At 69.0% G+C, this 57,230-nt stretch carries 47 protein-coding genes and 1 tRNA gene (1 of these 48 cut by a window edge); 18 read left to right on the top strand and 30 right to left on the bottom strand.

The window, feature by feature from the left end; genetic code table 11:
* Positions 1-384: 384 nt before the first annotated feature.
* The 3 genes from N1F91_RS01490 to N1F91_RS01500 form a co-directional block, all read right to left on the bottom strand.
* Entirely contained in the window at positions 385-846 is a 462-nt protein-coding gene (locus N1F91_RS01490; RefSeq protein ID WP_289989594.1) for a DUF411 domain-containing protein, read from the bottom strand.
* Positions 847-972: 126 nt separating this feature from the next.
* Entirely contained in the window at positions 973-1,407 is a 435-nt protein-coding gene (gene cueR / locus N1F91_RS01495; protein ID WP_289989595.1) for a Cu(I)-responsive transcriptional regulator, read from the bottom strand.
* 20 nt (positions 1,408-1,427) lie between these two features.
* The gene (locus N1F91_RS01500) at positions 1,428-3,929 is read right to left on the bottom strand and encodes a heavy metal translocating P-type ATPase (RefSeq protein WP_289989597.1); all 2,502 of its coding nucleotides are present in this window, start codon (positions 3,927-3,929) and stop codon (positions 1,428-1,430) included.
* A 135-nt stretch (positions 3,930-4,064) separates the two neighbouring features.
* On the opposite strand from N1F91_RS01500, the gene N1F91_RS01505 reads away from it, so the two are divergent.
* Positions 4,065-4,964, top strand: coding sequence for a LysR family transcriptional regulator (locus N1F91_RS01505; RefSeq protein ID WP_289989599.1), 900 nt, complete (start codon positions 4,065-4,067; stop codon positions 4,962-4,964).
* Positions 4,965-5,017: 53 nt separating this feature from the next.
* Here the strand turns inward: N1F91_RS01505 and N1F91_RS01510 are convergent, their stop codons facing one another.
* A complete protein-coding gene (locus N1F91_RS01510) occupies positions 5,018-5,620 on the bottom strand; it encodes a helix-turn-helix transcriptional regulator (RefSeq protein WP_289989601.1) in 603 nt (200 codons plus the stop codon).
* A gap of 105 nt (positions 5,621-5,725) precedes the next feature.
* On the opposite strand from N1F91_RS01510, the gene N1F91_RS01515 reads away from it, so the two are divergent.
* The 6 genes from N1F91_RS01515 to N1F91_RS01540 all read left to right on the top strand — a co-directional run bounded on the left by N1F91_RS01515 (position 5,726) and on the right by N1F91_RS01540 (position 13,430).
* Positions 5,726-7,243 (top strand): hypothetical protein, encoded by a 1,518-nt coding sequence (locus tag N1F91_RS01515; protein WP_289989603.1) that lies wholly within the window; start codon positions 5,726-5,728, stop codon positions 7,241-7,243.
* Between the two features lie 373 nt (positions 7,244-7,616).
* A complete protein-coding gene (locus N1F91_RS01520; RefSeq protein WP_289989605.1) occupies positions 7,617-8,612 on the top strand; it encodes a tripartite tricarboxylate transporter substrate binding protein in 996 nt (331 codons plus the stop codon).
* Positions 8,613-8,671: 59 nt separating this feature from the next.
* Positions 8,672-9,163 (top strand): tripartite tricarboxylate transporter TctB family protein, encoded by a 492-nt coding sequence (locus tag N1F91_RS01525; protein ID WP_289989607.1) that lies wholly within the window; start codon positions 8,672-8,674, stop codon positions 9,161-9,163.
* A 1-nt stretch (position 9,164) separates the two neighbouring features.
* Positions 9,165-10,673, top strand: coding sequence for a tripartite tricarboxylate transporter permease (locus tag N1F91_RS01530; RefSeq protein ID WP_289989609.1), 1,509 nt, complete (start codon positions 9,165-9,167; stop codon positions 10,671-10,673).
* 19 nt (positions 10,674-10,692) lie between these two features.
* Positions 10,693-11,541, top strand: a complete 849-nt coding sequence (locus N1F91_RS01535; RefSeq protein WP_289989611.1) for a shikimate dehydrogenase — start codon at positions 10,693-10,695, stop codon at positions 11,539-11,541.
* Complete coding sequence (locus N1F91_RS01540) at positions 11,538-13,430, top strand: sugar phosphate isomerase/epimerase and 4-hydroxyphenylpyruvate domain-containing protein (protein WP_289989613.1); 1,893 nt, start codon at positions 11,538-11,540, stop codon at positions 13,428-13,430. Before N1F91_RS01535 ends, N1F91_RS01540 begins: the two co-directional genes overlap by 4 nt.
* Positions 13,431-13,452: 22 nt before the next feature.
* On the opposite strand, the gene N1F91_RS01545 is transcribed toward N1F91_RS01540, so the two are convergent.
* The 8 genes from N1F91_RS01545 to N1F91_RS01580 all read right to left on the bottom strand — a co-directional run bounded on the left by N1F91_RS01545 (position 13,453) and on the right by N1F91_RS01580 (position 20,644).
* Positions 13,453-14,199 carry a glucose 1-dehydrogenase gene (locus N1F91_RS01545; RefSeq protein ID WP_289989615.1) on the bottom strand — a complete coding sequence of 249 codons (747 nt, stop codon included), beginning with the start codon at positions 14,197-14,199 and terminating at the stop codon, positions 13,453-13,455.
* A gap of 19 nt (positions 14,200-14,218) precedes the next feature.
* Positions 14,219-14,941: an NAD(P)H-dependent oxidoreductase gene (locus tag N1F91_RS01550; protein ID WP_289989617.1), complete on the bottom strand. Its 723-nt coding sequence runs from the start codon at positions 14,939-14,941 to the stop codon at positions 14,219-14,221.
* A gap of 22 nt (positions 14,942-14,963) precedes the next feature.
* A complete protein-coding gene (locus N1F91_RS01555; protein WP_289989619.1) occupies positions 14,964-15,893 on the bottom strand; it encodes a 3-keto-5-aminohexanoate cleavage protein in 930 nt (309 codons plus the stop codon).
* 28 nt (positions 15,894-15,921) lie between these two features.
* Positions 15,922-16,866, bottom strand: coding sequence for a DUF6282 family protein (locus N1F91_RS01560; RefSeq protein WP_289989620.1), 945 nt, complete (start codon positions 16,864-16,866; stop codon positions 15,922-15,924).
* A gap of 29 nt (positions 16,867-16,895) precedes the next feature.
* Positions 16,896-17,678 carry an aldolase/citrate lyase family protein gene (locus N1F91_RS01565; RefSeq protein ID WP_289989622.1) on the bottom strand — a complete coding sequence of 261 codons (783 nt, stop codon included), beginning with the start codon at positions 17,676-17,678 and terminating at the stop codon, positions 16,896-16,898.
* Between the two features lie 37 nt (positions 17,679-17,715).
* Positions 17,716-18,990, bottom strand: coding sequence for a TRAP transporter large permease (locus tag N1F91_RS01570; protein ID WP_289989623.1), 1,275 nt, complete (start codon positions 18,988-18,990; stop codon positions 17,716-17,718).
* A 4-nt stretch (positions 18,991-18,994) separates the two neighbouring features.
* Positions 18,995-19,567, bottom strand: a complete 573-nt coding sequence (locus tag N1F91_RS01575; RefSeq protein WP_289989625.1) for a TRAP transporter small permease — start codon at positions 19,565-19,567, stop codon at positions 18,995-18,997.
* A gap of 78 nt (positions 19,568-19,645) precedes the next feature.
* The gene (locus N1F91_RS01580) at positions 19,646-20,644 is read right to left on the bottom strand and encodes a TRAP transporter substrate-binding protein (RefSeq protein ID WP_289989628.1); all 999 of its coding nucleotides are present in this window, start codon (positions 20,642-20,644) and stop codon (positions 19,646-19,648) included.
* A 194-nt stretch (positions 20,645-20,838) separates the two neighbouring features.
* Here N1F91_RS01580 and N1F91_RS01585 point away from each other — a divergent pair, with 194 nt between their 5' ends.
* The 3 genes from N1F91_RS01585 to N1F91_RS01595 all read left to right on the top strand — a co-directional run bounded on the left by N1F91_RS01585 (position 20,839) and on the right by N1F91_RS01595 (position 23,845).
* Complete coding sequence (locus N1F91_RS01585; protein ID WP_289989630.1) at positions 20,839-21,747, top strand: hypothetical protein; 909 nt, start codon at positions 20,839-20,841, stop codon at positions 21,745-21,747.
* An 84-nt stretch (positions 21,748-21,831) separates the two neighbouring features.
* Positions 21,832-22,659, top strand: a complete 828-nt coding sequence (locus N1F91_RS01590) for an IclR family transcriptional regulator (protein ID WP_289989631.1) — start codon at positions 21,832-21,834, stop codon at positions 22,657-22,659.
* 184 nt (positions 22,660-22,843) lie between these two features.
* On the top strand, positions 22,844-23,845 hold the full coding sequence (locus N1F91_RS01595; RefSeq protein ID WP_289989634.1) for an Ig-like domain repeat protein: 1,002 nt from the start codon (positions 22,844-22,846) through the stop codon (positions 23,843-23,845).
* 108 nt (positions 23,846-23,953) lie between these two features.
* On the opposite strand, the gene N1F91_RS01600 is transcribed toward N1F91_RS01595, so the two are convergent.
* The 6 genes from N1F91_RS01600 to N1F91_RS01625 form a co-directional block, all read right to left on the bottom strand.
* Positions 23,954-24,934 carry a sialic acid TRAP transporter substrate-binding protein SiaP gene (locus tag N1F91_RS01600; protein ID WP_289989636.1) on the bottom strand — a complete coding sequence of 327 codons (981 nt, stop codon included), beginning with the start codon at positions 24,932-24,934 and terminating at the stop codon, positions 23,954-23,956.
* Positions 24,931-25,857, bottom strand: a complete 927-nt coding sequence (locus N1F91_RS01605) for an SMP-30/gluconolactonase/LRE family protein (RefSeq protein ID WP_289989638.1) — start codon at positions 25,855-25,857, stop codon at positions 24,931-24,933. Before N1F91_RS01605 ends, N1F91_RS01600 begins: the two co-directional genes overlap by 4 nt.
* A 3-nt stretch (positions 25,858-25,860) precedes the next feature.
* Positions 25,861-27,162 (bottom strand): TRAP transporter large permease, encoded by a 1,302-nt coding sequence (locus N1F91_RS01610; RefSeq protein ID WP_289989639.1) that lies wholly within the window; start codon positions 27,160-27,162, stop codon positions 25,861-25,863.
* Entirely contained in the window at positions 27,149-27,670 is a 522-nt protein-coding gene (locus N1F91_RS01615; RefSeq protein WP_289989642.1) for a TRAP transporter small permease subunit, read from the bottom strand. The genes N1F91_RS01610 and N1F91_RS01615 overlap by 14 nt, the downstream gene beginning before the upstream one ends.
* Before the next feature lie 62 nt (positions 27,671-27,732).
* A complete protein-coding gene (gene dctP, locus N1F91_RS01620) occupies positions 27,733-28,719 on the bottom strand; it encodes a TRAP transporter substrate-binding protein DctP (RefSeq protein ID WP_289989645.1) in 987 nt (328 codons plus the stop codon).
* 92 nt (positions 28,720-28,811) lie between these two features.
* A complete protein-coding gene (locus tag N1F91_RS01625; protein ID WP_289989761.1) occupies positions 28,812-29,693 on the bottom strand; it encodes a shikimate dehydrogenase in 882 nt (293 codons plus the stop codon).
* A 186-nt stretch (positions 29,694-29,879) separates the two neighbouring features.
* Here N1F91_RS01625 and N1F91_RS01630 point away from each other — a divergent pair, with 186 nt between their 5' ends.
* The 3 genes from N1F91_RS01630 to N1F91_RS01640 are packed head-to-tail and all read left to right on the top strand — an operon-like array spanning position 29,880 to position 31,978.
* Positions 29,880-30,539 (top strand): TetR/AcrR family transcriptional regulator, encoded by a 660-nt coding sequence (locus tag N1F91_RS01630; RefSeq protein WP_289989646.1) that lies wholly within the window; start codon positions 29,880-29,882, stop codon positions 30,537-30,539.
* 31 nt (positions 30,540-30,570) lie between these two features.
* Entirely contained in the window at positions 30,571-31,503 is a 933-nt protein-coding gene (locus tag N1F91_RS01635) for an alpha/beta hydrolase (protein ID WP_289989647.1), read from the top strand.
* 4 nt (positions 31,504-31,507) lie between these two features.
* Complete coding sequence (locus tag N1F91_RS01640; protein WP_289989648.1) at positions 31,508-31,978, top strand: DUF3237 domain-containing protein; 471 nt, start codon at positions 31,508-31,510, stop codon at positions 31,976-31,978.
* A gap of 103 nt (positions 31,979-32,081) precedes the next feature.
* Here the strand turns inward: N1F91_RS01640 and N1F91_RS01645 are convergent, their stop codons facing one another.
* Positions 32,082-37,049, bottom strand: coding sequence for a DUF4011 domain-containing protein (locus N1F91_RS01645; protein ID WP_289989649.1), 4,968 nt, complete (start codon positions 37,047-37,049; stop codon positions 32,082-32,084).
* A gap of 308 nt (positions 37,050-37,357) precedes the next feature.
* Here N1F91_RS01645 and N1F91_RS01650 point away from each other — a divergent pair, with 308 nt between their 5' ends.
* Together N1F91_RS01650 and N1F91_RS01655 are read left to right on the top strand one after the other, a co-directional pair.
* Complete coding sequence (locus tag N1F91_RS01650; RefSeq protein ID WP_289989650.1) at positions 37,358-42,463, top strand: RecQ family ATP-dependent DNA helicase; 5,106 nt, start codon at positions 37,358-37,360, stop codon at positions 42,461-42,463.
* A gap of 437 nt (positions 42,464-42,900) precedes the next feature.
* Entirely contained in the window at positions 42,901-44,070 is a 1,170-nt protein-coding gene (locus N1F91_RS01655; protein ID WP_289989652.1) for an MFS transporter, read from the top strand.
* A 120-nt stretch (positions 44,071-44,190) separates the two neighbouring features.
* Here N1F91_RS01655 and N1F91_RS01660 read toward each other — a convergent pair whose 3' ends face one another.
* A complete protein-coding gene (locus N1F91_RS01660) occupies positions 44,191-45,060 on the bottom strand; it encodes a DMT family transporter (RefSeq protein ID WP_289989654.1) in 870 nt (289 codons plus the stop codon).
* 262 nt (positions 45,061-45,322) lie between these two features.
* Between N1F91_RS01660 and N1F91_RS01665 the strand changes: the two genes are divergently transcribed.
* The 3 genes from N1F91_RS01665 to N1F91_RS01675 are packed head-to-tail and all read left to right on the top strand — an operon-like array spanning position 45,323 to position 47,420.
* Positions 45,323-45,766: a hypothetical protein gene (locus tag N1F91_RS01665; protein ID WP_289989655.1), complete on the top strand. Its 444-nt coding sequence runs from the start codon at positions 45,323-45,325 to the stop codon at positions 45,764-45,766.
* A gap of 47 nt (positions 45,767-45,813) precedes the next feature.
* A complete protein-coding gene (locus tag N1F91_RS01670; RefSeq protein ID WP_289989657.1) occupies positions 45,814-46,170 on the top strand; it encodes a YciI family protein in 357 nt (118 codons plus the stop codon).
* Positions 46,167-47,420 (top strand): DUF6596 domain-containing protein, encoded by a 1,254-nt coding sequence (locus N1F91_RS01675; protein ID WP_289989660.1) that lies wholly within the window; start codon positions 46,167-46,169, stop codon positions 47,418-47,420. Before N1F91_RS01670 ends, N1F91_RS01675 begins: the two co-directional genes overlap by 4 nt.
* 129 nt (positions 47,421-47,549) lie before the next feature.
* Here N1F91_RS01675 and N1F91_RS01680 read toward each other — a convergent pair whose 3' ends face one another.
* The 10 genes from N1F91_RS01680 to queG form a co-directional block, all read right to left on the bottom strand.
* On the bottom strand, positions 47,550-48,488 hold the full coding sequence (locus N1F91_RS01680; protein ID WP_289989661.1) for an LCCL domain-containing protein: 939 nt from the start codon (positions 48,486-48,488) through the stop codon (positions 47,550-47,552).
* Between the two features lie 665 nt (positions 48,489-49,153).
* Positions 49,154-49,238: transfer RNA gene (locus N1F91_RS01685), tRNA-Leu, on the bottom strand.
* Positions 49,239-49,415: 177 nt separating this feature from the next.
* Positions 49,416-50,033 carry a 2,3-bisphosphoglycerate-dependent phosphoglycerate mutase gene (locus N1F91_RS01690; protein WP_289989663.1) on the bottom strand — a complete coding sequence of 206 codons (618 nt, stop codon included), beginning with the start codon at positions 50,031-50,033 and terminating at the stop codon, positions 49,416-49,418.
* A 98-nt stretch (positions 50,034-50,131) separates the two neighbouring features.
* Positions 50,132-50,941 carry a 4-hydroxy-tetrahydrodipicolinate reductase gene (gene dapB / locus N1F91_RS01695; RefSeq protein WP_289989665.1) on the bottom strand — a complete coding sequence of 270 codons (810 nt, stop codon included), beginning with the start codon at positions 50,939-50,941 and terminating at the stop codon, positions 50,132-50,134.
* A complete protein-coding gene (locus tag N1F91_RS01700) occupies positions 50,938-52,788 on the bottom strand; it encodes an ABC transporter ATP-binding protein (protein ID WP_289989667.1) in 1,851 nt (616 codons plus the stop codon). The genes dapB and N1F91_RS01700 overlap by 4 nt, the downstream gene beginning before the upstream one ends.
* Before the next feature lie 169 nt (positions 52,789-52,957).
* A complete protein-coding gene (locus N1F91_RS01705; RefSeq protein WP_289989669.1) occupies positions 52,958-53,986 on the bottom strand; it encodes a glucokinase in 1,029 nt (342 codons plus the stop codon).
* Between the two features lie 7 nt (positions 53,987-53,993).
* The gene (locus tag N1F91_RS01710) at positions 53,994-54,413 is read right to left on the bottom strand and encodes a methylglyoxal synthase (RefSeq protein ID WP_289989672.1); all 420 of its coding nucleotides are present in this window, start codon (positions 54,411-54,413) and stop codon (positions 53,994-53,996) included.
* A 114-nt stretch (positions 54,414-54,527) separates the two neighbouring features.
* Positions 54,528-55,556, bottom strand: a complete 1,029-nt coding sequence (mepA, locus tag N1F91_RS01715; protein WP_289989673.1) for a penicillin-insensitive murein endopeptidase — start codon at positions 55,554-55,556, stop codon at positions 54,528-54,530.
* Between the two features lie 127 nt (positions 55,557-55,683).
* Positions 55,684-56,595: an SDR family oxidoreductase gene (locus tag N1F91_RS01720; RefSeq protein ID WP_289989675.1), complete on the bottom strand. Its 912-nt coding sequence runs from the start codon at positions 56,593-56,595 to the stop codon at positions 55,684-55,686.
* On the bottom strand, positions 56,592-57,230 hold the 3' portion of the coding sequence (gene queG, locus N1F91_RS01725) for a tRNA epoxyqueuosine(34) reductase QueG (RefSeq protein ID WP_289989677.1). The gene runs 528 nt beyond the window's last position; only the last 639 of its 1,167 coding nucleotides appear in the window; its start codon lies beyond the right edge, outside the window — the gene reads right to left on this strand; the stop codon is at positions 56,592-56,594. Before queG ends, N1F91_RS01720 begins: the two co-directional genes overlap by 4 nt.

Genomic DNA, 57,230 nt, shown 5'->3' on the forward strand with positions numbered 1-57,230 from the left:
GAGGCGCGAGCCCGCAAGTCGGTGGGTAGGCAAGCATGTCCTTCGGCGGGCGAGCCTCGAAGGACGCACGACGTTGCCGCCGCGGGCTTCGAGGCATTGCTGCAGGGGCGTGGTGCGTCCTTCGAGGCTCGCTCCGCTCGCACCTCAGGATGAGGATCGTCGGTGGCCTGTGCTTCGGCAAGAGGACGCGGGGCGGGCTGCGCCTCGGGAAGAGGACGGGGGCGGGCTGCGCCACAGGATGAGGACCCTTGGCGGGCCTCGCTACTCGCTCGGGATGAGCACCATAGGCGGGTCTGGCGATCCAGTCAGGATGAGCACGGTCGGCGAGCCGGGCCGCCCCAGGACGACCTTCGGCTGCCCGCGTCACCCGGCGCGGGCCATCCGCTACGGATAGCGGGCGAAGATCTCGGTCGTGCCGTCGCGCCGGACCAGCAGGACGTCGTAGGGGTCGGCATCCGGGCCGGGTTCGCCCATGCCGGGCGAGCCGTAGGGCATGTCGGGGACCGAGAGCCCGATCGCTTCCGGGCGCTGCTCGAGCAGGCGGCGGACTTCGCGAGCCGGCACGTGGCCCTCGATCACGTAGCCCTCGACGAAGGCGGTGTGGCAGGAGGTCTGGCCCGGCCGCAGGCCCGCCTCGGCCTTGCGGCTCATCAGCGTCGCCATCGGCAGGTCGCGGGCCGAAACGTCGAAGCCGTTCCCGGCCATGTATTCGACCCAGGCATGGCAGCAGCCGCAGCTCGCCGTCTTCAGCACCTCGATGGCGGTGGCTGCCTGCGCGGCGCCGGCGGCGAGCAAGCCCAGCGCGAAAGCCGTGCCGCGCAGGGAGAATGATCGGTTTCCGGTCATGGTCTGGCTCCTATCGGAAGAAGATGTATTTCACGAGCGCGGCGATCACGAGCACCACGATCAGCAGCATCACGAGCCCGCCGATCCCCATGCCCCACATGCCGCCGCCCGACATCATGTCGTTCATCATGGTCGTTCCTCCTTGCCGTGGCAGCCGCCGCCCGTGACGAAGGCCGCCTCGCCCGACAGGCCGTCGATGATCGGGCAGTCGGGGCGGTCGTCGCCGTGGCAGTTGGCGACGAGGTGGCGCAGCATGTCGCGCAGGCCGGCGAGTTCGGCGAGCTTGCGGTCGATCTCGGCGAGCTTGGCCTGCGCGATCGCCTTCACGTCGGCGCTCTCGCGGTCCTTGTCGTCGTAGAGCGAGAGCAGCTGGCGGCATTCCTCGACCGAGAAGCCGAGGCTGCGCGACCGCTGCAGGAAGCGCAGCTTGTGGAGGTCGGCCACCGAATAGTCGCGGTAGCCATTGTCGGTGCGGTCGGGCTTGAGGAGACCGATCTCCTCATAGTAGCGGATCGTCTTGGCCGGCAGGCCGGAGCGCTCCGCAGCGGTTCCGATGTTCATGGCGTCGTCCTCCTTTCCGGTCAGAGTTTCAGCGAACGCAGCCTGAGCGCGTTGCCGATCACCGAGACCGATGACAGGCTCATCGCGGCGGCCGCGAACATGGGCGAGAGCAGCGTGCCGAAGACGGGATAGAGCACACCCGCAGCGATCGGCACGCCGAGCGCGTTGTAGACGAAGGCGAAGAACAGGTTCTGCTTGATGTTGCGGATCGTCGCCCGGGCGAGGCGGCGCGCCCGCACGATGCCGACGAGGTCGCCCTTCACCAGCGTGATGCCGGCACTCTCCATCGCGACATCGGCGCCCGTGCCCATGGCGATGCCGACGTCGGCGGACGCCAGTGCCGGCGCGTCGTTGACGCCGTCGCCGGCCATGGCGACCTTTGCGCCGCGGCTCTGCAGCTCGGCGATCAGCGCCTGCTTGCCTTCGGGCAGCAGGCCGGCGCGCACGTCGTCGATGCCCAGGCGAGCTGCGACCGCACGGGCGGTGCGCTCGCTGTCGCCGGTCGCCATGATGATCGAAAGCCCGCTGGCGTGCAGCGTGCGGATCGCGTCGGCGGTGGTGGCCTTGATGGCGTCGGCGACGGCGACGAGGCCGGCGGCCCGGCCGTCGAGGGCCACGAACATCGCCGTCTTGCCGTCGCCGGCCAGCGCGTCCGCCCGGGTCGCGAGCGACGAGACATCCATGCCCGCAGCGGCCATCATGGCCGCATTGCCAAGCAGCACCCGCCGCCCGCCGACCGTGCCGGACACGCCCTTGCCGGTCGTCGCTTCGAAGTCCCCGGCCTGCGAGAGCGTGGCGCCGCGGGCCTCCGCACCGCCGACGATCGCCTCGGCGAGCGGATGCTCAGAGCCGCGCTCGAGGCTGGCAGCGAGCGCCAGCACCTCGTCCTCGCCGAACCCGGGAGCGGCGACCACATCCGTCAGCGTCGGCTTACCTTCAGTCAGCGTGCCGGTCTTGTCGACGATCAGCGTATCGATGCCGGCAAAGCGCTCCAGCGCCTCGGCGTCGCGGATCAGGACGCCGGCCTGCGCGCCGCGCCCGGTCGCGGTCATGATCGACATCGGCGTCGCGAGCCCGAGCGCGCAGGGGCAGGCGATGATCAGCACCGACACCGCCGAGACGAGGCCAAAGACCATCGCCGGTTCAGGGCCGATCAGCGACCAGACGATGAAGGCGAGGATCGCCGAGGCCACGACCGCCGGCACGAACCACGCGGCGACGCGATCGGCCATGCCCTGGATCGGCGCGCGCGAGCGCTGCGCGGTGGCCACCATGGCGACGATCCGCGACAGCACGGTGTCGGCGCCGAAGGTCTCGGCGCGCATGACCAGCGAGCCGTTGCGGTTGAGCGTGCCGCCGGTGAGCGGGGCACCTTCGGTCTTCTCGATCGGCAGCGGTTCGCCGGTGATCATGGATTCGTCGACGGAGGAACGACCCTCGGTCACGGTTCCGTCGACCGGCACGGCGTCGCCCGGACGGATGCGCAGCCGGTCGCCGGTCTTCACCTCGGCCAGCGGCACGTCTTCCTCCGAGCCGTCGGGCGCGATGCGCCGCGCGGTCTTCGGCGCCAGGTCGAGCAGGGCGCGGATGGCCGAGCCGGTGCGCTCGCGCGCCTTCAGCTCCAGCACCTGCCCGAGGAAGACCAGCGCCACGATCACCGCAGACGCCTCGAAATAGACCGGGACGGTGCCGTGATGGCCGCGGAACTGCGGCGGAAACAGGCCCGGCGCCAGTGTGGCGGCGACGCTGTACAGGAAGGCCGTGCCGACGCCGATGGCGATCAGCGTCCACATGTTGGGGCTGCGATGGACGAGCGACTGCCAGCCGCGATGGAAGAAGGGGATCGCCGCCCACAGCACGACCGGTGCGGCCAAGAGCATCTCGATCCAGGTGGCGGCCGGCTCGCCGATCCATCCGCGCACCGGCAGCCCGACCATCGGCCCCATGGCGATGACGAGGAGCGGCAGCGCCAGCGCGGCGCTGATGAAGAAGCGGCGCGTGAAGTCGACGAGCTCCGGATTGGGGCCTTCCTCGCCCGTAGGCACGCCCATGGGTTCGAGCGCCATGCCGCATTTGGGGCAGGAATCCGGCTTGTCGCTGATCACCTCGGGGTGCATCGGGCAGGTGTATTTCGTGCCTTCGGGCATGGGCTCGGGGGCGGGCACGCCGGCAAGGTAGGTCTGCGGGTCGGCCTCGAACTTTTCCTTGCAGCGGGCCGAGCAGAACCAGAACTTCTGCCCTTCGTGGCGGGCGAAATGCGGTGCGTTCGCGCGGCTGACGCTCATGCCGCAGACCGGGTCGGTCGCCGTCCTGTACGCCTCCGGATCGGCAAGGAACTTGGTCCGGCAGCCCTCGCAGCAGAAGTGGATGATGTGGCCGTCGAACTCGGTGGTCGGCTTGTTCTTCGCCGGATCGACCGTCATGCCGCAGACGGGGTCGCGCAGCAGCGCGGCTGCCGCGGCGGCGCCTTTGCCCGCGCAGCAGGCGCCGTCGCCCGTGTGGTCGTGGTGATGGTGAGCCATGGGGTCTCCGATCCTGTTGGTCACCATGTAGTGCTTCCAGTCGCTGGAAGGTCAAGGGCTGCGCCACGGATCGACAAGGTCCATTGACCGCGTCGCGCCGGCATGTCCCTCTGCGCGCCGGAGGGCCGACCGGGAATGCTGACGCTCAGGCAGATCGAAGTCATTCGCGCGGTGATGGTGGCCGGCAGCATCGCCGGTGCGGCACGGCTGCTGAACGTCGCGCAGCCCGGCATCAGCCGCACGATGAAGCACCTGGAGGACCAGCTCGGAATCAAGCTCTTCCTGCGCAAGGGCGGCCGCTACGTCCCGTCGCCGGAAGCCGTCAACATCTTCGAGCAGATCCATGAGGTCCACAAGAAGATCGAGGACCTCCAGTTCACCATCGGCCAGCTGGAGCGCGGACGGGGCGTCGAGCTGTCCTTCGGCTCGGTGCCGAGCATCGCCAACGTCATGGTTCCGCGCGCGGTCGCCGAGATCAAGCGGCGCTACCCCGACATCCGCCTCGACATCGACATCCTCAAGATCGAGGACGCCGTCGACTACGTCATGCTCGGACGCGGCGAGTTCGTGGTGATGAGCTATCGCTTCGACCACCCCTCGATCCTGTTCGAGCCGCTGGCGAAGGGGCACCTGGTCTGCATCGTCGCGCCCGACCATCCCTTCGCGTCGCGGCCCTTCGTGACAGCCCGCGAGATCGCCGCCTGCCCGCTGATCGGCATCGATCCGGCCGACCCCTATGGCGGCATCATGGCCGGCATCTTCGCGCGCGACGCTCTCGCCTACGAGATCGCCATCCGTGCCCGCTTCGGCTCCACGGTGGTGGCGCTGGTCAAGCAGAAGCTCGGCACGGCGGTGATCGACGTGTTCACGGTGGCCGACGCCGACCGCCGCGACATCGCGGTCGTTCCGATCGCCGAGGAAACGGAGTTCCAGACCTACATCGCCCGTCGCAGCGACGTCGCGCTCTCGAGCTTCGCCGAAAGCCTCGTCGCCGCGCTGCGCCGGATCATGATGGAGGCCGTGGCGCGGGCCTGACATGCGGTTGCCGGCGGCCGCGCCATGGCGACGCCCGGACCGGAGTCGGCCGTCTACCCCGCCGCGACGTCATCCGGGCGGAAGACGTCCTCGATCCCCTGGGGGAGGTCCGGATCGCAGGGCTCGTAGACCAGCCTGGCGTAGGCGCGGGCGCCGTCGATGCGGATCCGAGATATCCAGCGATGCTTGGCCGCCTGGTCGAGTTCGAGGTCCGTGTGCCGGGTGGTGATGCCGGACACGATGGTGACGTCGCCGCGCAATATGTCCCTTCGCAGGCTCGAATCGTCCAGGACGATCCTGCTTTCGGCGATCAACCGATCGGCGATCCTGTAGCCGACCAGCCGCGAAAAATTCGGCCAGAGGCGCTTCAATCCGGCGGATGTGGCCTCCAGGCGGATTCCGTCCAGATCGAAGATGGCTTCGGCGGACGACAGTCTCTCGATGAAACGGCGCTCGGTCGCAAGTTCGTCGCGGATGCCGTCGGCGATCAGATCAGTAATCTTGCGAAGGACGGCCATGGACGGACAGTCGACGCCGTTCTCCCAGCGAGAAACGGCAGCCTGCGATACATTCAAGGTTGCGGCGAGTGCACTTTGCTTGATGCCGTTGGCGCGGCGCCATCTGCGAATTCGAACTGCAAAGGAAGCGTCGTTCATGGTCCGGAGATTCCGCTTATTTTCCCGTATGTTATTTGTGTCGCCTGCTGCGCCTGCCCGAAGTATCTGCCCCGACGATCCTATCGAATACGGGGACCCCCGCCAATGGTCGACGGACGTACAATCATCGGATGCAGCGACGCCGTGGCGGAAAGCCCGGCGGCCGGGCGCGGCGCCGGCCGGCGCCCGCTCCACGTCCTGGTCCGCCGGGTTCTGCTGGCCGGCGCGTCGGCTGCGGCACTCGTCTCCGCCGGCCCATCGGTTCCGGCCCGCGCGCAGCAGGGGCAGGGCTCGCTCGACGTCCGATGCGGCGTCGGCACCGCCGGTGGCACGGTCTCCATTTCGCTTGGCGAAGGCAATGCCATGGCGGCGGCGATCGCCAGGACCGCCGACGGCAAGCTCGTCGTGGTCGGAAACCACGATGCCGGCGGCTCGCAGCACGTCGTCGTTTTCCGCTACGGGCCCGACGGCACGCTCGACGGCGCCTTCGGGGCCGATGGCGGCGCGGACGGCACGCCCGACGGCGTGGTCGACGTCTCGCTGGGCGCTGGCGACGACGTCGCTACGGCCGTCGCTGTGCAACCGGACGGCAAGATCCTGGTCGCCGGTCATCACGTCGAACGCGCCAGCAGCGACATCTTTCTCCTACGGCTCGATGCCGCGGGCGCGCCGGACGCCGGTTTCGGCACGGCGGGTGACGGATTGCCGGACGGCGTCTTCATTGTCTCGCTGGGTGATGGCGACGACGTATTGCGCGGCGTGGTCGCAGCGGCCGACGGCACGATCGTGGTCGCCGGCGACAGCATGCGGGGCGAGAACGCCGATATCGTCGTCGCCCGCTTCGCCCCCGACGGCACACCCGACGCAAGCTTCGGTGCTAACGGCGGCGCCAAAGGCAAAAGCATGCCGGACGGCTTCGTCTCCATCGATCTGGCTGCCGGCGACGATCGCGCCGACGCGCTGGCGCTCGCCCCCGATGGCTCCATCCTCGTCGCGGGTTCGCACGTCGCCGATGACGGCGCCGACATCGTCGTCGTCCGACTGACGGCGTCCGGCGTACTGGATGCGGGCTTCGGGAAGGCGCAGGACGGCATGCCCGACGGTGTCGTCGCCGTGTCGCCCGGCGACGGCGACTACACGGCCAGCGCCATCGCCATCGCTTCGGACGGAAAGATCGTCGTCGCCGGCACCTCTGTCGCCAGGGACGGCAGCACCAACTTCGTCGTCGCGCGGCTGAATGCCGACGGCACCCCGGACGCGGGCTTAGGCGCCGGTGAAGGCCCGGGCGGCACGCCGGACGGGTTCGTCGCCACCTCGCTCGGCGACGGCGACGACGTGGCCACCGCGCTGGCGCTCCAGGCCGAGGGCGCCATCCTCGTCGGCGGCTATCACCAGGACGGCGACAGCACCAGCATGGCGGTGGCCCGCTACACGGCGAGCGGGACGCTCGACGCCGCCTTCGGCGGGGCCAGGAGCGTCCTCAACGTCTCGCTCGGCGACGGCGACGACAAGGCGAACGGCATGGTGCTCGACGGCGACGGGCTGCTCGTGCTTGCCGGTTCGACCACTGCCCACGCCGGCGGCCGCTCGGACATCGCGCTTGTGCGGCTGCCGCTCGACTGAGCACCGTCCGGGCCGCCGGCGGCACCTGAGGCGGCAATGTCCACCCGGGGGTGATGAAGGCGTCATCGCTGCAGCGGCGGAACAGGCCGGGTTGCGACGGTCTGCGGCCTTGCCGATCCCGCCGCCGCCCCGACCGTCGCCGAAGGCGGGCCGTTTCCGTTCGCCGGCTCATGACGCAGACCGCGGCGAAAACCTAACATCCGGTTATCTCCCACCGCATGTTTGGTATTTGCGTTATGGCCGGGAACCTGCAATTTCTGCCCTTCCGGTTTGGAGGGACCGGGGCTCGCCCCCGCTGTCGGCGGTGCGGCCGCCCTTCCATGCCGGTTCTGGTCGAAATGGCGGCACCAGGTGCCGCAAAGGGAGGATTTTCATGTTTCGCAAGTTGATCGGGGCGGCGTCCGCCCTCGTGATGATGACGGCGGTTTCGGCCGCGCAGCAGTTTCCCGAGCGCGAACTGCTCGGTGTCGTGATGTGGGGCGCCGGCGGCGCGACCGACGTGGTGGCCCGCGCGGTCAACCCGGCTGCCGAGGCAGCGCTCGGCAAGTCGATCGTGGTGCTCAACAAGTCCGGCGGCGCCGGCGCCATCTCGACAGCCTACGTCAATGCCGCGCCGTCCGACGGCTACACCTTCCTCTACGGCGCCGAGAACCCGCAGCTGCACCCGATCATGGGCGTGTCGAAGCTCGACTACGGCTCGTTCTACCCGGTCAACATCCTCGGCCGCGGCGTCGCGGTCGTGGTCGTCCCGGCGGACTCCAAGTACAAGACGATGGAAGAGCTGCTGGCCGACATCAAGGCCAATCCCGGCCAGGTGAAGATGGGCTCCACCGGCCCCGGCGGCCTGCCGAGCACGGTCAGCGCGCTGATCAAGAACGCGGCCGACTTCGAGGTCACCGCGATCCCGTTCGACGGCGAAGGCCCCGGCCTCACCGCCATGCTCGGCGGCGAGGTCGACTTCATGCCGACCGGCATCTCGGCCGCGGCCGAGAACATCAAGGCCGGCAAGATGCGCGCGCTCGCCGTGGTCAACGCGGAGGCGGTCGCCTCCCTGCCCGACGTGCCCGCGATCACGACGGCGGTTCCGGACATGGCGAAGTTCCTGCCCTGGGGGCCGTTCTATGGCGTCTTCGTCAAGGCCGACACGCCTGACGACGTGAAGGCCAAGCTCGTCGACGCGTTCAAGACCGCCGCGACGAGCGAGGAGTTCACCACGCTGATGGCCAACCGCGGCAACATCGTCATGAACATCTCCGGCGACGAAGCCGCCGACTTCCTGAAGAAGTGGCAGCAGGTCACCGCCTGGGCGCTGCAGGACACCGGCGCTGCCAAGGTGAACCCCGAGGAACTCGGCATCGCGCGGCCCTGAACCCACCCGTCGGCCCGGGTGCTGAGCCCGGGCCGATCCACCTGCCGGAGGACAGATCCATGTCGACCCAACCCGGCCGAAAGCCCGGCGAGCTGGTCTTTGCCCTGTTGTGCTGCGTTTTCGGTGTCGTCGCGTTCCAGCAGGCCTATGGCATTTCCGGCTTCGGCGGCCTGACGACGCCCGGCGTGTTCCCGATGCTGGCGACCGGCACGATGGTCGTCGCGGGGCTGTTCATCGTCGCCGGCGCGGCGCGGCGCGGCCGCGAACGCTCCGGCGAGAGCACGCCGATCCGCTTCATGCGCGAGGTGCTGCCACTGCGCCACTGCATCATGATCGCGCTGATGCTGGCCTATCTCGTGCTCCTGCCGCAGCTCGGCTTCGTGGTCAGCTCGGCCCTCTTCCTTTTAGCCACGTTCCAGTATCTGTGGCGGCGCAATCCGCTCCTGACGCTGCTGCTGGCCGGCCTGTCGCTCGGTGCCATCTACGTCGTCTTCCGCATCGTATTCCAGGTCGTGCTCCCGCAGGGCATCATCCTCGGCTGGACGATCTGACATGGTCGAGGCTCTCGGTAATTTCGCGATCGTCTGGCTCGATCCCTGGCTCCTCTTCCTGACGGCGGCCGGCACGATGGCCGGCATCTACATCGGCGCCATCCCCGGCCTCTCGGTCACGATGGCCACGTCGATCCTGATCTCCTTCACCTTCAAATGGCCGGTCAACGACGCGCTGGCGCTGATTGCCGGCGTCTTCATGGGCGGTGTCTATGGCGGGTCGCGCACGGCGATCCTGCTCAACATCCCCGGCGCGCCGAGCGCGATTGCCACCGCCATCGAGGGCTATCCGATGGCGCGGCGCGGCGAGGCGGGCGAGGCGATCGGCCTGACCACCGTGATGTCGGTGTTCGGCGGCTTCATCGGTATCCTCGCGCTCGCCCTGTTCGCGCCGGTCATCTCTGATTTCGCGATCCTGTTCCAGTCGCGCGACTACCTGCTGCTCGGATTGATCGGCATCCTGCTCGTCGGCACCCTGTCGGGCGAGAGTTTCGCCAAGGGCGCCTTCGCGGGCGCGCTCGGCGTCCTCATCGGCATGGTCGGGCTCGACCCGATGACGGCGGAGGGGCGCTTCACCTTCGACACCATCACGCTGATGGGCGGCATTCCCTATGTCGCGGCGATGATCGGCTTCTTCGGCGTCGCCGAGGCGCTGGTGCAACTCCACAATCTCGGCCTGCCGGTGGTGAAGCAGAAGATCGACCGCATCATCCCGCGCCTGTCGGACGTCAGGAAGCACTTCTGGCTCGCCATGCGCGCGTCGGGCATCGGCACGGTGATCGGCGCGCTGCCCGGCACCGGCGGCGACATCGCGGCACTGCTCGCCTACGACCACGCCAAGCGCTCGACGAAGAACCCGGAGGTGCCGTTCGGCGAGGGCGCCAAGGAAGGGCTGGTCGCGCCGGAGGCCGCCAACAACGCCGCGGTCGGGGGCGCGTTCATCCCGATGCTGACGCTCGGCATCCCGGGCGACGCGGTCACCGCGGTCATCATCGGCGCCCTGTTCATCCACGGGCTGAAGCCCGGACCGCTGCTGCTGGTCGAGACGCCGCATCTGTTCTGGTTCGTCGTCGGCAGCCTGACGCTCGCCAACGTCTTTCTGCTGATCTTCGGCCTGACCGGCATCAAGGTCTTCACCAAGATCGTCGAGTGCCCGCGCGCGATCCTGCTGCCGCTGATCATCGTGCTCTCGGCTGTGGGCACCTATGCGATCCAGAACAACCCGGTGGACATCTACTGGATGCTGCTGTTCGGCGTCGTCGGCTATTTCATGAAGGTCTACGGCTTCCAGGTCGGACCGGTCATCCTCGGCGTGATCCTCGGTCCGATGATGGACGCCAACTACCGGCGGGCCATGCTAGGGGCGCGCGGCGACGTCGGCACCTTCCTGTGGGACTTCGTCTCGCATCCGATCTCGCTCGTCCTGTCGCTGGCCTTCGTGGCGATGCTCCTGTCGCAGACGCCGCTCTGGCGGCTCGTTACCTCGCGTCGGCGCGGGCCGGCGGCGTGACCTCGGCCGGAGGCGATCGATGACACCGGAGCGCAGCATGCGGATCACCGGCACGACGCGGTGCTACCCGATCCTCGGCCATCCCATCGCGCAGGTCCGCACGGTGCCGGCGATCAACGCCTATTTCGCCGCGCAGGAGATCGACGCGGTGATGGTGCCGATGGAGATCCCGCCCGGCGGGATCGAGGCGCTGCTGGCGCTGATGCGAAGCTGGAGCAATTGCGGCGGTGCTTCCGTGACGGTGCCGCACAAGCAGGCGGCCTTCCGGGCCTGCGACCGGCTCACGGACCGGGCGCGGCTGGTCGGTGCCGTCAACATCATCCGACGCGAGCCCGACGGCAGCCTCGTCGGCGACATGACCGATGGCCTCGCCTTCGTCGAGGCCATGGGGCGCAACGGCATCGCGGTCTCGGGGCGTACCCTTCTCGTCGCCGGGGCGGCGGGCGGTGCGGGCAGTGCCATCGCCCAGGCGCTGTGCGGGGCGGGTGCCGCGCGACTCTGCCTGGTCGACCCCTCGCGCGAGCGGCTGGGCTTGCTGGCCGGGCGGCTTGCGGCGGATTTCCCAGGCTGCAGGATCGACGAAGGCTGGCCGGATGACGCGCGTGTCGACGTCGCCGTCAACGCCTCGCCGGTCGGCATGCGCCGCGACGATCCGCTGCCGATCGACCTCGACCGTCTTTCGCCCGGGGCAGCCGTCTGCGACGTGATCACCAAGCCGGTGATGACGCCGCTGCTGGTCGAGGCCGCGCGCCGCGGCCATCCGATCCAGGACGGGAACGAAATGGCCGACGTCCAGCTTCCGTTCCAGATGCGGCATCTCGGCCTTTGGGCGGACGAAGCCCTTGCGCCGGAAGGAGACCCGACATGAAGACCTCCATCGCCACGGTCTCGATCAGCGGCGACCTGCGCGAGAAGCTCGCCGCCATCGCCGCGGCCGGCTTCGACGGCGTCGAGATCTTCGAGAACGATTTCCTCGCCTTCGACGGCTCGCCGGCCGATGTCGGCCGCATGGTGCGCGACCATGGGCTGGAGATCACGCTGTTCCAGCCGTTCCGCGATTTCGAAGGCATGCCCGAGCCGCAGCGCGGACGCAGCTTCGACCGGGCCGAGCGCAAGTTCGACCTGATGGCCGAGCTCGGCACCGACCTGATGCTCGTCTGCTCCAATGTCTCGCCGCTTGCGCTCGGCGGCATCGACCGGGCGGCGGCCGATTTCCGCGAACTCGGCGAGCGGGCGGCGAAGCGGGGCCTGCGCGTCGGCTACGAGGCGCTGGCCTGGGGACGCCACGTCTCCGACCATCGCGACGCCTGGGAGATCGTGCGCCGCGCCGACCACAAGAACATCGGCCTGATCCTCGATTCCTTCCACACGCTCGCCCGCCGGATCGATCCGAACTCGATCCGATCGATCCCGGGCGACCGCATCTTCATCGTCCAGCTGGCCGACGCGCCGCAGATCGAGATGGACCTGCTCTACTGGAGCCGCCATTTCCGCAACATGCCGGGCGAGGGCGACCTGCCCGTCACCGATTTCATGCGCGCGGTGGCCGCCACCGGCTATGGCGGCACGCTGTCGCTCGAGGTCTTCAACGACCAGTTCCGCGGCGGCTCGCCGCGCTCGATCGCCATCGACGGCCGCCGCTCGCTGGTCGCGCTGATGGACCAGGTGCGGCGGCTGGAACCGGACGTGGCGATCGAGACGCCCGACATGCCCGACCGGATCGCCGCCGCGGGGATCGAGTTCGTCGAGTTCGCCGCCGATGTCGACGAGGCGGAGCGCCTGGACAGGCTGTTCTCCGCGCTCGGCTTCCGCGTCGCCGGCAGGCACAGGACCAAGGCGGTGACGCTCTATCGGCAAGGCGGCATCAACCTCGTGGTCAACACCGAGCGGGAGGGTTTCGCGCATTCCTCCGTCCTGGTGCGCGGCACCTCGGCCTATGCCGTCGGCATCCGGGTCGACGACGCCCGCGCGACCGTGGCGCGGGCCCGGGCGCTCGGCGCCGAGATCTTCGAGCAGGCGCCGGCACCGGGCGGCCTGGCCATCCCGGCCATCCACGGCCTTGGCGGCGGCATCCTCTACTTCATCGACGGAACGTCCGATCTCGCCCGCGTCTGGGAGATCGAGTTCGAGCCGGTCGCGGGCGAACCGCCCGCCGTCGAGGTGGGACTGACGCGCGTCGACCATGTCGCGCAGACGATGGACTACGAGGAGATGCTGAGCTGGGGGCTGTTCTACACCTCGATCTTCCGGATGAAGAAGACGCCGATGGTCGATATCGTCGACCCGGCCGGGCTGGTGCGCAGCCAGGCCATCGGCAATGCCGAGGGCAGCCTCCGGCTGACGCTGAACGGCGCGGAGAACCGCCGCACGCTGGCCGGCCACTTCATCGCCGAGACCTTCGGCTCGGCAATCCAGCACATCGCCTTCGCCACAGGCGACATCTTCGCCGCGGCAGCTGCGCTCAAGGCGAACGGGCTCGAGCCGCTGGCGATCTCGCAGAACTACTACGACGACCTCGAAGCGCGGTTCGGCCTCGATCCCGACTTCGCCGACCGGCTACGCGACGAGAACATCCTCTACGACCGCGACGATTCAGGCGAGTATTTCCAGATCTACAGCCCGGTGGTCGGCGAGGGGTTCTTCTTCGAGGTGGTGGAGCGGCGCGGCGGCTATGACGGCTATGGCGGCCCCAACGCGCCCTTCCGCATCGCCGCCCAGAAGCGGCGCATGCGCCCGAAGGGAATGCCGAGGGGATAACCCCGCCCGGGGGCGGCCATCGTCAGTTGAGCCCGCCGTCGGCGATGATGGTGCGGCCCGTGACCCAGCCGGCGTCGGCCGAGGCAAGGAAGGTCACGACGCCTGCGATGTCGTCTGGCTGGCCGATGCGGCGCAGCGGCGTGGCGGCGAGGATCTGCTCGCCGCGCTCGCGCAGGATGTCTGCGGTCATGTCGGTCTCGATGACGCCGGGCGCCACCGCGTTGACGGTGATGCCGCGCGGGCCGAGTTCGCGGGCAAAGCCATGCACCAGCGTCACGACCGCGGCCTTGGAGGCCGAGTAGACCGAACTCGTCGGGATCGGGTTGAAGGCCAGCCGCGAGGCGAAATGGACGATGCGCCCGCCGGGCGAAGGCAGCAGCGGCGCGGCGGCCTGGGTGAGCATGATGGTGCCGAGCACGTTGGTGTCGAAGATCGCACGACAATGCGCCTCGTCGATCTCGGCCAGCGGCAGGTAGGGCCCGACGCCCGCGGCATTGACCAGCACGTCGAGCCGGCCAAAGGCGTCGTGTGCGCGGGTCACCATCGCCTGCGCCTGCGACGGCACGGCGACGTCGCCGGCCACCGCCACGGCGGTTCCGCCTGCCGCCACGATCTCCGCCGCCAGCGCCTCGGCGGCATCCCTGCCGGACCGGTAGCCGACCGCGACATGCGCGCCGAGGCTGCCGAAGCGGCGCGCGACGGCGGCGCCGATGCCGCGCGACCCGCCGGTGACGAGCACCGCCTTGCCCTCGAAGGACCGTTCGCTCATGGCAGGGCTCTCCCGTGTTTCATCGTGCGCCCGCCCAGGCATTGCCCGGGACGACGGCCAGCGGATCGGCGGTCTTGAGGCTGCGGTCGACAGGCTTTGCCGCAGCGGCCAGCACGCGCCGTTCCAGATCGTCGAGATAGGCGGCGCGCCCGGCCGCGTCGACGCGCGGCGCGCCGTAGGCGACGAAGGGTGCTTCCACCTCGTAGCCCATGTATTCGAGCCCGAGATGCTGGATCTGCCACAGCACCTGTCGCTCCAGTTCGCCATAGACGGCGCCGGCGCCGAAGCGGGCGGTCGTCCCGCCGGTGGTCATCGACACCATCGCGCGCCGGCCGCGGAACACGCCGGTTTCGAAGCGCAGCCCGTCGGCGTAGCCGACGCCGTAGGCGAAGACCCGCTCGCCCCAGCCCTTCAGGATCGCCGGCACGCCGCCCCACCAGAGCGGGAACTGCAGGATGAGAAGATCGGCCGCGTCGACGCGGGCCTGCTCGCGCGCGAGTTCCGCGCTGAAGCCGCCATGGCGCGCGGCATGCGCCTGTTCGGTCTGGTAGTGGAAGCGGTCGGAGTCGGCGACCGTGGTGAAGTCGTGGCGTCCGGCGACCGGATCGAAGCCCTCACCGTAGAGGTCCGACACGGTGACGTCGTGGCCTGCCGCCGTCAGCGCGTCCCGCGCGCGGGCGCAGAGCGCGGCGTTGAAGGATTTCGGCTCCGGATGGGCGTAGACGATCAGGACGTTGGTCATGCGGTTTTCCCGGGCCTCTTTCCTAGAAAGCGACCTTGTCGGCGCCCTTGAGCTGGAGGATTTCGCGCGCATCGGCCGGCGTGGCGACCTCCAGGCCGAGCCCTTCGATGAGGCCGCGCACGATGCGTACCTGCTCGGCGTTCGAGGTGGCCATCCCGCCGTGACCGGCCCAGAGCGAATCCTCCAGCCCGACGCGCACGTTGCCGCCCAGGGTGATCGCCTGCGCGGCGATCCGCATCTGGTTGGCGCCGGCGCCGAGCACCGACCAGGCGTACGCGTCGCCGAACAGCCGGTCGGCGGTGCGCTTCATGTGCGCCACGTCCTCGGCATGCGCGCCGATGCCGCCGAGGATGCCGAAGACGCTCTGGACGAAGAACGGCGGCTTCACCAGGCCGCGGTCGACGAAATGGGCGAGCGTGTAGAGGTGGCCGATGTCGTAGCACTCTATCTCGAAGCGGGTGCCGTTCTCCGCGCAGGTCGTGAGGATGTTCTCGATGTCGGCGAAGGTGTTCTTGAAGATGCGGTCGCGCGAGCCTTCCAGGTAGGGCCGCTCCCAGTCGTGCCTGAATTCCTTGAAGCGGCCGAGCATCGGGTAGAGGCCGAAGTTCATCGAGCCCATGTTGAGCGAGGCGACCTCCGGCTTGAAGGTGGCCACCGGCTGCAGCCGCTCCTCGATCGTCATCGTCGAGGCACCGCCGGTGGTGATGTTCACCACGCAGTCGGAGCGCTGCTTGATGACCCTCAGGAACGGCTCGAAGGCGGCCGGCGACTGGTCGGGCAGGCCGTTCTCGGGGTTGCGCGCATGCAGGTGCACGACCGCTGCGCCCGCCTCCGCGGCGCCGATCGCCGCGTCCGCGATCTCTTCCGCCGTGACGGGCAGGTGCGGCGACATCGATGGGGTGTGGATCGACCCCGTCACCGCGCAGGTGATGATGACCTTGCGTCTCGCCATGGCTGGCCTCCCTTGTCGAACGCGCGTCTCAGACCGCGAGGTTGAGCAGCTTCGACGCGTTGGTGGAAATGATGGTCCGGATGTCGGCCTTCGGCACCTGGTGGTCGAGCAGGTCCGAGACGATCTGGCGATAGCCGTCGACCGGCTTCGGCGCCTGGGTGAGGCCGAGGTCGGAGCCGAGCACGGTGCGGTCGACACCGGCGACCTCCATCATGTGGATCAGGTCCGTCGTCTCGTGCTGCTTGGCGCGGCTCGGCACGAACATGCAGATCGAGTGCTCCATGTAGGCGCCGAGCGAGACCAGGCCGCGGATGTCCTCGTCGGAACAGCCGATGATGTAGCTCGGGTGGTTGACAAGCATCTTGGTGACGCCGCGCCGCTTCGCCTCCTCGAAGAGGATGAAGAGTTCCGAGACGTGCAGATGGCCGCCGGCCAGGATGATGTCGCCCTCGGCGATCAGGTCGCAGATCTGCTTCGCTTCGTCGATCAGCCGGCCATTGGCGTCGAGCACGGTGAGCGGGATCGGCGGCAGCATCGGCTTGGCCGTCTTCGGGAAGCTCTTGGCCGCATAGGCCTCGATGTGGTTCTTCGCCGCGAAGGTGGGGAACCAGACGATCTTGCCGCCGAGCTTGATGGAATGGTCGACGGCATGCGGGTTGATGCCGCCCGACGCGTTGTTCAGCGCCACGCCCGAGTAGAGCTCGATCGGCGCGTCGGGATAGATGTCCTTCAGCACCGCGCAGTGCGGCATGCCGACATAGTAGTGGTCCTTGTAGAGCAGTGCCTTGAAGCCGGCGTCGAGGGCCATCTGGAAGGCCTCGTGGTGGCCGAGGATGCGCGGCATGGCGGCGGGGCCGGAGTGGCAGTGCAGGTCGACGGCGTCGACGAGCAGTTCGGCGACCTCCGCCGCGCGCGCCGGCTGCATCGGCTCGAGCGGGACGATGGTGGGATAGGCGGTGGTGCTGTCGGCCATGGTCTCGGTTCCTTTCCTCGTGTCGTTCGTCAGGCGCCGAGCGCCCGCATGTCGCCATAGAGGCGCGACGCGGCCTGGCGCATGAATCCCTGGTCGGAGGCGACGATGAAGGTGGTCGCGCCCCGTTCGCGGAAGCCGGCGGCCTCCTGCGGATTGGCCACCATCACGGCGACCGGCTTGCCGGCCTTGCTTGCGGCGGCGAGGATCACGTCGCAGGCCGCGCGGACTTCCGGCGCGTCCATCGAGGCCGCGCCGAGCGCCACCGTCAGGTCGCCGCGCCCGATGAAGACGCCGTCCAGTCCTTCGGTCGCCACGATCGCGTCGATGTCGTCGAGCGCTTCCGGATCCTCGATCATGGCGATGAAGGTGACGGACCGGTCCTGCCGGTCGACATGGTCCCACAGACCGACGGCGCCGAAGCCGCCCGCCCGGGTGGTGTTGGAAAAGCCGCGACTGCCGCCGCGATAGCGGCAGGCGGCGGCGATCTCGCGCGCCTTGGCGGCCGAGGAGACGTGCGGCACCATCACGCCGGTCGCGCCGTCGTCGAGGACGGCGAGGATCTTGGACGGCGTCGGCTCGGCCACCCGCACGATGCCGGCGGTTCCGGAGGCGCGCGCGGCGAGCAGGGCGCCGTCGATCGTCACCCGGTCCCAGGGGGCGTGCTCCTCGTCGAGGATGACGAATTCGAAGCCGATCTGGCCGAGGATCTCGACCGGATGGGTCGCGGGCGTCTTGATGAAGGTGCCGACCAGCAGGTCGCCGGCGAGGAAGCGCTGGCGGAAGCTCGGGTTCGGGGCGGGGGTGGCTGTCATGGTATGTCTTTCGCGGTTCGGACGGTCATCGGGGGCTTCACGGCAGCATGGCGTGCGGCAGGGCGAGCGAGATCATCGGGATGGCGGCGACGAGGAAGAGCACGAACAGGCAGATGCCGATGAGCGGCATGGCCTCCTTCGCCACCGCGGTCAGCGGCTGGCCCGAAGTGGCGCAGACGATGAACAGCAGGATGCCGACAGGCGGCGTCGCCATGCCGATCACCACGTTGAGCACGACCATCACGCCGAACTGCACCGGGTCCATGCCGATGATCTTCAGGAACTGCATCAGGATCGGCATCGTCAGGATGAGGATCGAGATCGGCTCGAGGAACATGCCGAGGATCAGGAGCACGATGTTCAGCATGATCAGGATGACGAGCGGGTTGTCGCTGATCGACAGCACCGCCGACGCAATCGTCGCCGGCACCTGCTCGAGCGTAAAGACGAAGGCGACGATGCTCGCCATCGCGGTGATGAACAGGATCGCCGAACTGGCGAGCGTGGTGGCGATCATCGCCTCCCAGACGCGCGAGACGGTGAGGTCGCGGTAGATGAAGCCGATGACGAGGGCATAGATGACGGCGACCGCAGCCGCCTCCGTCGGGGTGAAGATGCCGGCCTTGATGCCGACGACGATGATCAGCGGCAGGACGAGGGCCGGCAGCGTCCGCAGCGTCGCCGCGCGGCGCTCCGCCCAGTCCATCTTCTCCGTCACCGGAAACCCGTCGCGCCGCGCCCGCCATGTGGCATAGATCAGCAGGCCGAGCACGATGAGGATGCCCGGCGCGACGCCGGCAAGGAAGAGCTGGCCGATCGAGGCGCCCGACAGCACCCCGTAGACGATCATGGTGATCGAGGGCGGGATGATCGGGCCGACCACGGCGCTGACGCCGATGAGTGCCGCGGCGTAGGCGGGCGGGATGCCCTGGCGCCGCATGGCCGGGATGAGGATCGAACCGAGCGCCGAAGCCTCGGCCGTCGCGCTGCCCGAGATGCCGGCGAAGAAGCCGGCCGACAGCACCGTGACCGACGACATGCCGCCTTTGCGGTGGCCGACCATGGCGCGGGCGAAGCCGACGATGCGATCGGTGATGCCGCCGACGTTCATCAGCATGCCGGCGAGCAGGAAGAGCGGGATGGTGAGCAGGATGAACTGGTCGACGCCGGCCATCATGCGCTGCGGCAGGGCGAGGATCACGCCGCCATTGCCGGAGAAATAGAGATAGCCCATGCCGCCCACGCCGAGCGCCAGGGCGATGGGGACGCCGGTGACGAGGAGCAGGAAGAAGGCGCCGAAGAAGCTGCCCATGGCGCTATTCTCCCTGCGGATGGAGCGTCGAGGGCGCAGCGCGACCGGCCCGGACGTCGAGCGCGTCGCCGACGATCGAGGCCAGCACGTGCAGGGAAAGCAGCGCCGAGCCGACGCAGACGGAGACGTAGACCCAGAAGACCGAGACGCCCAGTCCCTCGCCGGTGACCGACATCCAGATGAAGTCGACGGCCGGGATCACCTGGTTCTGGAACCGCGAGGCATAGTCGTAGCCGTTGACGGCCATCAGCCAGAGGAAGGCGATCACCGGGATGCTGACCAGGATCTTCAGAGCGAGGCGCAGCTTCGGCGTGAGCAGTTCGGGCAGGACGTCGACGGCGACGAGCTCGCCGCGCTGGTAGGCAAGTCCGACGAAGAGGAAGGTCTGCCAGACCAGCAGCACGCGGCAGAGTTCCTCGGCCCAGATCAGCGAGGCGTTGAAGAGGTAGCGGGCGACGACCTGCGCCGTCATGATGACGACGATCGTCAGCATGGACGTCCCCGCGAGGACGCGCATGGAGCGCATGTACCAGCCGACGGGGCCGGTTCGCGCGGCGGCGTGATGCTCGATCGTCATGCCTGTTCCTGGGCGCGCGGGATGGAGCGGCCGGCGCGGAGGCGCCGGCCATCGGGGCGGGTGCGGTTTGGGGTCCGCCTAGGCCGAGGCGCGCGCCGCCGCCACGAACTCGCCGATCAGCGGCGACTTGGCGCTCCACTGCTCGACGATCGGCGTGACCTTGTCCTGCATCTCGGCGAGACTCGCCAGCTCGTGGATCTCGACACCCTTGGCGCGCAGCTCGTCACGGCCGGTGAGGTCCTGGTTCCTGGTGTAGGCGAGGGTGGGCGCGATCGAATCGCGGCCCGCCTGGCGCATCGCCTGCTGGATCTCGGTCGGCAGGCCGTCGAAGAAGGCCTTGTTCACCGCAATCACGTTGTGCCACGGGTAGTGCCCGGTGAGGGTGAAGTTCTTGCCGACCTCCCAGAGATTCTCGCCGAGCATCGAGGAGACGTTGATCTCCACCGCATCGATGACCTTGGTCTCCAGCGCGCCGTAGACCTCGCCGTAGGGCAGGCCGACCGGCGCCGTGCCGACCGTCTCCCAGATCGCCTTGTGCAGCGGCACGGGCACGATGCGGGTCTTCAGGCCCGCGAAGTCGGCCACCGATGTCACCGGCTTGCCGGCGGAGAGGAAGTGCCTCTGGCCGATGTCGGTTGTCTGCAGGCCGATCAGTCCGCCGGGGGCGAGGTCGTCGAGGATCTGCTGGCCGATGTCGCTCGTGGCGAGTTTCTCGAAGTGGTCGTAATCCTTGATCAGGAAGGGAAGCTGGTAGGCGTCGAGCGCCGCGCGCCCCGTCACCAGCGGAAAGAGCACGCCCGACGAACCGCACAGTTCGTTGGTGCCAGCGACCGCCGATTCGAGGTTCTGCTTGTCGTCGCCGAGCTGCCGGTTCGGGAAGATGGTGATGTTGGTCGCGCCGGGCACGAGCGCCTCGAGCGCCTTCTTGAACTCCACGGCCGCGATGTGGCCGGGGTGGATCTCGTTTGCCGCATGGGCCAGCCGCATGTTGACCGGCGCGGCACGCGCAATGCTGGGCATTGCCAGCGATGCGCCGATGCCGGCGGCATAGCCGAAGACTTCCCGTCGAGTAACCATAGGCATATCCTCTCCTCCCACGATCGTTTCGTTCTACAGAACGTCGTTCCGATAATGATCCGACGAGTTCCAGTCCCTGTCAAGAACGGGCATCGGGAAAATGTCGTCTTGACATACAGGATGCGGATATCCGTAAATGCAGAACGATGTTCCGTTATACGGAACGAGTGCGGCTGGAAGGGAGGAAGACCACCATGTACGACACGAGCGATCCCAGATCCCGCCTTGCGGCGGCAGCGCCGACGGTGACGACGGCCGGTGCCTTCACGCCCGCCGAGATCGGCCGCTATTACGAGGACGCGCCGCAGCAGGTGACGGACCGGTCGAAGACGTGGATGACACGCGGCCAGGCGATAGTGGTGGCCTACACGGAGGCCGAGCCGGGCGTGGTGCTGGAGCGGACCGGCCAAATCGACGAATACGTGCTGCTGCTGCCGGACCGCGACAAGGGCGCCGAGATCGAGGCGAACGGCGAGCGCATGACGGTGGCGGGCTTTTCGCTGGTCATCCTGCCGCCGGGCGACAGCCGGATCGTCCTGCCGGAGGGCGGGCGCATCACGCGGGTGTTTTCGGCGCAGTCCGAAGACCTCAACGCCGCCTGTGCCAATGCCGGATCGTTCTCGGCGGAGCATCCGCGAATTCCGCCGTTCACGCCCTGGCCGGACCCCGTGGGCGGGTTCAAGATTCGCGCCTACGGCCTCGACGTGCCGCCGCAGAAGGGCCGCTTCGGCCGCATCTTCCGCTGCACGACGGTCATGGTGAACTATCTCGACCCGCAGCACGGGCCGCGTGACATCGAGAAGCTGTCGCCGCACCATCACGACGATTTCGAGCAGGGATCGCTCGCGCTCGACGGCTCCTTCACCCATCATCTGCGCTGGCCCTGGACGACAAATCTCAATGTCTGGCGCGAGGACGAGCATCCCCATCTTGGCGCGCCGTCGCTGATCGTCATCCCGCCGCCGGCCATCCACACCTCGCGCGGCATGGAGGCCGGGCTGAACCAGCTGGTCGACCTCTTCGCTCCGCCGCGCTTCGACTTCTCGCGGCAGCCGGGCTGGGTGCTCAACTCTGACGACTATCCGATGCCGGCCGATGGCTGACTGTCGGTCCGCTCGCCGGAAAGGACTGAAATGAGGCGAACCGGCCCCTATATTGGTCCGGATACGGGACGAGCGGGGTCGGGCATGGCGAGCGGGCAGGACGGGATCGAGGCGAGGAGCGAGACGGCCGCCCCTTCGGCACGCCGCGGCGAAGGCGGCGTCCAGGCGGTCGTCTTCGCGCTCGAGATCCTCGAATACGTCGCCCAGTGCCAGACGTCGGTGGGGGTGAGCGAACTCGCCCGCGCCTTCGGCACGCCGAAGAGCCGGATTCACCGGCACCTGCAGACGCTGGTCTCGGCCGGCTACCTGCTGCGCAACGACGAGAGCGAACGCTATTCGATCAGCGCCCGCCTGATGGTGCTGGGGCACGCGGTTTCCGAAAGCTTCGAGCTCGCCTCGGCGGCACGGCAGAGTGCCCGCGAGCTGCGCGACCGCCTCGGCCACGCCGTGGCGATCAGCCAGCCCGAGCGCGACGGCAACCGCATTCTCCTGATCATGCCCAACCGCTCCAACATCGACATCAGCGTCAAGCCGGGCTCGATCCTGGGCTTCGCCTCGAGCGCGCAGGGCAAGCTGACGCTCGCCTTCGGCGACCAGAGCCTGCTGCCGAAGCTGATCGACGACGGCATCGCGATGCTGACTGCCTACACCATTTCCGACCCCGAACGCCTGCGCGCCGAGATTGCCGCCGTCCGCCGACGCGGCTGGGCGACGGCCTGCAACGAGGCGGTGATCGGGCTGAGCGCTCTGGCCGCGCCGATCTTCGACGCCCTTGGCGCCTATGTCGGGGCCGTGGCGATCACCGATTCCGTGCAGTTCATCCCGGAATCGCCGACGCCCGATCAGGTGCGCGAGGTGCTGGCCGCGGCCGACCAGATATCCCGCAACCTGGGCTACAGACCAAAGCCCTAGAGCACCGCGCGGCGGCCCGGCCAGCCGGCAGGCTAACGCGGCGCATGCGGCGCGCAGGGCCGGGGAGAAGAAAACCGATCGCATACCCACATCTGGGGATGCATGACGTCCCGTCCAGGTTGTAGTCTTTCTGCGGGACTGCCCCTGTGCGCCGTCCTCAGGCTGCAACCGCGGGGACACGGGAATGGCGATATCTGCGATGCATCGGCTGGCGTCCGCGATGCGCGTCCTGCCCCTGCTCGTCCTGACGCTCGCCGTGATCGCGTGTGCGGCGGCGAGCGGGGCCGCCGTCAAGGCGGCGGTGACGGTGTCTCTCGCTGTGCCGGGTTCGACGCTGACGGCCGGCAGCACGCAATCCTTCAACGTCACGGTCCAGTCCGACGACGGCCTGACCGTCCCGACCGGCACCGTGAACCTCAGGATCCGCACCGCGAATGAAACCGTCCACGAACAGACGTACCACCTGGCACGTGCGACCGGCGCCGGTTCGACCGCCACGGCGCGGATTGTTCTTCCCTCGACCGCGGGATCGTTCGGCGTCGATGCAGTCTACAATGGCGACGAGGCGCACCGGACCGGCTTCGCACATGGATCGGGCACGCTCCTGTACGCCAGCTCCCTTTCGGTGACGTCGAGCCGGACCCCGAGCCGCGCGGGCGAAGACGTCGAGCTGACCTTTACGGTAACCTCGCAGAACCCGTCCGCCACCCCGACCGGACATGTGCGTGTGCGGTCGACGACCGTCGATCGCCTCCTCCCGCTGTCGAACGGGACAGCGAAGCTGCCCCTCGAGGGACTGACCCGGGGACGCCACGATTTCAACGCCGATTACTGGCCGGACACGCTGCATCTCCGGTCCGGTACCATTTTCCGTCAGGAGGTGGAGAAGGCGGCCTTGTCAGCCACGCAGGCGACCGATGCGGCGGCACACGGCCAGCCCGACACGCGGCGGGGCAGGTCTCTCTTCCTCGGCGGACCCATTGCCGAGGGCCGGTCGAGCGACGACGTCAGCCCTTTCGGCGCCCATGCCGACGGTCGCACGACCACCCGGCTGATCGCAGCCACGTCTCTCGTCGGCTCCTGGTCGTCGCCCGCCTCGACCTTCATGCCGCGGCGGGAGATCGCCGCCGCGCCGGCTCGGGCGAGTGTTCTTTTCGGGAGCCTCAGTGCCAGCATGGGGCCCTGACCCGCTTGTCTTGGCAGGTCCATTCCCGCGAACGATCACGCACGCCCGGCATGTGGATCCGCCGGATCGGCGGGATGCTACCTCATCCCGCCTGTCGGTGATGGATGGTCAGAGCGCGTTGATCTTGTCGAGCGCGCCCTCCGGCCACGAGGCCGACAGCGGCGATTCCTGGTACTTCTTCTGTGCGAAGTCCTGGAACGCCTTGACGTCCGGCGTGTAGACCTTGAGCCCTTCGCCCTCGAAGAAGGCGACGAGCTCGGCCTCCTGCTTCAGGTACTCCGCATTGCTCGAATCGAACGCCTTCGTCGCCGCCATGCGCATCCGATCCTGCTGTTCCGGCGTCAGGCTGTCGAAGACCTTGGAACTGACGATCAGGATGCCGAAGCCGACATTGTGGCCGGTCAGGACGATCTGGTCGGTGACCTCGTGGAACTTCATCGCCTTGTTGTTCGGCAGCGGATTGTCCTGCGCGTCGACGACGCCGGTCTGGAGCGAGGTGTAGAGCTCGCTGTAGGCGATCGGCACGGGATTGGCGCCGAGGGCCGCGCCGAGGAACTGCCAGCTCTCGCCGCCCGGCATGCGTAGCTTGATGCCGGCCATGTCTGCAGGCGTGTCGATCCGCTTGTCGCCGCGCAGGTTGACGTGGCGCGTGCCGTAGTAGGCGGGAGCCAGGAGCTCGACGCCGAGCTTCTCGCGCGCGATCTGGCGGAACTGGTCGCCGACCTCGCTCTCGAAGACCGCCTTCAGGTGCGCCGCGTCGCGGATCACGTAGGCGGCACCGAGGATGTCGAACTCCGGCGCCTGCTTGGCGAAGTCCGACGGCGGCAGCAGCGCCAGCTGCGCGTTGCCGCGCTGCACGGCGGTCAGCTCGGTGCCCTGCTTGAACAGGGTGCCGTTGAAATAGGGCTTGAAGTCGAACTCCTCGCCGATCTCCTTCGCGAAGATTTCCGTCATGGCGACCGAACGCGGCACGTCGGGCGAGTTCACGTCCGGGAAGATCAGCTCGATCTTCGATTGCGCCGAGGCGGCGGCGATTCCGGCGAGCAGCAGCGCGCCCGTGGCGATGGACCTGATGGCGTGGAACGTCATGTCTTTCCTCCCGATTGTCGTGTCGTTGCGATGTCGTTGGTCGGGCCGAACCGGTGTTCCGGCAGCCCCTGTCCCGCGCCATGGATGGCAAACAGCGCGCCGGCCATCGGCTCGGCCGCGCGTTGCGATGGCGTGAGGAACTTCGTCGCGCTCGTGACGTAGAGCGTTGTCAGGTCATCCCCGCCGAAGCACAGGCAGGTCGGGTTGGTGACGGGCAGCGGGATCGTCCGGTCGACGCGCCCGTCCGGGCGGTGCCGCACGATCCGGCCGCCGGCGAAGAAGGCCATCCAGACGCAGCCATCGACGTCGACGCAGGCGCCGTCCGGGCGCTCTCCCGTCGCGGTGTGATCGGCGAAGACGCGCCTACCGGTGATGGTGCCGTCGTCGAGGTCGAGGTCGAAGGCAAAGCTCAGGTGCCGGCGGGTGTCGGTGAAGTAGAGGGTGCGGCCTTCGGGCGAAAAGGCGATGCCGTTCGAGACGATGACGTCCTCGGCCATGCGCGTGGCGGTCCCGTCCGGATCGATCCGGTAGAGGCTGCCGTTCGGCCGGTGCAGCTGGTTGTCCATCGTGCCGACCCAGAAGCGCCCGCGCGCATCGACGCGGCCGTCGTTCAGCCGGTTGTCGAGGCCGGGTTCGACCGAGGCGATGTCGGCACGCGCACCGGTCTCGAGGTCGAGCGCGTAGAGCGCGAGGTCCTCGGCCAGCAGCCGCCGCCCGTCGGCCGTCAGCGCCTGCGTGCCGGCGAAGGTCCCGGGCAGCGGGGTGAAACCGTCCGCGCCGGTGGCGGGATCGAACCAGCGCAGCTTCGGCTGCTCGATGTCGAGCCACCAGAGCCTGCGCGTGCGGTCGCACCAGAGCGGCGTTTCGCCGAGCTGGTCCTGCCCGGCGACCGCGACGTCGATGCTGATCGCCTGACCCGTCATCGCCTAGCCCTGATACCCGAGGAGCCGCGGCAGGAAGAGTACGAGGTCGGGCACGAAGGTGATGACGGCGAGCGCGGCGAGCAGGGCGTAGAGGAACGGCATCAGGTCGCGGATGATCGAAGACAGCGGCGCCTTGGTGATATTCTGGACCACGAAGAGCAGCAGCCCGTAGGGCGGCGTGACGAGGCCGATCATCGAGTTGACCACGACCACGACGCCGAAATGCACCGGGTCGATGCCGAGCGCCTGCACCGTCGGAATGAAGATCGGCACGATGATCAGAAGGATCGCTCCGCCCTCCAGCACGCAGCCGAGCACGAGCAGCAAAAGGTTGATGACGATCAGGAAGCCGACCTGCGACAGCTCGAACTGCTGCAGCCAGCCGGCCAGCATGTCGGGCACGTTCTCGCGGGTGATGACGTAGTTGAAGGCGAGCGAGCCGGCGATCAGGATGCCGATATTGGCGGTCGACCGGCCGCTGGACAAGAGAGCGCCGTAGAACTGGCAGAAATTGACCGAGCGGTAAAAGATCACCGAGACGAGCAGCGCGTAGGCAGCGGCCGCCGCGGCCGCTTCGGTGGGAGTCATGATGCCGCCATAGATGCCGCCGAGCAGGATGACGGGCAGCATCAGCGCGGGGAACGCGCGGAAGGTGATGCGCGGGATGGCGCGCATCGGCACGGCCTCGTCGACCGGGAAGGCGCGCCGGCGCGCCAGCCAGGCATTCATGACGATGAGGACGAGACCCATCAGCAGGCCGGGCAGCATTCCGGCCGCGAAGAGGTAACCGATCGAGGTGTCGGAAACGAGCGCGTAGAGCACCATCGGGATCGAGGGCGGGATGATCGGCCCGATCGTCGCGGAGGCCGCCGTGATCGCCGCCGCATAGCTCGGCGTGTACTTGCCGTCCTTGGTCATCATGTTGATGATGATGCGGCCCATGCCGACCGCGTCGGCAAGTGCGGAGCCCGACATGCCCGAGAAGATCAGGCTGGAGACGACGTTGACGTGGCCGAGCCCGCCGCGGAAGCGGCCGACCAGCGCCTGCGAGAAGCGCAGCAGCCTGTCGGCGAGGCTGCCGACGTTCATGATGTCGGCGGCGAGGATGAACAGCGGGATGGCCAGCAGCGTGTAGCTGTTGAACAGGCCCTGCAGCATGGTCTCGGCCGCGATCGACGTGTCGAATCCGGCCAGCGCCAGATAGAGGATCGTGCCGCAGATCATCGCTTCGCCGATCGGCAGGGCAAAGACGGCCAGGACGAGGATCAGCGCGAGCGACGCGCCCATCGGGTCAAGCATGCTCATCGGACACCGGTGCCTCGAGGGGATCGTGGTGGCTCGGCCGTCCCTTCAGCGCCCGCCACACCGACAGGAGCGAGCGCACGACCACGGCGATGGCGAAGGGGATGTAGATGGAGAAGACGATGTCGAAGCGGATGCGCATGAAGGACGTCCGCTCGATCGCCATGAAGGTGACGAAGTCCCAGGCCTTCGGGATCGACCAGGCGAAGATGCCGGCGCAGACGAGCCCGGCCGCGACATCCATGACGCGGCGCGCGCCGGGCGGGACGAGCTGGTAGACGATGTCCAGCCGGATCGCGTCGTCGGCCTTCACCACGAAGGTGTAGCCGAAGAAGATGCCCCACAGCCAGGCGATGGTGACGTACTCGACCGTCCAGCCGAGCGGCAGGTTCAGGAAGTAGCGGAAGACGATCTGCACGATGAAGGCCGCGAACATGGTGCCGAGCAGCAGCGCGAGGATGTTCTCCGCGCGCCGTTCGAGCCACCGTCCCATGCCCTTGAGCTTGTCCATCTCGTGTCCCCGCTGAACGCCGCGCCGGCGGTCCCCCGCCGGCGCGGTTCAGGTCCGCCGCGTCAGAGTGCGTTGATCTTGTCCAGCAGCCCTTCCGGCCAGTCGGCCGAGAACTTGGAGGCCTTGTACTTCTCCAGCACGTGGTTGCGGAACGCCTCCTTGTTGGGCTCGTAGACCTCGAGGCCTTCGCCCTTGAAGAACGCGACGAGTTCGGCCTCCTGGCGGATCGTCTCCTTGTCGAGCGCGGCTTCGAAGTTCAGGGCGCATTCCTGCACCTTGGCCTGCTGCTCGGGCGTCATGCTCTCCCACTTCGACATCGAGATCGTGAACTGGTTGTTGGCGATCAGGTGCCCGGTCAGCACGATCTGGTCGGTGACCTCGTAGAACTTCATCGACTTGTTGGCGGGCAGGGGATTGTCCTGGGCGTCGATGGCGCCCGTCTGCAGGCCCGTATAGACCTCGGTGAAGGCCATCGGGGTGGGATTGGCGCCGAGCGCCTCGCCGACGAACTGCCAGCCCTCGCCGCCCGGCATGCGCAGCTTCACGCCGGCCAGGTCGGCCGGCTCCATGATCTTCTTGTCGCCGCGGAGGTTCAGGTGGCGCGTGCCGATGTAGGGGTTCGCCAGCACCTTGACCTTGGCCTGCTCCTCGATCTGCTTCCAGAGATCGGCGAGCGGCGCGGGGCTCATCACCTTGCGCATGTGGTCGTAGTCGCGGAACAGGTAGGCTGTTCCGAGGATGCTGGTCTGCGGCACCTGGTTGTAGAAGTCGAAGATGGCGAGGTTCGCCATGTCGAGATTGCCGCGCTGCATGGCGGTGAGCTCGGTGCCCTGCTTGAACAGGGTCGCGCCGAAATAGGGCTTGAAGTCGAACTGGTCGCCGAGGCAGCCGCCGAACTCCTCGCGCAGCAGCTTCGAGCGGACATCCGCCTCCTGGACGGTGTCCGAATAGATGATCTGCACCTTGTCCTGCGCGAACGCCGCCGTGGCGAAGAGCGCGATGGCGAGCGCGGCTGCGCCGCCCATGAGCCTTGTCGTCAGCGAATGCATGAAAGTACCTCCCTTTCGCGTTTTCCGGGCGGCACGTGCCGCACGGGTGTCTGTCCTCCCGGCGTCGAACGCCGGCTCCCTGGCGCGACGGCCTAGCCGCCTGCCGCGTCGCCGAAGGCGACGAAGGCCGCCCTCATCCGATCCGTGTCCGGCCTGACGCCGGAAAAGAGTTCGAAGGCCCGCACGGCCTGGAACAGCGCCATCCCGTCGCCCGGAAGCGTGCGGCAGCCTTTCAGCCGCGCCAGGCGCAGCAGTTCCGTCTCGAGCGGAAAGTAGATGATGTCGGCCACCCAGGTGCCGGCACCGATCAGATCGGGATCGATCGGTGTGCCGGGCATCTTGGCCATGCCGACGGGCGTGGCGTTGACGATGCCGTCGACGCGCGGTGCCACGGCGGTCCCGTCGGCAGCGTCGCAGCGCCCTTCGCCGAAGAAGCCGCAAAGCCGATCGGCGAGCACCTGCGCCCGCTCGGCTTCGGGATCGGCGATCGACAGCCGCTCGACGCCGCTCTCCAGCAGCGCATGCGCGACGGCTGCGCCAGCTCCGCCCGCACCCAGCAGCAGGACGTGCCCGCGCGCCGCCCCCGGGAGCCCGCGCCGGAAGCTCTCGGCGAAGCCCCACATGTCGGTGTTGTGGCCGAAGCGGCGGCCGTCGCGGAAGACGACCGTGTTGACCGAGCCGATCGAACGCGCCGCCGGCGACAGTTCGTCGAGCAGCGGCAGGACGACCTGCTTGTAGGGAAAGGTCACGTTCAGTCCGGAGAAGCCGAAGTTCTCGGCGAACCGCAGGATGTCGGCGACGTCGGGCGCATCGGCGCCCATGCGATCGGTGTCGAGGAGCCGGTAGACGTAGGGAACGCCGATGGCGCGGCCCTCGGCCTCGTGCATGGCGGGCGTGCGGGACAGCTGGATGCCCTTGCCGAGCAGTCCGACGAGCACGGTGCCGCCCGATGACGGAGCCGTGGCCGCACCGATGTCGGCAGCGCTTTCGACGCCTTGACGCACGCAGACCCTCCCTGCCCGAAGCGGTCCGGACGACCTCCATCGTCCGCTGCCCGGTGATTGTGGAACGACAATGTACGGGACGGTTAATTATGTCAAGGGCTTTGTACGAGCCGGTTAATTCGTGTATGCGTCTGCTTCGACGGGAGGAGACCGGGAATGGGCGAAGGCATCGGTTCGGTGGAGAAAGCCAGCCGCGGCGGCTGGAAGCAGGATCCCGAGGGCGTGCGCAGCAACATCGTCGCGGTGGCGATGGCCGAGTTCGCGCAGAACGGCCTTTCGGGGGCGCGCATCGACGAGATCGCGGCCAAGACGCTGACCTCCAAGCGGATGATCTATTACTATTTCGGCGACAAGGAGGGGCTCTACCGCACCGTCCTGGAGGAAGCCTATCGCAAGGTCAGAAGCGGCGAGCAGGAGCTCGACCTCGAGCATCTCGCTCCCGACGCCGCGCTGGCGAGGCTGGTCGAGTTCACCTTCGATCATCACAGCTCCAACCCCGACTTCATCCGCATCGTCATGATCGAGAACATCCATCACGGCGCCTATCTCGAGCAGTCGGACCTGATCGCGACCCTGAACGAGGGAGCGATCCGCAAGCTGGAGCAGATCTGTGCCCGCGGCCGTGCCGCCGGCCTGTTCCGCCCGGAGATCGAGCCGCTGGAGCTGCACTGGATGATCAGCGCGCTCTCTTTCTTCAACGTCTCCAACCGGCCGACCTTCTCGCGCATCTTCGGCCCGGCGCTGTTCGGCGCCGAGGGCCAGAAGACGCTGCGCGGACACGCCGTCGAGATGGTCATGCGCTTCGTCAAGGCGTGATCGATACGTCAAAGCACTGAGAGGAAAACCGATGCTCGATCCGGAACTGAAGCCGTTTCTCGACGAATGGCAGCGGCAATGGGCGAAACTGCCGCCGAACGCGACGCCGCAGGACCGCCGCGCGCATTTCGAGGTGGTGGCCTCCGAAATGCGGCTGCCGACGCCGGACGGCGTTTCGACCGACCGCGTGGAATGGATCGACACGCCGGCCGGGCCGGTGCGCGTGCGCATCTTCCGGCATGCGGGCGACGAGGCGCAGCCCTGCCTGATCTACATGCATGGCGGTGCCTGGATGCAGGGCAGCCCGGAGACGCACTGGGACATCACCGCCCGCATCGCCGCCTTCAACCGCCAGACCGTGATCAGCGTCGACTATGCGCTGGCACCGGAGCATCCCTTTCCGGCCGCAGTCGTGCAGTGCGGCGCGGTGGTGGAATGGGCCTTCGCCAGGGCCGCCGACCTCGGCATCGACGCCGCGCGCATCGCCATCGGCGGCGACAGTGCCGGCGGCAACCTGGCCGCGGCGACGGCGCTCAAGTTCCGCGGTTCGGACTGCCCGCTGCATGCGCAGCTGCTGATCTATCCGGCCGTCGAGTTCGAGCAGGCGCGGCCGTCCTTCACGGAGAACGCCGACGGCCCGCTGCTGACGACCGCCGGCATGCCCGCCGTCAACGCCATGTACATGCCCAACGAGGCGGACCGGGTCGACCCGCTCGCCGCGCCGCTGAAGGCGAAGGACCATTCGGGCCTGCCGCCGGCCTTCGTGGCGGTGGCCGAGCACGACCCGCTGCGCGACGACGGCATCGCCTATGCGCAGGCGCTGGAGGCGGCCGGCGTGGCCGTGGTCCTGCATCGCGGCACGGGGCTGGTCCACGGCTACCTGCGGGCGATGGAGTTCTGCGCCGCCAGCCGCGACTCGCTGACGGCCATGTGCGCCTGGCTCGACGAGCGCAACCGGGCCTGACGCAATGACGCCCACGATCCCCGCGCTGGAAAGGGTCTTCACCATCGTGGCGGAGATCGGCAAGCCGCTCTCCGGCGGGCGCTCGGTCGCGGGCGAGCGCCTGCACATCCCGATCCTCGGCGGCACCGTGGCCGGGCCGCGGCTTTCCGGCACGATCCTGCCCGGCGGCTCCGACTGGCCGCTGATCCGGCCGGACGGGACGAGCGAGATCGAGGCAAGCTATACGGTCGTCGCCGACGACGGCACGCCGATCCTGGTCAGGAACGGCGGCCTGCGGGTGTCGGCGCCCGAGGTGCTGGCCCGGATGCGGGCCGGCGAGGCGGTCAGCCCCGACGAGTACTATTTCCGCTCGGCCCCACGCTTCGACGCGCCGGACGGGCCGCATGCCTGGCTGCGCGACCGCCTCTTCGTGGCGAGCCTCGCACCCGATCCGGCGGCCGGCCGAATCGTCATCGACGTCTACGCGGTCGCCTGATGACGCGGCTGTTGCGTGGCGGGCGCGACGCCCCACGGCGATCCCGTTCGGCTCCGGAAGCGCTGCATCGAACCGGCATCGCTGCAGCGCCTTCGGCTGCCGATCAGGGCTCGATCTCGGTGAGGATGTCGAAGACGCGGCTGCCGAATTCCTTGAGCTGGGCGCCGTCGGTGTTCTGACGCAGGTCGAGCCGGACCAGGGTCCGGAACTCATCCATGTCCGTCGGCCGCTTCTTCAGCAGTTCGTCGAGCATGCTCTTGCGCAGCAGGCCGGTCGTCGGGTCGGCGTCGGGGAAGAGCAGCTTCACCTTGCGCTCGCGCAGGTCGATCAGCCGGGCGCGGGCCTGGTCGACGGAGATGCCGCCCGAGGAGGACGTGGCTGCCGTTCGCACGGCGGCCGGCGGCTCCGAAAAGAGCGTGCCCTGCGTAGGCACGGTGTCTCCCATGGCCGGGGCAGCCGTCGCGGCCGGAGCGGGATCCGCCACCGGCGGTTCGCCGGCCGGCGCAGCGAGGCTTCTCGTCGACCGCCCCGCCCGTGCCTCCCGTCTGGCAGCCATCAGTCGCTTCAGGTCCCGGGACACCCTGTCGAGTTCTCCGTTCGGATCCCGGAACCAGTCGGTCGACCAGATGCGGATCATGTTCCAGCCGAGATTTTCCAGGATCTCCTGGCGCAGGCGGTCACGGTCGCGGGCCGATTTCTCGGAGTGATAGGCCGCACCGTCGCACTCGACGGCGGCGATGAACTCGTCGGGGGCGTCCGGGTCCCGCACGCCGATGTCGATGAAGAAGTTCGCCACGCCAACCTGCGGCACGCAGTCGAAGCCGGATTCGCGCAGCCCTTCGAGGACGGCGTCCTCGAAATCGCTGTCGGGATCCCTCCGGGTGATGCGGGGCTCGCTGCCGAGCCGGCCGGTCTCGGCATAGTCTAGGAACTGCTTGAGCGCGCGCGGACTGCGGTCGGCGCCTTCCTTGGGCAGGACGTCCGAGGAGCGCATCGAGCTGAAGATCTCCATCCGCTCCTTGGCGCGGGTGAAGAGGACGTTGAGCCGTCGCCAGCCGGTCTCCTGGTTGATCGGGCCGAACCGCTGCGCCGTTCGCCCGCCGGCTGCGGACGGGCCGTAGGTCATCGAGATCATGATGACGTCGCGCTCGTCGCCCTGCACGTTTTCGAGGTTCTTGACGAAGAAGGGCTCGCCGCCGTCCTCGCTCTCCGCTTCGGCGAGCGCCTTGGCGATCGAGGGATCGGCATCCGCCTGTGCTGCGAGTTCGTCGGCGATGCGCTGCGTCTGCTTGATGTTCATCGCCACGACGCCGAGGCTGCGGCTCCTGTTCTCGACGAGGAAGCGCGCCGCAGCCTCCGCGACGGCGCGCGCTTCGATCGGGTTGACGCCCTTTGTGGCGAGGCCGTCCGGCATGAAGGTCCAGCCGATGCCGAAGCGGTCGGCCTGGCCGGCCGGGGAGGGGAAGACGATCAGCTCGTCCTTGTAGAACTGCCGGTTGGAGAAGGCGATCAGCGCCTCGTGACGGGAGCGGTAGTGCCATTTCAGCATGCGCTGGTCGAAGATGCTGGAAGCGAGTTCGAGGATGCTCTTGCTGTCCTCGGCCAGCGTGACTTCGTCTTCGTCCTCGTCCTCCGCGCGGTCGGCGATCCGGTCGAAGAAGGATGTCGGCGGCAATTGCTTCGTATCCCCGACGATGATGGCCTGGCCGCCGCGCGCCAGCGCGCCGATCGCGTCTTCCGGCCGCATCTGCGAGGCTTCGTCCATGATCACCAGGTCGAACTTCAGCGTGCCCGGCGCGATGTACTGCGCCACCGAAAGCGGTCCCATCATGAAGCAGGGCTTCAACGCCTGGATAGCGCGGCCCGCGCGGTGGACCAGCTGGCGGATGGGAATGTGTCGCCGCTGCTTGGCGAGTTCGTGCCTGACCAGGGCCATCTCGGTGATTTCAGCCAGTTTTCCGGACGATTTCCCCTCCGGCGGACGGCGCTCGACCAGCTTGGCGGCGATCGCGGACCGGCGCAGTTCCATCACCTGCGCGTCGATCGCCCGATACTCCTCGCGAAGCGCGTCGAGCGTCCTGGCGGAGGCCGCATGGAGAGACGGCGCTTTCGTGAAGGCGCGGCGCGCCAGGGCATCGTAGACGAGGAAGTCGAGGCATGTCGGCAAGAGGTCGACGTCGAGCGTGCCGGCGCTCGCCGCACGCGCCAGGTCGCGCTCGGGTCCGGCTTCGCAGGCGCGCCGGAACCGGTCGAAATCGAGCCATTGCGGCAGAAGCTCCGGCCTGGAGGCCGCCAGCCGCGCACGCGCCGCCACGCCCGCAAGCCGCGGCGCCGTTCCGCCGAACCAGAGAGTCGCGTCCAGTCCGGTGTCGGCCATGGCCGCGGTCTCCGCGACGATCAAATCCCTTGCAGCTTCCGCGCAGGCATCGACCTGCGATCGCAGCCGTGTCCACGACGCGTCGTCCGAAGCATCGCGGGCAAGCGCCTGCAGCGATCCGAGGTCCGATGACGCCACCAGGGAATGCCAGAATGAAGCGCTGTCGGCCGCGCCGATCGCCGACCGGTCCATTACGTCGAGCGCAGCCATGCTGGCCTCGCTGCAGGATTGGCCGAGAGCGTGCAGGGCAGCAGGGCTGAGGCGCATGAGGTCGTCGCCGATCGCCCCGGGCAGCTGCGAACGAACCCGGGCGGCCCATTCCGCGACGTCGATCGCGGACTGGAAATCGAAGGACGCGTCACGTGCCCCTTCGCCCAGGCGTTCGTCCGGCTGGCGATCGGCGCTGAGGGCGGCGAGGTCGAGCAGCAGGGTCCGGAGCGCGCCGAACCGCTTCGCCCGTTCGCCCGCCTTCGCCTTGAGATGCGCCGGTCGCGCCAGTTGCTCCCATCGGGCGGCGGCGGCGCGCCAGCGCCGGCCGAAGCGGGCGAAGAAGCCGGCCTGATCGAGGGCTGCGGACCATTCTTCGAGATCGTCTGGACTGATCGTGAAGGCATCGCTCCTGAAGACCTCGCGCAGCTCGGCCTGCTTTCGATCGAGGTCCTGCACACGCGCCCGGTGTGCCCGCACGAATGCGGCGGCCTCGGGTGACAGGAGGAAATCGTTTCTGACGAGGAGACCGCTCACCGGGGCGGACTGGCCGGCGCGGAGGATATCGGCCAGTATCGCCAGGCCGGACGCGCTCCGGGGCAGGGCGTGGCCCGTCAGCGCCTCCATACGCTTCGCGATGTCCTCCGCCAGATGCGCCGCGCCTCGTCGGGTATCGAGGCCGCGCAGCCGGTCCGGTGCCTCGGCCACCGTGGAGGCATCCAGTTCGGGCAGCCCCGTCTGCCGAAGCGCGGCTGCGAACCCGTCGGCCGCATCGGCCCAGCCCGTCATGAGCGCCGCGACGCGTTCGCGATCATGCGGCAGCACCCGGAGAGCCGAAACGCCGGCCCAGGGATGCCCTTGCGCCGGCCCGCTCACCTCGAGGTCCCGGAAGGCGGCGGCCAGATGCAGGAGGCGTCCCTTGGCATCGGCCAGGTCCGCCCAGACGAGGGTCTCGGGATGGTCCACCCGGCTGCCGCTGGCTTCGAGACGCCTGACGTTCGGCCCGAGCCTGCGTCGGGCGCGACCGGCCTGCATCAGGGCGTCGCCGACGGTGAGGTCGCGCAAGGCGCCGACGGGACTGCCGATGATCTCGATGTAGTCCGACAGCTTCCTGCGGCGATCGGACAGGCGCGACAGCGCCGCCTCCAGGTCCCTTGACGATCGGCTCCGTCCCGCGATCTTCACGCGGTCGCCGATGTCGTCCAGCACCTCCGTCTTGCGCGTCTTGTGGCTGTGCAGCTCGAGGCAGAAGTCGCCGAGCCCCAGCTCACGCATTCTCCGCCGGACGACTTCCAGCGCCGCCAGCTTTTCCGCCACGAACAGGACGGTCTTGCCACCGGCCAGCGCGGCCGCGACCAGATTGGTGATGGTCTGCGACTTGCCCGTCCCGGGCGGCCCCTCGATGACCAGGTTGCGCCCGCCGAGCGCGGTCTGAAGCGCCTCGCACTGCGAGCCGTCCGCGCGGTCGACCAGTTCGAGCGCAAGATCCCGCGCCTCCGCCGCGGCGGGCGACATGTCGATGCCTGCAAACGCCGTCGGGGACCGGCCTTCGTCTTCGTCGCCCTCCAGAATGATGCGCACCAGCGGGTGGCCGTCAATCGGCGCGTGCTCGGGCCACTTGGCGGGGTCGAGATCGAGGTAGAGCAGGATCTTGCCGAACTCGAAGAGCCCGAGCGTCACGTAGCGCCGGACGATCCAGTCGGACTTGTGGCGAATGGCGCGCCCGACCTCGGCCAGGAAATCCTCGATCGTCTGGCCGTCCTGCAGCACGGGCAGCCTGATGTTGAACTCCTCCAGCTTCTTCTGCAGCGACAGGTTCGGCTGCAGCTCCTCGCCCGTCCAGCGGACGCGTGTGCGGGTGCGGCCGCCGCGCGTCAGTTCGCGTTCGAGCTCGACCGGGAGCAGCAGGAGCGGCGCCTGGTGCGACCTCGCCGTCGCCTGGTCGCGCCATTCGAGGAAGCCGAATGCCATGTAGAGCATGTTGGCACCGCTCTCCTCGATCGCCGTGCGGCCGGCCGCCCGGATCTTGCGCAGCCGCGCGTCGAGCTCGTCGGGAAAGTGCAGGGTCTGGATCTTCCGGTCCGCGTGCCGCTCGGGCCGCAGGAAGCTGTCGGTCTCGACGGGCAGGTCGTGATCGGTGTTCAGGCCGAGATGGCGTGCCCAGATCGCCGCATCGGGACGTTTCGGCTCCGGCGCCTCGCCGGCGCGGGGCACCTCGTCGCTCCTGGCGTGCCACTCGTCGAGTTCCCGCCGCGAGGGATCGGCGACCGCCTCGAAGGTGAAATGGTCGCCGTCGAGCAGGCTCTCGAAGAGGATCTCCGGAAGCTCGTCGACGACCCGCAGGCACGAGGCGCGCGGATGCCGGAAGCTCAGCATCTTGTTGGTCGTGGACAGGTCGAGCAGTTTCGTGCGCAGCCGGTCCAGCCGCGCGGCCGCAACCGCGCTTCGCCGGGGGGCGAGGCCCTGGTCCAGATCACGAGCATTCATTCCGTCAAGCGTCCCCTGCGTCTGCATTCCTGGCGTGCAACGGTTCTTCGCGTTCTAGCATAGGCCAGCCACGGCGGCGCCATACAAGGTTGCAGATTCGCCAATGCCCCCATGCCGATCAAGCCGCGATCGCTTTCGGTCCACAGGCGGGGGCGGGTGCCCGATCCCGCGTCGATTCATTTTCACGACAGCGGGCTTGTAAGCAGGCGGCCGGGCTTGTTCATTGTGCCCTGGCCGGAAGCCATTCCTTTCGGCGCGAGAGATCACTGTTGCAGATCATTTCATCCCGTGCCTGATATTGCCGCTGCATGACCGAATCCTTTCAAGCCCTGCTGCAGCGCTGTATTTCGGTCGACCTGGAAGTGGATCCGGCAACCGCCACCATCTTCGCTTTCGCGGCGGTGCGCGACGATGATCGCCCGGCGGTTCTGGCTGGGAAGCGCGATCTTCTTGCGGCGCTGGACCGGCTCGACGCACAGGCGGGCGGGGCCGACCATGTGCTCGGCCACAACATCATCCGTCACGACCTGCCGCATCTCTCCGCGGCGCGGCCTTCGCTGGAGAAGCTGTTCCAATCGCCGATCGACACCTTGTGGCTCAATCCGCTGGCCTTCCCGCGCAATCCCTACCACCATCTGGTCAAGCATTATCAGGACGGGCGCCTCCAGGCCGGTCATGTCAACGACCCGGAGCAGGATGCGCGGCTGGTGTTCCAGGTGCTGCGCAATCAGCTGGCGGCGCTGGCCGAACAGAATGCCGGCCAGCCGGATGCGCTCGCGGCCTTCCATTTCCTCACCACGCGGATGGAGAACCCTGGCGGTTTCGACGCGGTGTTCCGCGCGGTGCGGGGGGCCGCGGCGCCCGATGCGCCGGCGGCCAGCGAAGCGATCGTCCGGCTGCTGGCCGGCCGCGCCTGCGAAAGGCGCCTCGAACAGACGCTCGCCCGTCTCGCCAGTCCGCAGCTCGGATGGCCCATGGCCTATGCCCTGTCATGGATCCTGGTGGCCGGCGGCGATTCCGTCATGCCGCCCTGGGTTCGGGCGCAGTTCCGCGAGGCCTCGCTCATCGTGCGCCACCTGCGCGACACGAACTGCGACAGCCCCGGCTGCGCCTGGTGCGGCGAAAGGAACGATCCGGTCCGCGCCCTGGCCCGCTGGTTCGGCTTCGGGTCCTTCCGCGCCCAGCCGGTGGACGACGAGGGTCGTCCGTTGCAGGAGCGGATCGTCGACGAGGCGATGCGCGGCGCCTCGATCCTCGGCATCCTGCCGACCGGCACCGGCAAGTCCGTCTGCTACCAGATTCCCGCCCTGTCGAAGTTCGACACGACCGGAGCGCTGACCGTGGTGATCTCGCCGCTGGTCGCGCTGATGGCCGATCAGGTGCAGGGCATGGCGCGGGCGGGGATCGCCTCGGCCGTCACCGTCAACGGCATGCTGTCGATGCCGGAGAGGCAGGACGCGCTGGACCGCGTGCGGCTGGGCGAGGCGGCGATGCTGCTGATCTCGCCCGAGCAACTGCGCAGCAATTCCGTCCGCTCCGTCCTGGCGCAGCGCGAGATCGGGCTCTGGGTGCTGGACGAGGCGCATTGCGTGTCGAAGTGGGGCCATGATTTCCGGCCCGACTACCGCTATGTCAGCCGGTTCATCAAGGAGACGTCCGGGGACGAACCCGCCGCGCCGGTGCTGTGCCTGACCGCCACCGCCAGGCCCGAGGTGGTGCGCGACATCCGAGACCACTTCAAGTCCCGCCTCGACCGCGAGCTGATCCTGCTCGACGGCGGCGCGACGCGGGAGAATCTGAGCTTCGAGGTGCGCGCCACGCAGCGCGCGACGAAGCTCGCCGACATCCTCGACGTGATCGAGGCAAAGCTGCCCCAGGATGGCGCATCGGGCGCCGTCGTCTATTGCGCGACGCGCGGCGAGACCGAGCGCGTCGCGGAGTTCCTCAGGCAGCAGGGCCTGGCGGCGGACCGGTTCCACGCCGGGCTCACGCCCGAGGAGAAGCGCGAGATCCAGGAGCGGTTTCGCGTCGGCACGCTGCGGATCATCGCCGCGACCAACGCCTTCGGCATGGGCATCGACAAGCCCGACATCCGGCTCGTGGTGCATGGCGACATTCCCGGCTCGCTGGAGAACTATCTGCAGGAAGCCGGGCGGGCGGGCCGCGACCGGGCCAGCGCCGATTGCGTCCTGTTGTTTTCCGCCGATGACGTCGAGCGGCAGTTCTCGCTGTCGGCCCGCTCGCGGCTCGCCCGGCACGAGATCGGCGCCATCCTGAAGGCGCTGCGGCGGCTGGACGACCGGTTGAAGAAGACCGGCACCGTGGTGGCCACGCCTGGCGAAGTGGTGAAGGCGGAACGCGACCAGGAATTCGAGCGCGACAGCGCCACCGACGACACGAGGGTCAAGACCGCGGTGTCCTGGCTGGAAGAGTCCGCGCTGCTGAGCCGCGAGGAGAACCGTGTCCAGGTCTTTCCGTCGTCGCTCAGGATCCGCCGCCTGGAGGAGGCCGAGGCGATCCTGGCCAGGGCCGTGATCACGGATACGCGTCGCAGGCAGATGCTGGACATCACCCGCCACCTGATGAACGCGTCGCCCGATCAGGGCATTTCCACCGACGAACTGGCAGGCGTCAGCGGATTGACCGGCGGCATGCTGATCAAGGCGCTGGCCGATCTCGAGGCGCTGGGCATCGCGCGCAACGATCTGGCGGTCACCATCTACGTCCATGTCACCGTCGAGGGGCATTCGCAGCAGCGACTGGCACAGGCCGCAGAGCTCGAAACCGCCCTGATCGCCGCGATGCGCGAGCTTGCCCCCGATGCCGAGGGGGCAGGGGATATACCGCTCCATCTGGCCGAGACGTGCCAGATGCTGCGGAACCAGGGGCATGGCGGGGTAAGCCCCGATCTCGTCGAGAAGCTCTTGCGCGGCATGGGACGCGACGGGCGCGACCAGGACGGCGGCAAGGGCAATCTGCGGCTGCGCAAGGCGTCGCGGAACACGCTGGCGGTGTCGCTGCAGCGCTCCTGGCAGGCGCTCGAACAGACGGCAGACCTGCGCCGGCAGGGCGCCGAACTGCTGCTTTCGCATCTCCTGGGCAAGCTGCCGAAAGGAAGCCGCGGCAAGGACCTCCAGGTCGAGACGACGATCGGCGATCTGCTCGCCGCCCTGAACGGCGACGCCCTGCTGCGCGGCAGCGGCATCCAGGACATGACGAAGCTGATGGACCGCGCGCTGCTGTGGCTGCACGAGCAGGGCGTGGTGACGCTGGGCAAGGGTCTGACGGTGTTCCGGCAGGCGATGACGATTCACCTGAACCCCGCGGGCGGCCAGTTCACGAACAAGGATTTCGTGCCCCTCGAGGAGCATTACGCCGAGCAGACCATCCAGACCCATGTCATGGCCGCCTATGCGGAGCGGGGCCTGGCGGCGATGGATCAGGCCCTGCGCCTTTCCGAGGACTACTTCGTCCTGGCGCGCGACGCCTTCCTGCGGCGATGGCTGCCGGGTCGCGGCGCCGAACTGCGGCGCCAGACGACGGGCGCCTCGTGGAAGAAGATCGTCGATGTGCTGGACAACCCCGTCCAGCAGAAGATCGTCGCCGACGACCGCGAGCAGACGAGCGTCCTGGTGCTGGCCGGCCCCGGCTCGGGCAAGACCAGGGTCCTGGTCCACCGCATCGCCTATCTGATCCGCGTCCGGCGCGAGGATCCGCGCGGCATCCTCGTCCTGACCTACAACCGCCATGCTGCCGCCGAGATCCGCATCCGCCTTCGCCACCTGATCGGCGACGATGCCAATGCCGTCACCATCTCGACCTGCCACGCACTCGCGATGCGGCTGGTCGGCGCGAGCTTCGCGGGAGCCGCAAGCGAGACGAAGCACGACTTCGACGGCATCCTCCTGGAGGCGGTGCGGCAGCTGAACGGCGAAGGCCTGGGCAGGCTGGAAGCGGAGGCGCAGCGCGAGACGCTGATCCAGGGCTATCGCTGGATGCTGGTGGACGAGTACCAGGACATCGGCCCGGAGGAATATGCGCTGATCTCGGCCATCGCGGGGCGGTCGCTCGCCGACAGGGATGCGCGGCTCAGCCTGTTTGCGGTGGGCGACGACGACCAGAACATCTATGCCTTCACCGGCGCCTCGATCCGCTTCATCCGCCAGTTCGAGACGGACTACAGCGCGCGGCCGGAATTCCTGGTCGAGAACTACCGGTCGACGGGACACATCATCGCGGCGGCCAATGCGGCGATAACGCCCGCCGCCGATCGGATGAAGGCGGGCCACGACATTCTGATCGATCGCAGGCGCGGCAGGGAGCCCGCCGGCGGCGACATGGCGTCGCTCGATCCGGTCGGCCAGGGGCGGGTGCAACTGCTGAAGGTCCCGCCGGGCGATCTGGCGCAGGCGATCGCCGCGGTGGACGAACTGGCGCGGCTCTCGCGCCTCGATCCGGAATGGGCCTGGTCGCGGACCGCGATCATCGCGCGGGACTGGCGCCGGCTGGCGCCCGTGCGGGCCTATGCCGAGACGCTGGGCATTCCCGTGGAGATGGCCAACGAGAGCCTGCCCAGCATCTGGCGCCTGCGCGAGATGCAGCGTTTCGTCGACGCGCTGCGCCGCGACGGGGGCCGCCTGCTCGGCATCCGCGACCTGGTCGACGTGCTGAACGCCATCCCGTCGAACCGCTGGACCGAGCTCATCGCCGAAGGCATCGCGGCGCTGGCGAAGGAACTCGCCAGCAAGACCATGCCCGTGCCGGATCTCGTCGAGTGGTTCGCGGAATGGGCGCAGGATGCCCGCGGCGACCAGCGCGGGCTGCTGCTGTCGACCGCGCATCGGTCGAAGGGGCTGGAGTTCGACGACGTCGTCATCCTGAACGGCGGCTGGGACAAGGCTTCCCAGGGCGAGGACCCCGACGCGCCGCGCCGCCTGTTCTACGTCGCCATGACCCGCGCCCGCCGCAGCCTCGCCATCCTCGCAGACGGCCCGCATCCTATCGTGCGGCCCGGCGGGGAGCACCTACTGTGCCGGGATGCCCCGCCGGCCGCAGCCGGGATCGCTCTTCCGACCGCGCTGTACCAGGTGCCGAACCTCAGGAACGTCGACCTCTCCTGGGCCGGTCGGCGGAGGGCGGGCCACCCCTCGCTGGCGGCGATTTCGGAGGCGAAGGCCGGCGACCCGCTGCGCATCGTCCCCGATGGCGGCGCCTGGATGATGCAGGACGCAAAGGGCCGGGCGCTCGGCCGCATGGCCAGAAGCTGGTCGCCGCCCGACGGCCTCGCCTTCCGCCGCGCCGAGATCGGCGTCATCGTCCGCTGGCGCAAGACCGACAGCGCAGACGAGTTTCGCACGCACCTCCAGCGGGACGTCTGGGAAGCGGTGGTTCCGGAGATCGTGTTCGACCGGTGAGGGTGGCGGAAGCGTGGTCGGGGGAGGGCGAGCGCGTTCCCCAGCCTTCGATGCATCGCGCCGCCTCGCAAGGCCCGGCTGCCCGCCATTGATGCGGCGGAGATTCAGGACATCCGCTCCTGCAGATATCTGCAGGATCGTATCGTTCACGGCTATTCCCTCTCACGATGGCGACGGCGGTCAGCGCCAGCGAGAGCTTCCCTCTTCCACAACGCGAAACGCGGCTCGTCGCGTTCCTCGTTACGGCTCGGTGCGCAAGATGTTCGGCCCGAGGCGGATCTCCTGATCCACGCTGCTCGCCCGACGGGACGCCAGGCGAGGCTGGGGATGGGCATGGGGCGACCGGCATGCCTTCGCGGCCGGAGCCGCAGGCCCCCACATCCCCCCGCGCCAGCGGCCTGCTACCAGTGGCGCGACGCCATACCGAGGAGCCTGCCTTGCCCGTCGTTCCCGCCCGGATCCTGCCTGCGATCGTCGTTTCGCAGTTTGCCGCGACGTCGCTGTGGTTTGCCGGCAATGCGGTGATGCCCGAGTTGCAGCGCGCTGCCGGGCTGCCGGTTTCGGCGGTGGGCGACGTGACGATCGCGGTGCAGCTCGGCTTCATCGCTGGGACGCTGGTCTTCGCCTGGCTGGCGATCGCCGACCGCTACTCTCCCCGGATGATCTTCTTCCTCTGCGCGCTGGCCGGTGCGGCGGCCAATGCGGCGACGCTCGCCACCGGCGGCGAGTATCTGCCGCTGCTGGTCGTGCGGTTTGCGACCGGCTTCTTCCTCGCCGGCCTCTACCCCGTCGGCATGAAGATCGCGTCGGGCTGGTACGACCGCGACCTCGGGCTGGCGCTCGGCTGGCTGGTCGGCGCGCTGGTGCTGGGCACGGCGCTGCCGCATCTGATCCGCGGCCTCGGCGGCGACCTGCCCTGGCAGGGCGTGATCCTCGCCGTCTCGGCGATCGCGGTCGCGGGCGGCATGGCGATGCTCGTGCTGGTGCCGGACGGGCCGCATCTGAAGGCCGGCGCGGGTTTCGACCCGACGGCTTTCGCGACGATCTTCCGCTCGGCCGATTTCCGCGCCTCGGCCTTCGGCTATTTCGGCCACATGTGGGAGCTCTATGCCTTCTACGCCTTCCTGCCGGTGCTGCTGGCCGCGCGCCTCGGCGGTGACGCCGCGCTTGTCTCGCTGTGGAGCTTTGCGGCGATCGCCGCCGGTTTCCTCGGCTGCATGGGCGGCGGCTATCTGTCGAGGGCGATCGGCAGCGTGCGGGTCGCCCGCCTGCAACTGTCGGCGTCGGGCCTGTGCTGCCTCGTGTCGCCGCTCGCCTTCCTCGCGCCCGTGCCGCTGTTCCTCGCCTTCCTCATGTTCTGGGGCGTGGTGGTGGCGGGCGATTCGCCGCAGTTCTCCGCCCTCAACGCCCGCTTCGCCCCGCCCCGCCTCGTCGGATCGGCGCTGACCATCGCCAACTGCATCGGCTTCTCGATCACCATTGTCTCGATCGCCCTGCTCGCCCGGCTGATCGGCATCGCCGGTCCGCAATATGCCTTCCTGATGCTGGTGCCCGGGCCGATCCTCGGCCTGGCGGCGCTGCGGCGGCTGGCGGTCAGGCCGGAGTAGGCGCGGCGGGGCGCGGCTGTCGGTCTGCGGCGCGGGACGCGGTGGGGCCGCCCGCCTGCAGCCATGGCATCGTCAGACCCGCATCGCCGCCGCCGCCGGCTTCGGCCCGCCCGCGATCCGTCAGTCTTTCGACGCGTATTCGCGCAGGATGACGATCACCCCGCTGGCGATGATGACCGCGGCGCCGACGAAGGTGGCGGTGTCGGGGACCTCGCTCCAGATCAGCCAGCCGAAGGCGGTGGCCCAGACGAGCGCGGTGTAGTCGAGCGGTGCCACCAGCGCGGCCGGGGCGAAACGGAAGGCCTGGGTCATCATCGTCATGCCCGCGGTTCCGACGATCGAGATCGCGACGAACAGCCAGATGTGCTCCGCCTGGACGTCGCGCCACACGAAGGGGACGACGAAGGCGGCCAGAAGGGCGCCGGCACCGGTCAGGTACAGCAGCAGCGTCCACACGCTCTCGCGCGGATCGAGCCAGCGCGCGCTCAGCATCAGCAGCGCATAGACGAAGGCGGTGGCGACCGGCAGCAGCGAAACCGCCTGGAAGCTGGCGCCGCCCGGGCGGATGACGATCAGCACGCCGATGAAGCCGGCGATTACCGCCGACCAGCGTCGCCAGCCGACATGTTCGGCGAGAAACGCGGCCGACATGATGGTGATGAAGAGCGGCGCCACGAAGATCAGCGCGGTGGCCTCGGCAAGCTGCAGGTGCATGATGCTGGTGAAGAACAGGACGGCGGCGCCGAGCCAGAGCACGCCGCGCGCGAGATGAGCCAGCGGCCGGCTGGAGCGCAGGGCTGCGGCCCCTCCCATGCGGTATGCGAAGACGATCGCGAAGGGCAGGGCGATCATGTTGCGCAGGAAGAGGATCTGCACGGGGGAATAGGTCGCCGTGAGCGCCTTGGCCAGCGCGTCGTTGACGGTGAGACAGGCGACGCCGAGGCACATCAGGACGATGCCGGTCAGCCTGTTCTGCCGCGTTTCCTCCACGCTCGTCCTCCCTGGTGTTTTCGCCATCGGTTGCCCGTGGCCCGGTTCGGCCTTCCGCCGAAGCGCGGCTCGGGAGGGGATAGCGGAGCGGCATCGCCTCGTCTTCCCCCGAATGGCGCGTGGCCCAAGGCTTGGCCTTGGGTGTCTCCCTGCTCATCGGCCCGGCATCTTTTTCTGGCCCCGGTGTCGAAAGTCCGCCGGCCCGGGTGTCATGCGGTCGGAAGCCGCCGTCCGGCGCCTTCGTCAAACAAGGAGCTACCCCATGACCGAGCTTTCCCTGACCGCGCCCTTCAGGCGCATGCCGATCTGGCTTTCCGCCGTCGCGTTCGGCGGCATCGCGTGGAACGCGTTCGGCGCCGTCCAGTTCGCCGGGTCTCTGACGGCGACCGTCGACAGCCTGACGGCGTCCGGCCTGACCGCCGGGCAGGCCGCGATCATGACCGGATATCCGCTGTGGATGACGCTTGCCTTCGGGCTCGGCGTCGCCGGCGGGCTGGCCGGCAGCCTCCTGCTGTTGCTGCGCCACCGGCTGTCGCGCCCCGTCCTCGGCGTCTCGCTGGCCGCCTATCTCGCCCTGTGGGTCGGCGATGCCGTTCATGGCGTCTTTTCGGCGCTCGGCGTGACGCAGGTCGTCATCCTCACCACCGTCGTCGCCATCGCCGCCGCGCTCTTCGCGGCGAGCAGGCTTTCCGCAGCCCGCACCTGATCCGCCCGCCACCCGCCAACCGTAGAAGAGATACCGGAGACAGAACCATGCAGTTCATGCTGATCCTCAACGAAACGGCAGAAGATTTCGCCCGCCGCGCCGATCCCGCGCTGGCAGGCGACTACTGGGGCGGCTGGAACGCGTTCATCGGAGCGATGGCGCAGGCCGGCGTGATCGTGAAGGGCGACGGCCTCCAGGGGCCTCACGCCGCGACGACGCTGCGCGTCCGCGACGGCCGCCGGCAGGTCGAGGACGGACCCTTCGCCGACTCGAAGGAACAGCTCGGCGGCTATTTCGTCATCGAGGTGCCCGATCTCGACGCAGCGCTCGACTGGGCCGCCAGGGCGCCGTCTGCCGCGACGGCCTCCGTCGAGATCCGGCCGATCCTGCCGATGCCTGCGTGACGGCACCGCCCGGCATCGACGACGCGGCCCGGGCTGCCGAGCAGGCGGCCCGGGCGAGCTACGGCAAGCTCGTGGCCATCCTCGCCATGCGCGACCGCGACATCGCCGCGGCGGAAGACGCGCTCGGCGAGGCGTTCCTGTCGGCGCTGACGGCGTGGTCGAGCCGGGGCGTTCCGGCCAATCCCGAAGCCTGGCTGGTGACGGCGGCGCGCAACCGGCTGAAGAATGCCGCGCGCGCCGGCCGCGTCCGGCACGCAGGGCAGGCCGAGATCGAGAGGCGCCTGACGCTGCCGGCAGACGATGGCGCCTTTCCCGACCAGCGCCTGCGGCTGCTGTTCGTCTGCGCCCATCCGGCGATCGATCCGGCGGCGCGGACGCCGCTGATGCTGCAGACGGTGCTGGGGCTCGATGCCGGCCGCATCGCCCGCGCCTTCCTGGCCGAGCCCGCCGCCATGGCGCAGAGGCTGGTCCGCGCCAAGGCACGCATCCGCGACGCCGGCCTGCGGTTCGAGCTGCCCGATATCGATGACATGGCCGGGCGCCTCGACGCCGTGCTCGACGCGATCTACGCCGCTTTCGGGCAGGGCTGGGACGGTCTCGACGACCAGGGCGGCGCGGACGCGCTGACCGGCGAGGCGATCTGGCTTGCCCGCCTCGTCGTCTCCCTGCTGCCCGCGGAGCCCGAGCCCAGGGGACTGCTGGCGCTGATGCTCCATTGCGACGCGCGCCGCGCGGCCCGGCGCGACGCCGGCGGCCGCTTCGTGCCGCTGGACCGCCAGGACGCCCGCCTGTGGGACCGCGACAGGATCGTCGAGGCGGAAGGGCTGCTGGCTGCCGCCGCCATGGCGGGCCGTTTCGGCCGGTTCCAGTGCGAGGCGGCGATCCAGTCCGTCCATGCCCAGCGCCCGATCACCGGGAGGCTGAACCTCGAGGCCCTGCGCATGCTCTACGATCTGCTGGTCGCGCATGCCGACGGCATCGGCGCCCGGATCGGCAGGGCGGTGGTGATGGCGGACGCAGGCGATGCGGCGGCTGCGCTCGCCGAGCTGGACGGCATGGCTGGCGAGAGGGTGGCGAAGCATCAGCCGTGGTGGGTCGCCAGAAGCCACGTCGCCCTCCTCGCGGGACGGCCGCTCGTGGCTGCGGCCAGCCTGGCCAAGGCCATCGATCTGACCAACGACATCGCGGTCAGGCATCATCTGGCGGAGCGGCTTGCCTCACTCAGGCCCGTCGGGACGGCGCGATCGTAGCGTCCGCGGGTGCAGGCCGACGCGCGCGATGCCAGTTCTGCCGTAATCGACGCTCAGGCGGCGCCGACCCCTCCTGCCTGCGGGAGACGGGCGCACAAGCGCAGGTTCATGCTGCCGGTGGGCCCCCGGTCAGGGCCGGGCGCCGAGCACGGCGGACGGATCGAAGCCGCATTCCTCGGCGATGCGCGCATAGGCGTCGGCAAAGCCGCCCAACGGATAGCGATGGGACCGCGACGCCCCGTCGCTGCTCCTGACCGCAATCGCGACCTCAGCCCCGGTGCCGAGCGCGCGCGCCACCGGGCCGATCGACAGCGGCACATAGGCATGGCCGTTGCGGAGCGCCATCGGAAAGAGGATGCCGTCGACGGCGACCGTCACGCGGGTTCCGGCGGCGATGTCCGCGGCCGGATCGAAACGCAGCTGATCGTCGAAGACCAGCAGCCACAGGCCGTCATCGGCCGCCGAACCGGCAGCGCGGCTGTAGACGCTGCAGGACCATGTGCCGTCACTGCGGGGCGAGGCGACGGCGGTCCACGTCTCGGCGAAGCGACCGAGCACCAGGCGGTCCGGCAGGTAGCCCGGGCTGCCGGGACAGCCGCCGTCGCTGACCGCCGGGAAATGGAAGCTGCGCCCGGCCGGTCCGGCCGCCTTGCTTACGACGCCGTTGCGCACGCTGCCCTCGTAGGCGTTGCAGCCGGCCGAAACCGCCAGCCTTATCTCTGCGCCGATCTCCGGGTCGGCAATCAGGCCGGCATGGCGTGCGGCGATGCAGATGTTGCTGCCGGGCGCGAAGGTCCAGCTGCCGGCGACGCCGCCGATCGTCTGCAGCAGCGTGCCCGGATAGGGCTTCGGCGCATCCGGATCGGCCAGTTCGTCGGTGAGGTCGGACAGGTCGAGCACGAAGCCGCCGCGCGGCGGGCCGCAGGTGCAGGTCAGCGTGGCGGTTTCACCCGGCGGCGGCGGATAGTCGTTCAGCGTGCGCGCGCAGGGCTCGGCTGCGGCAGGCGATGCAGAGGCCGCCAATCCCGCCATGGCCATGGCAGCGAGCAGGCAGCCGCGCAGGCTCATCGCCGCCGCCCTGAGACCAAGCCGGATACCGCTGGCACCCGCATCGGAACCTCCCCGTCTGTGCGCACGCGGTCGTGGTCCCGCCGCGACCCGGCGCGTCATCACCACCATCCGGCCCGCACCAGGGCGTACGAATATGCGTTGCGCGGCAGGCCCGGCGCGCCGGCCGGCACTCCCGCTTCCGCTGGCCGAGCGGCTCTTCAGGCCAAGAGTGCCGCCCGGGAGACGCATTGGCAAGCCCGAACCCAGCGTGAGCGGCCGGAGCGCCCGAAGGGCGGCCAGGATCAGCGCAGCGCGTTCCGGCAGAGCCGCGAGTGCCCTCGCCGCGGTGCACCGCTCGGGTTGCTCTCGCGGGAGCTGATGTCCCTGCCTGATCAAGTCAGTGCTGGAGTTGGCAGCGGCCGGAACCGGGCGATCGGCGGCCGGATCTCGGCGAACGCTTTCTGCGAAGGGCCGATCCCGCTATTCGCGACGCGAAGAACGAACGAAACCGGATGCCATGGTGGCGCGCGATGTCGGCCATGCGCGTTTCGCGGCCGGTTTGAACGTAAGGCTCGATCACAACACTGCGGCCGGCGCTGGCGTCAAAAGCGAGGGAAAGGCCTTCGAGGGGGATGGGTCTCGTGTGAGAGCCGAGGCGCTGCGTAAAGCTATTCAGCGAGAAATGGTGCCCAGGAGAGGACTCGAACCTCCACGCCTTGCGGCACACGGACCTGAACCGTGCGCGTCTACCAATTCCGCCACCTGGGCAGGTGCGAGGCTTCGTTTATGCGGGGCGCCGGGTGGTGTCAATGCGGGAGTGGGGAGAAATCGAGCTTATTTTCAACGTCGTGCGCGGAGGCGTGCGGGCGGGGCGGGTGTCGCTGCGGAAGGCGGTCGGCGGTGCCGGCCGCAGCCGCAGGTGGCCGCAGACGCCCGCGCCGTCCGTCAGCCCAGAACGTCCTTCGACGCCACGGTGGAATCGGCGTTGAGGCGATAGATCACCGGCACGCCGGTGCCGAGCTCCATCTTCACCACCTCGTCCTTCGACAGCCCGTCGAGCGCCATGATCAGGGCGCGCAGCGAGTTGCCGTGGGCGGCGACGAGCACGGTTTCGCCACGCAGCACGTGCGGCTGGATGTCGTGCAGGTAGTAGGGCCAGACGCGGGCGCCGGTGTCCTTCAGGCTCTCGCCGCCGGGAGGCGCGATGTCGTAGGAGCGGCGCCAGACATGAACCTGCTCCTCGCCCCACTTCGCCCGCGCGTCGTCCTTGTTGAGGCCCGACAGGTCGCCATAGTCGCGCTCGTTCAGCGCCTGGTCGCGGATGGTCTCGAGGTCGGGCTGGCCGACGGCCTCCAGGATGTGCCGGCAGGTGACCTGGGCGCGGCTGAGCACCGAGGTGTAGGCGATGTCGAAGGTGAGGCCGCGCGCCTTCAGCGCCTGGCCGGCGGCCTTCGCCTCCTCGTGGCCCTTCTCGGTCAGGCCCGGATCGCGCCAGCCGGTGAAGAGGTTCTTCAGGTTCCATTCGCTCTGGCCGTGACGGACGAGCACCAGCGTTCCGGACATGGGCGGCTCCTATGCTTGCAGGAGGTTGAGGGGGAGGGCGGAGAGGGCACGGACGGGGAGGGCGCCGCGCCCGGCAGCAGGAGCGAAGGGCGCCATCGTCAGGCGATCCCGAGCACGTCGAGCATCGAGAACAGGCCGGGCTTGCGGCCGCGCGCCCACATCGCCGCGCGCACCGCGCCGCGGGCGAAGATGGTGCGGTTCTCGGCGATGTGGGAAAGCACGATGCGCTCGCCCTCGCCGGCGAACACCACCTCGTGCTCGCCGATCACCGAGCCGCCGCGCAGCGTGGCAAAGCCGATCGAGCCCTCGGGCCGCGGCCCGGTGTGGCCGTCGCGGCTGCGCACGCTGTGCTCGGCAAGATCGATGCCGCGGCCTTCGGCGGCGCGCTCGCCGAGCAGCAGCGCCGTGCCGGACGGCGCGTCGACCTTGTGGCGGTGGTGCATCTCGAGGATCTCGATGTCGAAATCGGGTCCGAGCGCGCGCGCCGCCTGGCGCACGAGCGCGCCGAGCAGGTTGACGCCGAGGCTCATGTTGCCGGACTTGACGATGGTGGCGTGGCGGGCGGCGGCCGCGATCGCGGCATCCTCGTCCGGGCCGCAGCCCGTGGTGCCGATGACGTGGACGATGCGCGCCTGGGCGGCATAGCCGGCGAATTCGACGGAAGCCCTGGGCGACGTGAAGTCGAGCACGCCGTCGGCCGCCGCGAAGGCGGGCAGCGGATCGCAGCCGATGGCGACACCGAGCGGGCCGACGCCCGCCAGTTCGCCGACGTCGCGGCCGAGATGCGGCGAGCCGGGACGCTCGACCGCGGCCGCCACCGCCACGCCGTCGATGTCGTGGATGGCGCGCACCAGCGCCTGGCCCATGCGCCCGCCGGCGCCGACCACGACCAGCCTCATGTCGCTCATGCCTTCCTCCGCCTGCCCCTCCGGCCGAGGGTGACCGGCTCCGGCGCGGGGATGTCGCGCACGATGTCGAAATTCACCCGGCTCTGCATCTGGTAGAAGCGATGATAGATGCCGAGCTTGTCGGCCAGCAGTTCCTCGTGGGTGCCTTCCTCGATCAGGTGGCCGGCCTCCAGCACCAGGATGCGGTCGGCATTGACCACGGTCGACAGCCGGTGCGCGATGACGATCGTGGTGCGGCCGACCATCACCGTCTCCAGCGCCTTCTGCACCTTCGCTTCCGATTCGTTGTCGAGCGCCGAGGTCGCCTCGTCGAGCAGCAGGATCGGCGCCTTGCGCACGATGGCGCGGGCGATCGACAGACGCTGGCGCTGGCCGCCGGAGAAGGTCATGCCGTTCTCGCCGACCGGCGTCTCGTAGCCGCGGGGCAGGGCGCGCACGAAATCGTCGGCCTGCGCCAGGCGCGCCGCCTCCTCCACCTCCTCGTCGGTGGCGTCGGGGCGGCCGTAGCGGATGTTGTCGCGGATCGTGCCCTCGAAGAGATAGGGCTGCTGCGAGACATAGGCGATCGAGCGGCGCAGCGACTGCTTGGTGACGCCGGCGATGTTCTGCCCGTCGATGGTGATGGCGCCGTCCCAGACGTCGTAGAAGCGCTGCATCAGCGCGATGATGGTGGACTTGCCGGCCCCGGAGGTGCCGACGATGGCGGTGGTGCGGCCGGCGGCCGCGGTGAAGCTCACCCCGTTCAGCACCGGCTGGCCCGGCGCATAGCCGAACACCACCCGCTCGAAGCGGATTTCGCCCGCTCCGGCCGTAAGCTCGATGGCGTCGTCCGCGTCGCGCTGCAGCGGCTCGACGTCGAGGATCTCGTAGATCATGCGCGCGTTGACGAGCGAGCGCTCGAGGTTGACCTGCACGCGCGCCAGCCGTCGGGCCGGATCATAGGCGAGCAGCAGCGCGGCGATGAAGGAGAAGACGGCGCCGGGCGGCTCGCCCGCCACCGACGCGCGGTAGCCGGCATAGGCGATGACGCCGGCGATGGCGAAGCCCGCCAGCACCTCCGAGATCGGCGTCATGCGCTCCGACACGCGGGCGATCTTGTTGGCCCTCTGCTCGGCGATCGCGATCAGATAGGAGAGCTTCTCGCGCAGCTGGTCCTCCATCGTGAAGGCCTTCACGATGGCGATGCCCTGCGTTGCCTCCTGCACGGCGCCGATCAGCCGGGCATTGTACTCGATCGATTCGCGCGTGATGACGCGCACGCGCCGCATCAGGTAGTTGACCGCGAAGATCATCGGCGGACCGACCATCAGGGCAAACAGCGACAGCAGCGGGTCCTGGAACACCATGACGCCGACCAGCGCGATCAGCGAGATCGCGTCGCGGGCGATCGAGGTGATCGTCATGTTCAGCAGGTCGCGGATGCCGCCGACGTTCTGGTTGATCCGCGCCGCGAGCTCGGCCGAGCGCGTATCGGCGAAGAAGTCGATGCCGAGCCGCATCAGGTGGTCGAACATCCGCCGCTGATAGCGGGCGACGAGGTTGTTGCCGACCTTGGCGAGCAGGACCGATTGCAGATAGGTGGCAAAGCCGCGCACGACGAAGGCGGCGGCGATCGAGCCCGAGATGATCATGATGAGGTCGTATCGCCGCTCGTAGAAGATCGAGTTGACGACGTCGTTCATGATCCAGGCGGAAAAGGCGGTCGTGGCGGCGACGGCCAGCAGGCAGGCCACCGCGATCGAATAGGTGCCGACATACTCCCGCCCGTTCTCGCGGAAGATACGCACGAGGAGCGAGACGATCTCGTCCTGCTTGACCCGCCGGGTCTCGGTCTCGTCAAGAGCCAAAGTCGGATCCGATCCTCGCATTGTCCCGCGGCGCAGGAAGCGGCGAACGGGGAACCAAAAGTCTGGCCCCCTTTAGAGCCTTTCCCCGGCGTTGGAAACCGCCCTGTTCCATGCCGCGCGCGGCCCGCCGTCGCGGCGCCTGCGTCGGGTCGTGCGCGTCCATGGCGCGTCAGCGCGCCGGCCAGCGCCGCCCGCGCGTCTCGACGCCGAAGCGGGCTGGCGTGCGGGCGAAGGCCGCCAGCCCGGTCAGCGCCGCCAGCGGATGGGTGATGACGTAGATCGGGATCGCCTTCATCAGGGCGCTGTGCGGCGCCTTGTCCTCGAAGGCTGCGCGGAAGCGCGGATGCTTCAGCGCCTCGACGATCTTCTGGGCGATGCCGCCGGTGAGATAGACGCCGCCGCGGCTCATGAATACCAGCGCCAGGTCGCCGGCGATGCGCCCGAGGCAGGTCACGAACATTTCCAGCGCCTCGACGGCGGTGGCGTCGCTGCCGGCGAGCCCGGCGGTGGTAATCTCGGCCGGCGTGGTGAAGGGGGCGTCCTTGGCGTCCGCCTTGGCGATGGCGCGATAGACGTTGACCAGGCCGCGGCCGCACAGCAGCTGCTCGCCCGAGATCCGCCCCTCGATCCGCTCCAGATGCGGGAAGACGTCGAAATCGCGCGGCGTGCGGGGACCCATGTCCATGTGGCCGCCCTCGCCGGGAACCGGAATCCAGGTGCGGCAGGCGTGGATCAGCCCGGCCACGCCGAGGCCGGTGCCGGGGCCGAGCACGACGCGGCTGGCGTCCGGCTCGGCTTCGCCGGCGCCGATCTTGACCATGTGCTCCTCGCCCAGCGCCACCACGGCCAGCGCCTGGGCCTCGAAATCGTTGAGGAGCACGATGTCCTCGAGCCCCAGCGACTTGCGCATCTCCAGCGGCCGCACCACCCAGTCGCAATTGGTCAGGTCGACCTCGTCGCCGTCGATCGGCCCGGCGACGGCCAGAACCGCGGAACGGGGCATGATCGAGGTGCGGTCCAGGATCGACGCCTGGATCGCCTCGTCGATGTTGGCGAAGTCCGCCGTCTGGACGATCGGGAATTCCTTCGGTTCGGCATAGGAATCGACCAGCAGCGCGAAGCGCGCGTTGGTTCCGCCGATGTCGCCGATCAGCACCGGGAACTTCAGCACTTGGGTCGTCTCGATCGACTGGGCCATCTCGTCTTCAACCGTTCTGCGCCGGAGCGCTGGCTCCGGTCCGCCTGAGAGTGTTTGTCGCCGACAGAACGATCTCGGCCGTCGCCCGGTTCAGCGCCATGGGGATATCATAGACCGTGGCCAGCCGCATCAGCGCCTTTACGTCGACGTCGTGCGGCAGCGGGGTGAGCGGATCGACGAAGAAGACCAGCACGTCGATGCGGCCTTCCGCGATCAGCGCGCCGATCTGCTGGTCGCCGCCGAGCGGGCCGCTCTTCATCCGGGTCACCGTCAGCGCCGGGCAGGCCTCGACGATCCGGCCGCCGGTCGTGCCGGTCGCCACGAGATCGCAGCCGGACAGGAAGCCCTCATGCGACCGCACGAAGGAGACGAGGTCGTCCTTCTTCTGGTCGTGCGCGATCAGCGCAAGACGCAATCTCTCCGCCACGGCGTTCTCGTCCTCTCCGGCTCTGGCTGCAGCGCACCTAAACCGATTTAGCGTCGCTTTGCAACGAAGCAGCCGGGTCAGGCGCCGGCGCCGGCGCCGGCGCGGCGCAGCCGGTCAGGGCTGCGGACGCGGGGTCGGAATGGGAATGTCGCCGGCCGGCACGGGTGGAACTGCGCTGGCTGCGACCGTGACGGACACGCTTGCCACCGCAGCACGGCCGGAACCGTCGACCGTCACGGCAGCCTCCGACACCGGCGCGGGCGCCTTCAGCACGGCGCGGCAGGCGGCGGGCAGCGCCGCGAGCGTCATGATGTCCCTTGCCTTCGGCGCGTCGGGATTCTTGTTCGGCCGCCACGGCTCCTCGGTGAACCACCAGGCCAGCGACTTGTCGCAGCCGTCGCTTGCGGGAACAGCCTGCTGCCCCTTGCAGCCGACCGATCCCGGCTGGCAGCCGATGCGGACATGGAAATGCGAATCATGGCCCCAGAACGGCCGCACCTTGCGCAGCCACGTCCGGTCGCCCTTCACCGTGTCGCAGAGCTTCTTCTTGATGCCGGGGTGCACCAGGATTCGCTCGACCTCGCCATAGCTCGCCGCCCGCTTCAGCACCGCCACGTGCGCCGGGGTCCAGACCTTGTCGTCGACGAGGAGCGTGCCGTCCTTGATCATCGAACGCGAACCGATCGTCTCGCGCTCCTGCTCTGACAGGCGCCGGTCGGGCATCGGCGTGAACCAGATGTCGGCGTCGAGGCCGATCTGGTGCGAGGCGTGGCCGGTCAGCATCGGCCCGCCGCGCGGTTGCGAGATGTCGCCGACGAGCAGGCCGTTCCAGCCGTCCTTCGCCGCCTCGCGCGAGAAGCGCTCGAGCAGCGTGATCATCGCGGGGTGTCCCCAGCGGCGGTTGCGCGACAGGCGCATGGCCTGCCAGTTCGGGCCGTCGACGGCGATCGCCATGCCGCCGGCGAAACAGCCCTTGGAATAGAAGCCGAAGGATTCGGGCGCCGTGGCCGCCGGCAGCTTCTGGGAGCCGAACAGCGTCTTGGCCAGCGGTTCGGCTGCGGTGGCCGGTCCGGGCGAAAGCATTGCGCCGGCCAGTGCAGCCGCAAGCGCCGCGACACGCGTCAGGTAAGCCGTCTGTCTCATCGCCGGACGATCTCCGCCGTTGGTGGCCATTTCGAGACCGCGTCGGCTCGTCGCCGCCGGTTTCTCCATGGCCGCAGCCTGTGGCGCTCCGGTTACCGAAACCTTAACCGGACCGTTCGAATGCGAATCATAGCAGTTTTCGCCGCGTCGTCCGAACCTCGTCCGCTTCGCCGCGCCAGTCGTCCTCCCGCCACATCCGGGTAAGCGCCGTCTCGAAATCGGGATAGCCGAAGTCGAAGCCGGTCTGGCGGATCTTCGCGTTGGAGACGCGCTTGTTCTCGCCCCAAAAGGACAGCGCCATCGGCGACAGCGCCGCGTCCTCGAAGGCCACCTCCGGCGGCGGCTCGACGCCCATCAGGCCCGCCGCATAGGTGATGACGTCCTGCGGCGGGCAGGGGCGGTCGTCGGTGACGTTGAAGACGCCGCCGAGCCAGCGCTGGCCGAGATGATCGAGCGCCGCCGCGATGTCGGCGACATGGATGCGGTTGAATACCTGGCCCTCGCGGATGACGCGCTTCGCCGTGCCGCCGGCAAGGTTCACGAGCGCATTGCGGCCCGGGCCGTAGATGCCGGAGAGCCGCAGCACGGCCACCGGGACGCCGCGCTGGCGACCGAGATCGAGCCAGCCGGTCTCCGCCGTCAGCCGCTCGGTGGAGCGCTGCGCGCTCGGGCGGCATTCGCTGTCCTCGCTCACCCAGGCGCCGTCATGGTCGCCATAGACGCCGACGGTCGAGAGGTAGCCGATCCATTCGAGCGCCGGCATGGCGGAGCGGATCGCGTCCCGCGACGCGGCCAGAACGGGGTCCGCGCCGTTCTGCGGGCCGGCCGAGACGACGAGATGCGTGGTTTCGGCGAGAAGCGCCTGCGCCTCGGGCGAGAGCGCCGCGCCGTCGAAGAGCACCGGCCGCATGCCGAAGCTGGACAGCGCCCCCAGCTTGTCGGCCGAGCGGGTGGTGCCCGCGATCCATTCGGCCCTGCCGGCCATGCGCCTCGCGAAGGCGCGGCCGGAATAGCCGGCGCCGAAGATGAAGATCCTCATGCGGTGACGTCCTCGTGCTGTTCGATGATCCCGAGCGCTGCGCGCCATTCGTCGGCGGTTTCCCGGTCGGCGCCGTGTGCGGCGTGCAGGCGGCGGAGCTCGTTTGGATGAACGAGACGCGCCGCCGCCCAGATCGCGGCGCCGCGCACCAGCGGCGAGGGGTCGCAGACGAGGTCCGCGCAGCGCCGGCCGAGCGAGGCATCGCCGGAGTTTCCCGCAGCGATCAGCACATTGCGGATGAAGCGGTCGCGGCCGATCCGCTTGATCGGCGAGCCGGAGAAGGTGGCGCGGAAGCCCGCGTCGTCGAGATCGAGCAGGTCGGCCAGAGGCGGCGCGCGGCGGTCGTCGCGCGCGGCGAGCTTCGCCTCCGAGGCGGTGCGGGCGAACTTGTTCCACGGACAGGCGGCCAGGCAGTCGTCGCAGCCATAGATGCGGTTGCCGATCTTCTCGCGGAACGCGCGCGGGATCGGTCCCTTGTGCTCGATCGTCAGGTAGGAGATGCAGCGTCGCGCGTCGAGCTGGTAGGGCGCGGGGAAGGCATCGGTCGGGCAGATGTCGAGGCAGGCACGGCACGAGCCGCAATGGTCCTGCTCGGGCTCGTCGGGGTCGAGTTCGGCGGTGGTGAAGATCGAGCC

This window comes from Aquibium sp. ELW1220, assembly GCF_030398385.1.
Taxonomy (GTDB): Bacteria; Pseudomonadota; Alphaproteobacteria; order Rhizobiales; family Rhizobiaceae; genus Aquibium.

Bases quoted from the DNA above. Each gene is read 5' to 3' on its own strand.
- N1F91_RS01615 (WP_289989642.1), bottom strand. From the start codon at position 27,670: ATGGACAAGCTCAAGGGCATGGGACGGTGGCTCGAACGGCGCGCGGAG.
- N1F91_RS01500 (WP_289989597.1), bottom strand. From the start codon at position 3,929: ATGGCTCACCATCACCACGACCACACGGGCGACGGCGCCTGCTGCGCG.
- N1F91_RS01540 (WP_289989613.1), top strand. From the start codon at position 11,538: ATGAAGACCTCCATCGCCACGGTCTCGATCAGCGGCGACCTGCGCGAG.
- N1F91_RS01490 (WP_289989594.1), bottom strand. From the start codon at position 846: ATGACCGGAAACCGATCATTCTCCCTGCGCGGCACGGCTTTCGCGCTG.
- N1F91_RS01520 (WP_289989605.1), top strand. From the start codon at position 7,617: ATGTTTCGCAAGTTGATCGGGGCGGCGTCCGCCCTCGTGATGATGACG.
- N1F91_RS01595 (WP_289989634.1), top strand. From the start codon at position 22,844: ATGGCGATATCTGCGATGCATCGGCTGGCGTCCGCGATGCGCGTCCTG.
- dapB (WP_289989665.1), bottom strand. From the start codon at position 50,941: ATGAGCGACATGAGGCTGGTCGTGGTCGGCGCCGGCGGGCGCATGGGC.
- N1F91_RS01555 (WP_289989619.1), bottom strand. From the start codon at position 15,893: ATGGCGAGACGCAAGGTCATCATCACCTGCGCGGTGACGGGGTCGATC.
- dctP (WP_289989645.1), bottom strand. From the start codon at position 28,719: ATGCATTCGCTGACGACAAGGCTCATGGGCGGCGCAGCCGCGCTCGCC.
- N1F91_RS01510 (WP_289989601.1), bottom strand. From the start codon at position 5,620: ATGAACGACGCTTCCTTTGCAGTTCGAATTCGCAGATGGCGCCGCGCC.
- mepA (WP_289989673.1), bottom strand. From the start codon at position 55,556: ATGAGACAGACGGCTTACCTGACGCGTGTCGCGGCGCTTGCGGCTGCA.
- N1F91_RS01665 (WP_289989655.1), top strand. From the start codon at position 45,323: ATGACCGAGCTTTCCCTGACCGCGCCCTTCAGGCGCATGCCGATCTGG.
- N1F91_RS01560 (WP_289989620.1), bottom strand. From the start codon at position 16,866: ATGGCCGACAGCACCACCGCCTATCCCACCATCGTCCCGCTCGAGCCG.
- N1F91_RS01610 (WP_289989639.1), bottom strand. From the start codon at position 27,162: ATGAGCATGCTTGACCCGATGGGCGCGTCGCTCGCGCTGATCCTCGTC.
- cueR (WP_289989595.1), bottom strand. From the start codon at position 1,407: ATGAACATCGGAACCGCTGCGGAGCGCTCCGGCCTGCCGGCCAAGACG.
- N1F91_RS01570 (WP_289989623.1), bottom strand. From the start codon at position 18,990: ATGGGCAGCTTCTTCGGCGCCTTCTTCCTGCTCCTCGTCACCGGCGTC.
- N1F91_RS01720 (WP_289989675.1), bottom strand. From the start codon at position 56,595: ATGAGGATCTTCATCTTCGGCGCCGGCTATTCCGGCCGCGCCTTCGCG.
- N1F91_RS01680 (WP_289989661.1), bottom strand. From the start codon at position 48,488: ATGAGCCTGCGCGGCTGCCTGCTCGCTGCCATGGCCATGGCGGGATTG.
- N1F91_RS01515 (WP_289989603.1), top strand. From the start codon at position 5,726: ATGGTCGACGGACGTACAATCATCGGATGCAGCGACGCCGTGGCGGAA.
- N1F91_RS01525 (WP_289989607.1), top strand. From the start codon at position 8,672: ATGTCGACCCAACCCGGCCGAAAGCCCGGCGAGCTGGTCTTTGCCCTG.
- N1F91_RS01645 (WP_289989649.1), bottom strand. From the start codon at position 37,049: ATGAATGCTCGTGATCTGGACCAGGGCCTCGCCCCCCGGCGAAGCGCG.
- N1F91_RS01650 (WP_289989650.1), top strand. From the start codon at position 37,358: ATGACCGAATCCTTTCAAGCCCTGCTGCAGCGCTGTATTTCGGTCGAC.
- N1F91_RS01630 (WP_289989646.1), top strand. From the start codon at position 29,880: ATGGGCGAAGGCATCGGTTCGGTGGAGAAAGCCAGCCGCGGCGGCTGG.
- N1F91_RS01690 (WP_289989663.1), bottom strand. From the start codon at position 50,033: ATGTCCGGAACGCTGGTGCTCGTCCGTCACGGCCAGAGCGAATGGAAC.
- N1F91_RS01535 (WP_289989611.1), top strand. From the start codon at position 10,693: ATGACACCGGAGCGCAGCATGCGGATCACCGGCACGACGCGGTGCTAC.
- N1F91_RS01505 (WP_289989599.1), top strand. From the start codon at position 4,065: ATGCTGACGCTCAGGCAGATCGAAGTCATTCGCGCGGTGATGGTGGCC.
- N1F91_RS01590 (WP_289989631.1), top strand. From the start codon at position 21,832: ATGGCGAGCGGGCAGGACGGGATCGAGGCGAGGAGCGAGACGGCCGCC.
- N1F91_RS01605 (WP_289989638.1), bottom strand. From the start codon at position 25,857: ATGACGGGTCAGGCGATCAGCATCGACGTCGCGGTCGCCGGGCAGGAC.
- N1F91_RS01705 (WP_289989669.1), bottom strand. From the start codon at position 53,986: ATGGCCCAGTCGATCGAGACGACCCAAGTGCTGAAGTTCCCGGTGCTG.
- N1F91_RS01640 (WP_289989648.1), top strand. From the start codon at position 31,508: ATGACGCCCACGATCCCCGCGCTGGAAAGGGTCTTCACCATCGTGGCG.
- N1F91_RS01550 (WP_289989617.1), bottom strand. From the start codon at position 14,941: ATGACCAACGTCCTGATCGTCTACGCCCATCCGGAGCCGAAATCCTTC.
- N1F91_RS01530 (WP_289989609.1), top strand. From the start codon at position 9,165: ATGGTCGAGGCTCTCGGTAATTTCGCGATCGTCTGGCTCGATCCCTGG.
- N1F91_RS01635 (WP_289989647.1), top strand. From the start codon at position 30,571: ATGCTCGATCCGGAACTGAAGCCGTTTCTCGACGAATGGCAGCGGCAA.
- N1F91_RS01545 (WP_289989615.1), bottom strand. From the start codon at position 14,199: ATGAGCGAACGGTCCTTCGAGGGCAAGGCGGTGCTCGTCACCGGCGGG.
- N1F91_RS01600 (WP_289989636.1), bottom strand. From the start codon at position 24,934: ATGACGTTCCACGCCATCAGGTCCATCGCCACGGGCGCGCTGCTGCTC.
- N1F91_RS01565 (WP_289989622.1), bottom strand. From the start codon at position 17,678: ATGACAGCCACCCCCGCCCCGAACCCGAGCTTCCGCCAGCGCTTCCTC.
- N1F91_RS01585 (WP_289989630.1), top strand. From the start codon at position 20,839: ATGTACGACACGAGCGATCCCAGATCCCGCCTTGCGGCGGCAGCGCCG.
- N1F91_RS01580 (WP_289989628.1), bottom strand. From the start codon at position 20,644: ATGGTTACTCGACGGGAAGTCTTCGGCTATGCCGCCGGCATCGGCGCA.
- N1F91_RS01670 (WP_289989657.1), top strand. From the start codon at position 45,814: ATGCAGTTCATGCTGATCCTCAACGAAACGGCAGAAGATTTCGCCCGC.
- N1F91_RS01575 (WP_289989625.1), bottom strand. From the start codon at position 19,567: ATGACGATCGAGCATCACGCCGCCGCGCGAACCGGCCCCGTCGGCTGG.